Annotated in this window: 52 protein-coding genes (1 of these 52 running past the window's edge); 14 read left to right on the top strand and 38 right to left on the bottom strand. The window is 61.0% G+C overall.

Annotation, left to right across the window (positions count from 1 at the left end; all coding sequences use genetic code 11):
* A protein-coding gene (locus tag ACM6I7_RS14135) for a GTPase/DUF3482 domain-containing protein (protein WP_414888757.1) crosses the window boundary here: on the top strand, window positions 1–421 show its 3' portion. Its footprint begins 956 nt before the window's first position; 421 of the gene's 1377 nt are visible here — the last part of the coding sequence; its start codon lies off the left edge, out of view; the stop codon is at window positions 419–421.
* Window positions 422–534: 113 nt separating this feature from the next.
* Here ACM6I7_RS14135 and ACM6I7_RS14130 read toward each other — a convergent pair whose 3' ends face one another.
* From ACM6I7_RS14130 to ACM6I7_RS14100, 7 genes are all read right to left on the bottom strand, one after another.
* Window positions 535–1092: a phosphonate degradation HD-domain oxygenase gene (locus tag ACM6I7_RS14130; RefSeq protein WP_414888756.1), complete on the bottom strand. Its 558-nt coding sequence runs from the start codon at window positions 1090–1092 to the stop codon at window positions 535–537.
* Window positions 1092–2225: a TIGR03364 family FAD-dependent oxidoreductase gene (locus tag ACM6I7_RS14125; protein ID WP_414888755.1), complete on the bottom strand. Its 1134-nt coding sequence runs from the start codon at window positions 2223–2225 to the stop codon at window positions 1092–1094. The genes ACM6I7_RS14130 and ACM6I7_RS14125 overlap by 1 nt, the downstream gene beginning before the upstream one ends.
* A gap of 137 nt (window positions 2226–2362) precedes the next feature.
* Window positions 2363–3388 (bottom strand): putative 2-aminoethylphosphonate ABC transporter substrate-binding protein, encoded by a 1026-nt coding sequence (locus ACM6I7_RS14120; RefSeq protein WP_003229178.1) that lies wholly within the window; start codon window positions 3386–3388, stop codon window positions 2363–2365.
* A gap of 47 nt (window positions 3389–3435) precedes the next feature.
* Complete coding sequence (locus ACM6I7_RS14115; protein WP_285373042.1) at window positions 3436–5160, bottom strand: putative 2-aminoethylphosphonate ABC transporter permease subunit; 1725 nt, start codon at window positions 5158–5160, stop codon at window positions 3436–3438.
* Window positions 5160–6236 carry a putative 2-aminoethylphosphonate ABC transporter ATP-binding protein gene (locus ACM6I7_RS14110; protein ID WP_414888754.1) on the bottom strand — a complete coding sequence of 359 codons (1077 nt, stop codon included), beginning with the start codon at window positions 6234–6236 and terminating at the stop codon, window positions 5160–5162. Before ACM6I7_RS14110 ends, ACM6I7_RS14115 begins: the two co-directional genes overlap by 1 nt.
* Window positions 6237–6492: 256 nt before the next feature.
* Window positions 6493–7356, bottom strand: coding sequence for a LysR family transcriptional regulator (locus ACM6I7_RS14105; protein WP_041072184.1), 864 nt, complete (start codon window positions 7354–7356; stop codon window positions 6493–6495).
* Between the two features lie 16 nt (window positions 7357–7372).
* A complete protein-coding gene (locus ACM6I7_RS14100; RefSeq protein ID WP_414888753.1) occupies window positions 7373–9688 on the bottom strand; it encodes a heavy metal translocating P-type ATPase in 2316 nt (771 codons plus the stop codon).
* Between the two features lie 85 nt (window positions 9689–9773).
* Here ACM6I7_RS14100 and cadR point away from each other — a divergent pair, with 85 nt between their 5' ends.
* Window positions 9774–10223 carry a Cd(II)/Pb(II)-responsive transcriptional regulator gene (gene cadR / locus ACM6I7_RS14095; RefSeq protein WP_007964189.1) on the top strand — a complete coding sequence of 150 codons (450 nt, stop codon included), beginning with the start codon at window positions 9774–9776 and terminating at the stop codon, window positions 10221–10223.
* A 125-nt stretch (window positions 10224–10348) separates the two neighbouring features.
* On the opposite strand, the gene ACM6I7_RS14090 is transcribed toward cadR, so the two are convergent.
* The 3 genes from ACM6I7_RS14090 to ACM6I7_RS14080 all read right to left on the bottom strand — a co-directional run bounded on the left by ACM6I7_RS14090 (window position 10349) and on the right by ACM6I7_RS14080 (window position 13062).
* Window positions 10349–11320 carry a thymidylate synthase gene (locus ACM6I7_RS14090; RefSeq protein ID WP_027610539.1) on the bottom strand — a complete coding sequence of 324 codons (972 nt, stop codon included), beginning with the start codon at window positions 11318–11320 and terminating at the stop codon, window positions 10349–10351.
* Window positions 11321–11370: 50 nt separating this feature from the next.
* On the bottom strand, window positions 11371–12186 hold the full coding sequence (gene lgt / locus ACM6I7_RS14085) for a prolipoprotein diacylglyceryl transferase (RefSeq protein WP_096795789.1): 816 nt from the start codon (window positions 12184–12186) through the stop codon (window positions 11371–11373).
* Window positions 12187–12279: 93 nt separating this feature from the next.
* A complete protein-coding gene (locus ACM6I7_RS14080) occupies window positions 12280–13062 on the bottom strand; it encodes a sulfite exporter TauE/SafE family protein (RefSeq protein WP_027610537.1) in 783 nt (260 codons plus the stop codon).
* 130 nt (window positions 13063–13192) lie between these two features.
* Here ACM6I7_RS14080 and ACM6I7_RS14075 point away from each other — a divergent pair, with 130 nt between their 5' ends.
* Window positions 13193–13939 (top strand): NRDE family protein, encoded by a 747-nt coding sequence (locus ACM6I7_RS14075; protein WP_414888752.1) that lies wholly within the window; start codon window positions 13193–13195, stop codon window positions 13937–13939.
* A 108-nt stretch (window positions 13940–14047) separates the two neighbouring features.
* Here the strand turns inward: ACM6I7_RS14075 and ptsP are convergent, their stop codons facing one another.
* Window positions 14048–16327: a phosphoenolpyruvate--protein phosphotransferase gene (ptsP, locus tag ACM6I7_RS14070; protein ID WP_007965577.1), complete on the bottom strand. Its 2280-nt coding sequence runs from the start codon at window positions 16325–16327 to the stop codon at window positions 14048–14050.
* Window positions 16328–16349: 22 nt separating this feature from the next.
* Entirely contained in the window at window positions 16350–16829 is a 480-nt protein-coding gene (locus tag ACM6I7_RS14065) for an RNA pyrophosphohydrolase (protein ID WP_003229203.1), read from the bottom strand.
* Window positions 16830–16972: 143 nt separating this feature from the next.
* Between ACM6I7_RS14065 and ACM6I7_RS14060 the strand changes: the two genes are divergently transcribed.
* Window positions 16973–17629, top strand: coding sequence for an HAD family hydrolase (locus ACM6I7_RS14060; protein WP_027610535.1), 657 nt, complete (start codon window positions 16973–16975; stop codon window positions 17627–17629).
* 106 nt (window positions 17630–17735) lie between these two features.
* Here the strand turns inward: ACM6I7_RS14060 and ACM6I7_RS14055 are convergent, their stop codons facing one another.
* On the bottom strand, window positions 17736–18161 hold the full coding sequence (locus tag ACM6I7_RS14055) for a DUF2269 domain-containing protein (RefSeq protein WP_414888751.1): 426 nt from the start codon (window positions 18159–18161) through the stop codon (window positions 17736–17738).
* A 39-nt stretch (window positions 18162–18200) separates the two neighbouring features.
* A complete protein-coding gene (gene ilvA, locus ACM6I7_RS14050) occupies window positions 18201–19715 on the bottom strand; it encodes a threonine ammonia-lyase, biosynthetic (protein ID WP_027610533.1) in 1515 nt (504 codons plus the stop codon).
* A 146-nt stretch (window positions 19716–19861) separates the two neighbouring features.
* Here ilvA and rpiA point away from each other — a divergent pair, with 146 nt between their 5' ends.
* Complete coding sequence (rpiA, locus tag ACM6I7_RS14045) at window positions 19862–20536, top strand: ribose-5-phosphate isomerase RpiA (protein ID WP_007913886.1); 675 nt, start codon at window positions 19862–19864, stop codon at window positions 20534–20536.
* Between the two features lie 151 nt (window positions 20537–20687).
* Here rpiA and ACM6I7_RS14040 read toward each other — a convergent pair whose 3' ends face one another.
* From ACM6I7_RS14040 to ACM6I7_RS14025, 4 genes are all read right to left on the bottom strand, one after another.
* Complete coding sequence (locus ACM6I7_RS14040; protein ID WP_414888750.1) at window positions 20688–21605, bottom strand: SdiA-regulated domain-containing protein; 918 nt, start codon at window positions 21603–21605, stop codon at window positions 20688–20690.
* Window positions 21606–21735: 130 nt separating this feature from the next.
* Entirely contained in the window at window positions 21736–22659 is a 924-nt protein-coding gene (locus ACM6I7_RS14035) for an SdiA-regulated domain-containing protein (RefSeq protein WP_414888748.1), read from the bottom strand.
* A 301-nt stretch (window positions 22660–22960) separates the two neighbouring features.
* Complete coding sequence (locus ACM6I7_RS14030) at window positions 22961–23626, bottom strand: fumarylacetoacetate hydrolase family protein (RefSeq protein ID WP_027610530.1); 666 nt, start codon at window positions 23624–23626, stop codon at window positions 22961–22963.
* A 39-nt stretch (window positions 23627–23665) separates the two neighbouring features.
* Window positions 23666–25060 (bottom strand): FAD-binding oxidoreductase, encoded by a 1395-nt coding sequence (locus ACM6I7_RS14025; RefSeq protein ID WP_414888747.1) that lies wholly within the window; start codon window positions 25058–25060, stop codon window positions 23666–23668.
* 204 nt (window positions 25061–25264) lie between these two features.
* On the opposite strand from ACM6I7_RS14025, the gene serA reads away from it, so the two are divergent.
* Window positions 25265–26494 carry a phosphoglycerate dehydrogenase gene (serA, locus tag ACM6I7_RS14020; RefSeq protein WP_003229219.1) on the top strand — a complete coding sequence of 410 codons (1230 nt, stop codon included), beginning with the start codon at window positions 25265–25267 and terminating at the stop codon, window positions 26492–26494.
* A 62-nt stretch (window positions 26495–26556) separates the two neighbouring features.
* Here the strand turns inward: serA and ACM6I7_RS14015 are convergent, their stop codons facing one another.
* Window positions 26557–26982, bottom strand: a complete 426-nt coding sequence (locus tag ACM6I7_RS14015) for a DUF4399 domain-containing protein (RefSeq protein WP_027610528.1) — start codon at window positions 26980–26982, stop codon at window positions 26557–26559.
* 135 nt (window positions 26983–27117) lie between these two features.
* Between ACM6I7_RS14015 and ACM6I7_RS14010 the strand changes: the two genes are divergently transcribed.
* Window positions 27118–27687 carry a transporter substrate-binding domain-containing protein gene (locus tag ACM6I7_RS14010; protein WP_414888746.1) on the top strand — a complete coding sequence of 190 codons (570 nt, stop codon included), beginning with the start codon at window positions 27118–27120 and terminating at the stop codon, window positions 27685–27687.
* A gap of 119 nt (window positions 27688–27806) precedes the next feature.
* On the opposite strand, the gene ACM6I7_RS14005 is transcribed toward ACM6I7_RS14010, so the two are convergent.
* Together ACM6I7_RS14005 and ACM6I7_RS14000 are read right to left on the bottom strand one after the other, a co-directional pair.
* Window positions 27807–28292 (bottom strand): DUF523 domain-containing protein, encoded by a 486-nt coding sequence (locus ACM6I7_RS14005; protein WP_414888745.1) that lies wholly within the window; start codon window positions 28290–28292, stop codon window positions 27807–27809.
* A 1-nt stretch (window position 28293) separates the two neighbouring features.
* Window positions 28294–28926: a 2OG-Fe(II) oxygenase gene (locus tag ACM6I7_RS14000; RefSeq protein WP_027610525.1), complete on the bottom strand. Its 633-nt coding sequence runs from the start codon at window positions 28924–28926 to the stop codon at window positions 28294–28296.
* Between the two features lie 108 nt (window positions 28927–29034).
* On the opposite strand from ACM6I7_RS14000, the gene ACM6I7_RS13995 reads away from it, so the two are divergent.
* Entirely contained in the window at window positions 29035–29787 is a 753-nt protein-coding gene (locus ACM6I7_RS13995; protein ID WP_414888744.1) for a DUF2059 domain-containing protein, read from the top strand.
* A gap of 103 nt (window positions 29788–29890) precedes the next feature.
* On the opposite strand, the gene ACM6I7_RS13990 is transcribed toward ACM6I7_RS13995, so the two are convergent.
* A complete protein-coding gene (locus tag ACM6I7_RS13990; protein ID WP_414888743.1) occupies window positions 29891–30838 on the bottom strand; it encodes an alpha/beta hydrolase in 948 nt (315 codons plus the stop codon).
* A gap of 99 nt (window positions 30839–30937) precedes the next feature.
* Here ACM6I7_RS13990 and ACM6I7_RS13985 point away from each other — a divergent pair, with 99 nt between their 5' ends.
* Window positions 30938–31516 (top strand): DUF6436 domain-containing protein, encoded by a 579-nt coding sequence (locus tag ACM6I7_RS13985; protein WP_336838857.1) that lies wholly within the window; start codon window positions 30938–30940, stop codon window positions 31514–31516.
* Between the two features lie 102 nt (window positions 31517–31618).
* Entirely contained in the window at window positions 31619–34030 is a 2412-nt protein-coding gene (locus tag ACM6I7_RS13980) for a penicillin acylase family protein (RefSeq protein ID WP_414888742.1), read from the top strand.
* Between the two features lie 114 nt (window positions 34031–34144).
* Here the strand turns inward: ACM6I7_RS13980 and ACM6I7_RS13975 are convergent, their stop codons facing one another.
* A complete protein-coding gene (locus ACM6I7_RS13975; protein WP_414888741.1) occupies window positions 34145–35110 on the bottom strand; it encodes a GlxA family transcriptional regulator in 966 nt (321 codons plus the stop codon).
* A 315-nt stretch (window positions 35111–35425) separates the two neighbouring features.
* Between ACM6I7_RS13975 and ACM6I7_RS13970 the strand changes: the two genes are divergently transcribed.
* On the top strand, window positions 35426–36067 hold the full coding sequence (locus ACM6I7_RS13970) for an HD domain-containing protein (protein WP_150370126.1): 642 nt from the start codon (window positions 35426–35428) through the stop codon (window positions 36065–36067).
* 189 nt (window positions 36068–36256) lie between these two features.
* Here the strand turns inward: ACM6I7_RS13970 and ACM6I7_RS13965 are convergent, their stop codons facing one another.
* The 7 genes from ACM6I7_RS13965 to ACM6I7_RS13935 all read right to left on the bottom strand — a co-directional run bounded on the left by ACM6I7_RS13965 (window position 36257) and on the right by ACM6I7_RS13935 (window position 44616).
* Window positions 36257–37147, bottom strand: a complete 891-nt coding sequence (locus ACM6I7_RS13965; protein ID WP_027610518.1) for an ABC transporter permease subunit — start codon at window positions 37145–37147, stop codon at window positions 36257–36259.
* Entirely contained in the window at window positions 37144–38025 is an 882-nt protein-coding gene (locus ACM6I7_RS13960) for an ABC transporter permease subunit (protein WP_171061891.1), read from the bottom strand. Before ACM6I7_RS13960 ends, ACM6I7_RS13965 begins: the two co-directional genes overlap by 4 nt.
* Window positions 38026–38060: 35 nt before the next feature.
* Entirely contained in the window at window positions 38061–39203 is a 1143-nt protein-coding gene (locus ACM6I7_RS13955) for an ABC transporter ATP-binding protein (RefSeq protein WP_003229245.1), read from the bottom strand.
* Window positions 39204–39270: 67 nt separating this feature from the next.
* Window positions 39271–40368 (bottom strand): polyamine ABC transporter substrate-binding protein, encoded by a 1098-nt coding sequence (locus ACM6I7_RS13950; RefSeq protein WP_098966145.1) that lies wholly within the window; start codon window positions 40366–40368, stop codon window positions 39271–39273.
* A gap of 187 nt (window positions 40369–40555) precedes the next feature.
* A complete protein-coding gene (locus ACM6I7_RS13945) occupies window positions 40556–41665 on the bottom strand; it encodes a polyamine ABC transporter substrate-binding protein (RefSeq protein WP_097089597.1) in 1110 nt (369 codons plus the stop codon).
* Window positions 41666–41836: 171 nt separating this feature from the next.
* Window positions 41837–43201 (bottom strand): aspartate aminotransferase family protein, encoded by a 1365-nt coding sequence (locus ACM6I7_RS13940; RefSeq protein WP_096797600.1) that lies wholly within the window; start codon window positions 43199–43201, stop codon window positions 41837–41839.
* A gap of 56 nt (window positions 43202–43257) precedes the next feature.
* Window positions 43258–44616, bottom strand: coding sequence for a glutamine synthetase family protein (locus ACM6I7_RS13935; RefSeq protein WP_007967993.1), 1359 nt, complete (start codon window positions 44614–44616; stop codon window positions 43258–43260).
* A gap of 727 nt (window positions 44617–45343) precedes the next feature.
* Here ACM6I7_RS13935 and ACM6I7_RS13930 point away from each other — a divergent pair.
* Both ACM6I7_RS13930 and ACM6I7_RS13925 read left to right on the top strand, forming a co-directional pair.
* A complete protein-coding gene (locus ACM6I7_RS13930; RefSeq protein WP_003229254.1) occupies window positions 45344–46720 on the top strand; it encodes a glutamine synthetase family protein in 1377 nt (458 codons plus the stop codon).
* 282 nt (window positions 46721–47002) lie between these two features.
* Window positions 47003–47635: a TetR/AcrR family transcriptional regulator gene (locus ACM6I7_RS13925; protein ID WP_027610513.1), complete on the top strand. Its 633-nt coding sequence runs from the start codon at window positions 47003–47005 to the stop codon at window positions 47633–47635.
* A 161-nt stretch (window positions 47636–47796) separates the two neighbouring features.
* Here ACM6I7_RS13925 and ACM6I7_RS13920 read toward each other — a convergent pair whose 3' ends face one another.
* The 8 genes from ACM6I7_RS13920 to ACM6I7_RS13885 form a co-directional block, all read right to left on the bottom strand.
* On the bottom strand, window positions 47797–48012 hold the full coding sequence (locus ACM6I7_RS13920; protein ID WP_007967989.1) for a TOBE domain-containing protein: 216 nt from the start codon (window positions 48010–48012) through the stop codon (window positions 47797–47799).
* A 33-nt stretch (window positions 48013–48045) separates the two neighbouring features.
* A complete protein-coding gene (gene ssuB / locus ACM6I7_RS13915) occupies window positions 48046–48852 on the bottom strand; it encodes an aliphatic sulfonates ABC transporter ATP-binding protein (RefSeq protein WP_095137604.1) in 807 nt (268 codons plus the stop codon).
* Window positions 48849–49631, bottom strand: coding sequence for an aliphatic sulfonate ABC transporter permease SsuC (gene ssuC / locus ACM6I7_RS13910; RefSeq protein ID WP_097089595.1), 783 nt, complete (start codon window positions 49629–49631; stop codon window positions 48849–48851). The genes ssuB and ssuC overlap by 4 nt, the downstream gene beginning before the upstream one ends.
* Before the next feature lie 8 nt (window positions 49632–49639).
* A complete protein-coding gene (ssuD, locus tag ACM6I7_RS13905) occupies window positions 49640–50788 on the bottom strand; it encodes an FMNH2-dependent alkanesulfonate monooxygenase (RefSeq protein WP_003229262.1) in 1149 nt (382 codons plus the stop codon).
* Between the two features lie 25 nt (window positions 50789–50813).
* Window positions 50814–51794, bottom strand: a complete 981-nt coding sequence (locus tag ACM6I7_RS13900; protein ID WP_097089594.1) for a sulfonate ABC transporter substrate-binding protein — start codon at window positions 51792–51794, stop codon at window positions 50814–50816.
* 89 nt (window positions 51795–51883) lie between these two features.
* Window positions 51884–52477: an NADPH-dependent FMN reductase gene (gene ssuE / locus ACM6I7_RS13895; protein WP_096797603.1), complete on the bottom strand. Its 594-nt coding sequence runs from the start codon at window positions 52475–52477 to the stop codon at window positions 51884–51886.
* Between the two features lie 331 nt (window positions 52478–52808).
* On the bottom strand, window positions 52809–53447 hold the full coding sequence (locus ACM6I7_RS13890; protein ID WP_097089592.1) for a peroxiredoxin: 639 nt from the start codon (window positions 53445–53447) through the stop codon (window positions 52809–52811).
* A gap of 296 nt (window positions 53448–53743) precedes the next feature.
* Window positions 53744–55093 carry an OprD family porin gene (locus ACM6I7_RS13885; protein WP_097089590.1) on the bottom strand — a complete coding sequence of 450 codons (1350 nt, stop codon included), beginning with the start codon at window positions 55091–55093 and terminating at the stop codon, window positions 53744–53746.
* 364 nt (window positions 55094–55457) lie between these two features.
* Between ACM6I7_RS13885 and tauA the strand changes: the two genes are divergently transcribed.
* A complete protein-coding gene (gene tauA, locus ACM6I7_RS13880) occupies window positions 55458–56453 on the top strand; it encodes a taurine ABC transporter substrate-binding protein (protein ID WP_097089588.1) in 996 nt (331 codons plus the stop codon).
* Window positions 56454–56540 lie beyond the last annotated feature (87 nt).

Here is a 56540-nt window from a genome sequence, read left to right as displayed (position 1 = left end):
GATTGCTGCCGGTGCCGCTGCCGGGGCTGGCGTGGATCTGCTGGTCGGCGGCATTACCCTCGGTGCGGCGGCATTGGCCGGTGCGATTGCCGGTGGTGCACTGCAAACCGCGCGCAGTTATGGCAGCCGCCTGCTCGGCAAGATCAGGGGCCAGCGGGAGTTGACCCTGGATGACGGGGTGTTGCGGCTGCTGGCGTTGCGGCAGCGCCAACTGTTGCTGGCGCTCGATCAGCGCGGGCATGCGGCGATGGAGGCGGTTCAGGTCGCCACCCCGCAGGACAAGACCTGGCGCGAAGGCAGGTTGCCGGATGCGCTGAGCAAGGCGCGGGCGCATCCGCAGTGGTCTTCGCTCAATCCGCATGCGAAGTTGAATCAGGCGGAGCGGCAGGAGCAGATTGAGTTTCTGGCTGCAGATTTGTAGCGCCTGATCTGGCCTCTTCGCGAGCAGGCTCGCTCCCACATTGGGTCGTGGTCAGAACACAAAACCCTGTGGGAGCGAGCCTGCTCGCGAATGGCGCGACTCGGTGACATGGATTACACAGCCAGCAGCCGCGCCGCTTTCTCCTTCAACACCTGAAGGTCAATCACCGGCACCGCCCTCTCCTTGGCCAGCTCGTCCCAATGGCGCATGCGCAAGCTGACGGCACACAACGGATCCCGCTCAAACACATCCGCCTCAGCCTCGCTCATCACCCCGCCCTGATACTCCAGGGTCCGGCGACTCGCTTCACTCAGGCGCTCGAAATACCCAGGCTCGCGCAAGGTCAGATAACGTTTGGCCTGCACGTGATATTCCACCAGCCGCGCCAGGCGCTCACTGAAACCGGCCTCACGCAAATAATTCGCCCCCAGCCGCTCATGGCTGACCACGCCATAACCGCCAATGTTCTCGGCACCTTCGGCGCACAGGTGGCCGATGTCATGAAAGAACGCCGCCAGCACCACTTCATCATCAAAGCCTTCAGCCATCGCCAACTGCGCTGCCTGAGACATGTGTTCGATCTGCGACACCGGCTCACCGATGTAATCACTAGCACCAAAGCGTTCATACAGCGCAAACACCCGGTCAACGACTTGCGCATGCCCCGCCATCACATTTCCTCCAGCAATTGAGCCACGTTGCGCTCGGCCAGTGCCGGGCCGACGCTCATGCCGACGCCGGTGTGCATCAACGCCACACTCAGCCCCGGTGCCGGGCGCAGCAACGAAAACGGCCCCGGCCCACGGGCACCGTAGACGCCCTGCCAGCGCTCGACCACTTGCACCTTGCAGCCCAGCGTGTGCTCGGCCAGTTCGAGCATCCAGTTGTCCACTTGCTCGGCGTTGAACGGCGACGGATCGCTGCCGTAATGGTGCGAGTCGCCGATGATCAGCTCGCCATACGACGTCGGACTGATCAGCAGGTGAATGCCGTTGTCGTGCAGGTGCGGTTGTTCGCGCAGGATCTGCGCCTGCACCGCCGCCGCTTCTGGCAAATCGGCGAAGGCGCCGTAGTGCACGCAGCTCAAACCGGTGAGCAAGGCGTGTTGCAGATTCAGCTCGATCTGCGGTTTGGCGCGGAGCATTTGCAGGCGGCAGATCTGCGGATCGAGCGCGGCAATCGGTTCGGCCAGCAGGGTCTGATAATCGTGGCCGGAGCAGACGATGATCTGCTTCGCCGTGAAGCTGCCGGCGGTGCTGTGCAGGTACCCCGGCTCGACATCGCGTACCAGCGTCGAGAAGTGAAACTCGACGCCGAGGTCGCGGCGCAGATAGTCGATCAACGCCGGAATCGCTTCACGCGAGTACAGCTGTTGATCGTCCATGCCGTGCAGCGCCGCGCGGTGGTGGCTGAACTGACCGTGATACAGATCACGCAGGGCAGCGCCACGCAGCAAGTCGACGTTATAGCTATGTTCCACGGCGCGACCGGCGCAGAACGCTTCGAGCAGTTGCTCTTCGGCTTCGCTGCGGGCGAACAGGTACGAGCCGTTGCGCTTGATCTTGAGACCGGCGAGTTGCGCCCAGTCACCCCAGATCTCGCGGCTGGCCTTGGCCAGCTCGAGCATCGGCCCCGGTGGCTGACCGGTGACCAGCGCCTGACCAAAGTTGCGCACCGAAGCGCCGAGGGGCGTGGCGGTGCGTTCGAAAACGCTGACCTTGAGGCCGCGTTTGGCGGCGGCGTAAGCGTGGGACAGGCCGAGGATGCCGGCGCCGACGATCAGCAGGTCTTTGTGTTGAGTCATGGAGATTTTCCCTGAATGGGAGACCGCCTTCGCGAGCAAGCCCGCTCCCACAGTTTGATCGCATTCCTTCCGGTGGAACTCGGTCGAATGTGGGAGCGGGCTTGCTCGCGAAGAGGCCCTGTCAGTCGATAAAGATCTTACTTGGCGACAACTTTCTCGGACTTGCCGTCATACCGCTTGCGCCATTCGGTGAGGATCTCGTCGCGGTTCTTCGAGGCCCAGGCAAAGTCGTTCTTGATCAGGCGCTGCTCGTAGTCGGCCGGCAGTTCGGTCTGCGGCTTGGCGATGCCCGGCTGCGCAAGAACCGCAAAGTTCTCCTTGTACAGATCCATCGCCTCGGCGCTGGCGGAGAAGTCTGCGAGTTTTTTCGCCGCGTCTTCATGCGGCGTGCCTTTGATTACCGCAGTGGCTTCGATCTCCCAGCCCAGGCCTTCCTTCGGCAGGATGATGTCCAGCGGCGCGCCCTGGCGTTTCAGCTGTACGGCCGGGTATTCGAAGGAAATGCCGATCGGGAATTCGCCCGCAGCAGCCAGTTTGCAAGGCTTGGAACCGGAGTGAACATACTGGCCGATGTTCTGGTGCAGACCGTCCATGTAGGCCCAGCCCTGCTTCTCGCCGAAGGTTTGCAGCCAGGCGCTGACGTCGAGGAAACCGGTGCCGGACGACGCCGGGTTAGGCATGACGATCTTGCCCTTGTACTCAGGCTTGGTCAGATCCTGCCAGCTCACTGGTTTGCTCAGGCCCTGCTTCTCGGCTTCGACGGTGTTGAAGCAAATGGTCGCGGCCCACACGTCCATGCCGACCCAGGCTGGCGGGTTGGCAGCATCGCGGTAGTTCGCGCCGATCTTGCCCAGATCCTTCGGTGCGTAGCTTTGCAGCATGCCCTGCTGATCGAGGATCGCCAGGCTCGAAGCGGCCAGGCCCCACACCGCGTCAGCCTGCGGACGGGCCTTTTCGGCCAGCAACTTGGCGGTGATGATCCCGGTGGAATCACGCACCCACTTGATCTCGACGTCCGGGTTGGCCTTCTCGAACGCGGCTTTGTAAGCGGTCAGTTGCTCGGCTTCGAGGGCGGTGTACACCGTCAACTCGGTTTTTGCCGCGAAGGCGTTCAGGCTGAAAGTAGCGAGCACAGCAGCGGCCAGGGCCATAGGCTTGAACATGATCGTTTTCCTGTCGGTGAGTTGAGGCTGTAGGGATAAGTCGTCAATCAGTGACCGGGCGCGGTTTGCCGCCAGGCCTGGGAACGGCGCAGCAAGCCGCGCGAAGCCCACGCCAGCAGCAAGGACACGCCTGCCGAGGTGAACAGAATCAGGGTCGACATCGCCGCCGCGCCGCCGACGTTGCCGGCGTCATCCATGTTCAGCACCGCGACCGCCGCGAGGATGGTGTCGGGGCTGTAGAGGAAGATCGCCGCCGACACCGTGGTCATCGCCGAGACAAACAGGTAGCGCACGATGTCCAGCAGCGCCGGCAGGCAGATCGGCACGGTGACGCGCAGGTAGTGGCGGTACAGCGGGGCCTTGAGCGACAGCGCGGCGGCCTCGAACTCGGCGTCGAGCTGGCGCAGCGCGGTGGTTGCGGTCATTTGTGCGGTGGTCAGATAGTGAGCAATGGTGCAGACGATCAGCAGGGTCATCGTGCTGTACAGCACGTGCAGCGGGTTGCCGCTGAGGTTGAAGAAGAAGACGTAACCCAGACCGAGCACCAGCCCCGGCACTGCCATCGGGATGAAACTGAGCATGCGCAACGTCAGGTTGAGGCCGCGTTGGCTGCGGGTTTTCTCCATCAGGTAAGCGCCAGTGAAGATCAGCACGCTGCCGATCAGCGCCGTGCCCAGCGCCATCTTCAAGCTGTTGCCGTAGGCCAGCCAGCCACCGCCGGCGGTCTCGTTGAACTGATAGTGATTGAGCGACAGCGACAGGTTGTACGGCCAGAACTTCACCAGCGACGAAAACACTGCCATGCCGAACACCAGCAGCAGCGCCGCGCTGATCAACAAAACAATCGCCAGATAGCAGCCATCACGCAATTTCGACGGCGCCGGTTTGAACACCTGGGCGCGGCCGCTCATGGAATCACCGTGACGCCGACGCAACCAGGCATCGACGCCAAAGCTGAACAGCGCCGGCAGCAACAGCACCATGCCGATCAGCGCACCGCGACCGAATTGTTGCTGACCAACCACGGCTTTGTAAGCCTCCAGCGCCAGCACTTGATAGTCGCCACCGACCACCACTGGCACGCCGAAATCGGTGATGGTCAGGGTGAACACCAGACAGAACGCGGCAAACACGGCCTGCCGGGTCGCCGGCCAGGTGATGCTGCGAAAGGCTTTCGCCGGACTGGCGCCCATGCTCGACGCCGCATCGAACAGCCGCGCATCGGCCAGCGACAGCGCCGACAGCAGAATCATCAGCGCATGGGGAAAGGTGTAGATCACCTCACCCAGCACGATCCCCCAGAACCCGTAGATATTGTCCGAGAGCAGCCCGCGCAACATGCCTTGGTTGCCGAACAGATAGACCAATGCGATACCCGGCAGCATCGACGGCGCCATCAATGGCAGCAGGGAGATCCCGCGCCAGAGGCCCTTGGCCGGAATCATCGTGCGTTGCAGGGCGTAGGCAAACAGGTAGGCCAGCGGTACGACGATGGCCGCGACGCTGAGGGAAACTTTCAGGCTGTTGCCGAGCAGCCAGTGGAAATTCTCGCTGCTGACCAACTCCTTAGCGGCGAGCCAGCCACCGCCCTGCCCGGCCTCACTGCTGAAGCCACGCCAGAAGATCGCCAGCAACGGCAGCAGCACGGCGATACCGAGCAGCAACAGCAGCAGGAGTTTGCCGCCGAGGACGAAGATCCGGTCACCGACCTCGGCCCCGGACACTCGCCGCGCTTGCTTGTGCGGTAGCGGCAGTGCGATGTTCGCGCTCATCAGGCAAACACCTGCAGGCTGCGCGGTGGCAAGGCGACCATGATCTGCTGGGCGCCAAGGCGTGGCATGGCTTCCGGCGCCAGTTCAGCAAGCAGCGCGTGGCCCGGCAATTGGTCGAGTTCGAAGCTCATGCGGCAGCGATTGCCGAGGAAGGTGATCTCGCGCACCTTGGCCGGGAACAGGTTTTCTTCGTGCACCAGCGGATTGACGTTGATTGCTTCCGGGCGACAGAACAGTCGGCCCGAAGCACCGCTCACACTGCCATCCGCCAGACGCACATCCATCCCGCCAACCCGGGCGTGACTGGCGCTGCTGCGCTGGAACGGCAGCCAGTTGCCCTGCCCGACAAACTCGGCGACAAATGGCGTGGCCGGGCGGTTGTAGATTTCCTGCGGGGTGGCGTACTGCTCGACCCGGCCGTTGTTCATCACGGCGATGCGGTCGGCCATCAGCATGGCTTCGTCCTGATTGTGCGTGACCATCAGGGTGGTGATGCCGAGGTTGCGCTGCAGTTGGCGCAGTTCGGTGCACAGATGCTCACGTACCCGGGCGTCCAGCGCCGACATCGGTTCATCAAGCAACAGCAGCGACGGCGCCGGGGCCAGGGCACGAGCCAGGGCAACCCGCTGTTGCTGGCCGCCGGACAACTGGCCCGGGTACTTTTTCTCACTGCCGGTGAGGCCGACCAGTTCCAGCATCTGCCCGACGCGACGGCGTACTTCGTCGCGACCACTGCCGGCGAGGCCGTAGGCAATGTTCGCTTCGACGGTCAGATTGGGGAACAGCGCGTAGGACTGGAACAGAATGCCGTAATCCCGGGCCTGCGGCGCAAGGTGCGAGACATCGCGATCGCCGAGGTACAACTCGCCGCTGTCCTGCTTCTCCAGCCCGGCGATGCAGCGCAGCAGCGTGGTCTTGCCGCAACCCGAGGGGCCGAGCAGGCACACCAGCTCACCGGCCGCAACATCGAGGGAGACGTTATCCAGTGCGGTGAACGCGCCGAAGCGCTTCTGCACGCCGCGCACTTTCATCGGCGCACCGGGGTTGGTCAGGGCAGTTGCGATTACAGGATTCATGGACAGACCTCATCAAGCAGATGGGGCCAATCCTAGAGTTGTAATGCGTCCGTCATGTGGCAGTAGGGCAAAAACGGCTGATAGTGGTATTCGGGGATTTTGGTTCAGGTTTCAAGTCATGGGTTGCCGGGTCTGGCCCCATCGCTGGCAAGCCAGCTCCCACAAGGATCTTCAGTGAATGCAGATTTTGTGAACACCTGAAATACCTGTGGGAGCTGGCTTGCCAGCGATGGGGCCAGTGTGAACAGTGAAGAAATCAGGCCGGGGACATTTCCTGGGCCAACCCCAGAAACGCCGCCGGCAACCGCGCACCCTTGCGCTCCTTGAGGCAATACAGATACTCGGGAATCTGCGGCGCATTCTCGATAGTCAGCACCCGCAATTGCGGATCGTGCGGGACTTCCTGGCGGGCAATGATGCTGATGCCGATGTTGCGCAGCACCGCCTCGCGGATCGACTCGCGGCTGCCAATTTCCAGCAGCGGCCCGAAACTGACCCCGGCGCTTTCCAGCAACTCCTCGGTCAAACGGCGGGTGGTCGAACCCGACTCGCGCATCAACAACGTATGCCCGGCCAGTGCACTCAACGCCACATGCTCCTGCGCCGCCAGCGGATGGTTGCGATGCACCGCCAGTACCAGTGGATCGCTGCCCAATACCCGGCGAATCAACCGCGCATCCTCAAGCAACTGCGACGACGCGGCGACGTCCACCCGATAATCCTCCAGCGCTTCGAGCACTTGCTGCGAGTTGCCGATTTCCACCGACACTTCCACCTGCGGCAGGCGCTCGCGGAAGGTCTTGACCAGATCGAGGATGTAATACGGCGCGGTGGCGGCGATGCGTAGCGTGCCCTGCACCTGACCGCTGTTGCGCAGGAAGAACTCGATGTCGGCCTCCTGCTGCAACAGCGCCTTGACCATCGGCAGCAACCGCGCGCCCTCGTCGCTGACGCTCAGGCGCCGACCGCCACGGTAGAACAGCTCCACCGAATACTGGCTTTCCAGGTTACGGATCTGCGTGGTCACGGTGGGTTGGCTGAGGCCGAGTTTCTTCGCTGCCAGCGTGATGCTGCCCAGGCGGGCGACCATATAAAACGCTTTCAGCTCGGCACTCAGCACACCCGTCCCTCATCGTTTATTTACGCAGCAGGCGCAAACCGTTGAACACCACCAGCAGGCTCACGCCCATGTCGGCGAACACCGCCATCCACATGGTGGCGAGTCCGGCGAAGGTTACCCCAAGAAAGATAGCCTTGATCACCAGTGCCAAGGCGATGTTCTGTTTCAGGATGCTCGCGGTGTCACGCGACAGGCTGATGAACGCGGGAATTTTGCGCAGATCGTCGTCCATCAGGGCGACATCGGCGGTTTCAATCGCGGTGTCGGTGCCGGCGGCCGCCATGGCGAAACCAATCTCGGCGCGGGCCAGTGCAGGAGCGTCGTTGATGCCGTCGCCAACCATGCCCACCCGATGACCCTGTGCATAAAGCGCTTCGATGGCTTGCAGCTTGTCGGTTGGCAGCAAGTCGCCCTTGGCCTGATCGATGCCGACCTGCGCGGCAATCGCCTGCGCGGTGTGCACGTTGTCACCGGTGAGCATCATGGTTTTCACGCCCAGCGCGTGCAACTGGCGGATCGCTTCGCGGCTGGACTCCTTGACCGTGTCGGCCACGGCGAACAGCGCCAGCGGACCAGAACTGTCGAGCAGCAGCACCACGGACTTGCCCTGTTTCTCCAGCGCAAACAGCTTCTCTTCGAGTTGCGGCGAGCACAGGCCCAGCTCCTCGACCAGACGATGGTTGCCCAAGTGATAGGTCTGGCCGTTGACCTGTCCCTTCACGCCACGACCGGCCAGCGCTTCGAAGTTATCCACAGTCAGCACGGCGAGTTTTTTATCCACAGCCGCATTGGCGATGGCCAGCGACACCGGGTGATCGGAGCGCCTGGCCAGTGCGGCGGCGATTGCCGGAGCAGTGTCGTCAGCGGTCGGGTCCAGCGACAGGTAATCGGTCTGCACCGGTTTGCCGTGGGTGATCGTGCCGGTCTTATCCAGCGCCAGATAGTCGAGCTTGAAGCCGCCCTCCAGGTACACGCCACCCTTGACCAGAATGCCTTTGCGCGCCGCTGCCGCGAGGCCGCTGACGATGGTCACCGGGGTGGAAATCACCAGTGCACAGGGACACGCCACCACCAGCAGCACCAGCGCACGGTAGATCCAGTCGAACCACAACGCGCCCATAAACAGCGGCGGAATGATCGCCACCGCCAGCGCCAGGACGAACACCACCGGGGTGTAGAATTTCGAGAACTGATCGACGAAGCGCTGCGTCGGCGCCCGCGCACCCTGAGCCTGCTCGACGGCGTGGATGATCCGCGCCAGGGTCGAGTTGTTCGCCGCCGCAGTCACCGAGTATTCCAGCGAACCGGCCTGGTTGATGGTGCCGGCGAAGACTTTGTCGCCCACGGTTTTCTCCACCGGCAGGCTTTCACCGGTGATCGGCGCCTGATCGATGGTCGAACTGCCGCTGACGACCTCGCCGTCCAGCGCAATGCGCTCGCCGGGTTTTACCCGCACGCGGGCGCCGAGTTCGACGCTTTTAACCTCTTGTTCGATCCAGTTGCCGTCGGCTTGCTGCACCGTGGCCTGTTCCGGGGTCATCTGCATCAGGCCGCTGATGGCATTGCGCGCACGATCCAGCGAGCGCGCCTCGATCAGCTCGGCCACAGTGAACAGGAACATCACCATCGCCGCTTCCGGCCACTGACCGATGAGGATTGCGCCGGTCACCGCGATGCTCATCAGCGCGTTGATGTTGAGGTTGCGGTTTTTCAGGGCGATCCAGCCCTTTTTATAGGTGGTCAGGCCGCCGCTGAGGATCGACACCAGCGCAATGATCGCCACCACCCAGGTCGGCGCGGCGTTGGTGAAGTGGATCACTTCAGCCGCCAGCGCACCAACGCCAGACAGCGCCAGTGGCCACCAGTGTTTTTTCACCGGCGCCGGGGCCGGGGTTTCGACTCCCGCCTCCAGTGGCTCGGCGTGCATGCCCAAGGACGTGATCGCCTCGGTGATCGGCGCGGTGTCCGGCAGATTGTGGGTCACGCCGAGCACGCGGTTGATCAGGTTGAATTCCAGCTGCTGCACACCGGCCAGTTTGCCGAGTTTGTTCTGGATCAGCGTCTGCTCGGTCGGGCAGTCCATCGCTTCGATGCGGAAACTGCTCAGTCGGGCGTCAGCGCTGGTTTTCTCGCTCAGTTGCACCAACGCAGGCGCGGCAGCTGTCGACGAGCAGCAAGAATCTTCGTGCGAATGAACCGGTGCCGATGCTGCGGCTTTCGACCCGCAGCAGGAATCGCCGCCATGTTCGTGCTTATGCACAGGCTGCAATTTATGGCTGTGGCTATGATCGTGCCCGTCGCCGGGCTTGTGGGTGTGCTGGGAATCGCTCATCGGGTCGCGTCCATGAAGGTGCCTGTTGCCAAGTAAAGACCCTGTAGCCACTATAGGGTCAAGCACCCTTTTGGAGATTGCCGTCATGAAGATCGGAGAACTGGCCAAACTCACCGACTGCGCCGTGGAAACCATCCGCTATTACGAGCGCGAAAACCTGCTGCCGGAGCCGGCGCGCAGCGACGGTAACTACCGCGTTTACACCCAGGCCCACGCCGAACGCCTGACCTTCATCCGCAACTGCCGCACCCTCGACATGACCCTCGAAGAAATCCGCAGCCTGCTGGCCATGCGCGACAGCCCGCAGGATCAGTGTGCAAGCGTCAATACGCTGATCGACGAGCACATCCAGCATGTGAAAGCGCGGATTGACGGGTTGCTGGCGTTGCAGACACAACTGCTCGACCTGCGCCAACGCTGTGGCGAAGGGCCGGGGGCGGATCAGTGCGGGATCTTGCAGCGGCTGGAGGTGAGTGGCGGGGTTGTGGCGACGGAGGTTGAGCATTCGCATGTCGGCCGCAGTCACGGCCACTGAGGCTTACACAGAACCCAATGTGGGAGCGAGCCTGCTCGCGAAAGCGGTGTATCAGTCGACATCTCTATGACTGACACGCCCTCTTCGCGAGCAGGCTCGCTCCCACAGGGGTTTTGTGCAACGGCTTAGACCGCCATCGGCGCGGTCATTGGCGCGTGGTGCTCATAGCCTTCCAGCGAGAAATCGCTCGGTTCTACCAACTCCAGCCACTCCGGCTGATACACACCGGTCTTGGCAAACTCCGGTACGCGGTCGGAGATTTTCAGTTTCGGCATGGCGAATGGCTCGCGCTTGAGCTGTTCGTTGAGCATGTCCAGGTGGTTCTCGTAGACGTGCGCATCACCGATGAAATAGGTGAACCAGCGCGGCGTGTAGCCGGTCAGGCGCCCGATCAGGCTGAGCAGCGCAGCGCCTTCGGTGAGGTTGAACGGCGTACCCAGACCCAAGTCGTTGGAGCGGATGTACAGGGTCAGGGAGATCTCTTTGGTCTCGACGTTCGGGTGGAACTGGTACAGCAGATGGCATGGCGGCAGGGCCATTTCATCGAGCTGGGCGACGTTCCAGCCGTGGAACAGGATGCGGCGGCTGCCCGGGTCGTTGATGATCGTGTCGACGCACTGGCGCACCTGATCGATGGCTTTGTACAGCACCACGTAAGCCTGGCCGTCTTCTTCGCCCTGGGCGATCTGCTTGTAGCCGTTGCTCAGTGTCTGTTCGATGGCGGCGGTGTTGCTCAGCGGGATCTGCTTGTACGCCGGCCACTTGCGCCATTGCACGCCGTAGATTTCGCCGAGGTCGTCCTCGCCCTGACGGAACGGGTTGGCCAGCCATTGCGCATTTTCGTTGGCGTTCTGATCCCAGACCTTGCAGCCCAGCGCACGGAATTCCGCGGCGTTGTTCACGCCACGCAGAAAACCGCACATCTCGCCGATGGCCGATTTGAAGGCCATCTTGCGGGTGGTGATCGCCGGAAAGCCTTCCTGCAGATCGAAACGCAGCATCGCACCCGGGAAGCTGATGGTGTTGATGCCGGTGCGGTTGGCCTGTTTGGTGCCGTTCTGGATGACGTGCGAGACCAGTTCGAGATATTGCTTCATGAGTTACCTGTGTCCTTTGAGCCCCGGCGTCGCGCGCCGGGGTTCGTAGTTTAAGCGGTCGGCGCGAGCGGCGCTGCCGGCGCACGACGATAGGCCAGCCAGATCAGGAACAGACCGCCGACGATCATCGGTACGCACAGCACCTGACCCATGGTCAGCCAGTTCCAGGCCAGGTAGCCCAGTTGCGCGTCCGGAACGCGGACGAACTCGACAATAAAACGGAAAATGCCGTAAAAAAGCGCGAACATGCCGGATACGGCCATGGTCGGACGCGGTTTACGCGAGAACAGCCACAGGATCAGGAACAGCGCCACGCCTTCGAGCGCGAACTGATACAGCTGCGACGGGTGACGCGGCAGTTGCGCCGGATCGCTGAACGGCGGGAACACCATGGCCCACGGCACGTCGGTGGCCTTGCCCCACAGCTCGGCGTTGATGAAGTTGCCGATTCGCCCGGCACCCAGACCGATCGGCACCATCGGTGCGACGAAGTCCATCAGTTGGAAGAACGACTTGCCATTACGCTTGCCGAACCACAGCGCGGCGAGCATCACCCCGATGAATCCGCCATGGAACGACATGCCGCCCTTCCACACTTCGAAAATCAGCGTCGGGTTGGCGATGTAGGCGCTCAGATCATAGAACAGCACGTAACCCAGACGTCCACCGACAATCACCCCCATCGACAGCCAGAACACCAGATCGGAGAGCTTCTCCTTGGTCCAGGTCGGGTCGAAACGGTTGAGCCGGCTCGACGCCAGCAGCCATGCGCCGCCGATGCCGACGAGGTACATCAGGCCGTACCAGTGGATTTTCAGCGGACCGATGGCCAGGGCCACCGGGTCGATCTGCGGGTAAGGCAGCATTGCGACTCCTCGTTAGAGTTGAAACCAAAATTCCCGGGCGACGCTGCCACCTCAGGATTAAGCCAGGATTGCGGCCCGTTCTGACCCAGCGGATCAGAGCAGGAAATTCAGGCCCACGCAGAACAGCAAAGCGGCGAACAGCCGTTTCAGCAAGCGCGGCGACAATCTGTGTGCCAGGCGCGCGCCGAGACGGGCGAACACCATGCTGGTCAGGGCAATGCCCAGCAGCGCCGGCAAATAGACAAAACCGAGACTATGCGGCGGCAACAGCGGATCATGCCAGCCCAGAATCATGAAACTTAACGCACTCGCCACAGCAATCGGCAAGCCACAGGCCGACGACGTTGCCACCGCCTGCTGCATCGGCACGCTGCGCCAGGTCAGGAACGGCACGGTCAGCGAACCGCCGCCGATTCCGAAAATCGCCGAGGCCCAGCCGATCACACTGCCGGCCACGGTCAGACCGAGTTTGCCCGGCACCGTTCGACTGGCCTTGGGTTTGACCTCCAGCGCCAGTTGCACGGCAATCACCAAGGCGAACACGCCGATGATCTTCTGCAGGTTCGGCCCGGAAATCGCCTCGGCCGTCAGCGCCCCAAAACCGGCGCCGAGCAGAATACCCACGGTCATCCACATGAAGATCGGCCAGCGCACCGCACCACGTCGATGGTGTTCACGCACGGCGTTGACCGAAGTGAAGATGATGGTCGCCAGCGATGTCCCTACCGCCAGATGCGTGAGGATCGACTGATCGAATCCCTGCAAGGTAAAACTGAACACCAGCACCGGGACAATAATGATCCCGCCGCCCACCCCGAACAGCCCGGCCAGCACGCCCGCACAGGCGCCCAACGCCAGATAGAGCAGAAATTCCATGACCGTCTCCCAGACGCATCCCCAAAACCGGAGCGGCATGGTAACGGATGCATGCCCTTTGGCTCCACTGACGATGGATGCACGGACGCCGACTGCGTAGAGTGAGCAGAAAACGCACAAGGACCACCTTATGTGCCTGATCGTTTTCGCCTGGCGCCCGGGCCATGCCCAGCCGCTGATCGTCGCGGCCAACCGTGACGAGTTCTACGCCCGCCCGAGCCTGCCGCTGGCGCCATGGGCCGACGCACCGCACGTGCATGCCGGGCGCGATCTTGAGGCGGGCGGCACGTGGCTGGGGATTGGTGCCAACGGACGCTTCGCCGCACTGACCAATATCCGCGATCCACACCAGCCTCCGGCGCGTAAATCAAGGGGCGAGCTGGTGGCGCGGTTTCTCACGGGCGATGCGTCGATTGATGATTATTTAAGCGATGTGGTCGCGCGCTCGCCGGAGTACGCCGGGTTCAATCTGCTGCTGGGTAATACCCATGAGCTGTGGCACTTCAATGCGCTGACGTCTGAGCCGGTGATGCTCGAACCCGGGGTTTACGGGCTATCCAATGCCGGGCTGGATACACCGTGGCCGAAGTTGCTCAAGGCCAAGGCTGCACTGAGTGCGGTGCTGGATGATCCGCAGCCTGCGCGACTGCTGGGGTTACTGAGCGATGCGCAGACCGCGCCGTTTAATGAATTGCCGGACACCGGGGTCGGACTGGCGACTGAATCGTTACTGTCGAGTGTGTTTATTGCCAGTCAAAGTTACGGGACACGGGCGAGTACGGCGTTGATCGTGCAGGCGGACGGCACGCGGCGGATGGTCGAGCGCAGTTTCGGGCCGTATGGCGGGCATTTGGGTGAGGTGGAGGTTCAGGTTTAGCGGTAGCGGGACTGACGCCTTCGCGAGCAAGCCCGCTCCCACATTGGTTCTGTGATCGACACAAATCCCTGTGGGAGCGGGCTTGCTCGCGAAGGGGCCATCAGCCTTTCAGAGGGCCTTGTTGACCGCCGGCGGATTCATCTTCGACAACCCGAGATTCTTCAGCGCCAGTTGCAGCGAGCTGTGGATCACTTGCGGGTTATCGATCTTCATCAGCTCCGCCAGCAGATCCTTGGCCTTGCTCAGGTTGATCTGGCGCAGCATCCACTTCACTTTCGGCAAGTTGGTGGCGTTCATCGACAAGCTGTCGAAGCCCATCGCCATCAACAGCACCGCCGCTGCCGGATCACCGGCCATTTCGCCGCAGATACTCACCGGTTTGCCTTCGGCATGCGCGTCGCGGACCACGGTTTGCAGGGCTTGCAGCACCGCCGGGTGCAGGTAGTCGTAGAGGTCGGCCACTCGCGGGTTGTTGCGGTCGACGGCTAGCAGGTACTGGGTCAGGTCGTTGGAGCCGACCGACAGGAAGTCCACCTGCCGCGCCAGTTCCTTGGTCTGGTACACCGCAGCCGGAATTTCAATCATCACCCCGATTGGCGGCATCGGCACGTCGGTGCCTTCGTCACGCACTTCGCCCCAGGCCCGGTGGATCAGGTGCAGGGCTTCTTCGAGTTCGTGGGTGCCGGAGATCATCGGCAGCAGGATCCGCAGGTTGTTCAGGCCTTCGCTGGCCTTGAGCATCGCGCGGGTCTGCACCAGGAAGATTTCCGGGTGGTCGAGGGTCACGCGAATCCCGCGCCAGCCGAGGAACGGGTTGTCTTCCTTGATCGGGAAGTACGACAGCGACTTGTCGCCGCCGATGTCCAGGCTGCGCATGGTTACCGGTTGCGGGTGGAACGCGGCGAGTTGCTCGCGGTAGATCGCCAGTTGTTCCTTTTCGCTCGGGAAACGCTGGTTGATCATGAACGGCACTTCGGTGCGGTACAGACCGACTCCCTCGGCGCCGCGCTTCTGCGCCCGCGCCACATCGGCCAGCAGACCGGTGTTGACCCACAACGGCATGCGATGGCCATCGAGGGTCACGCACGGCAGATCACGCAGGGTGTCGAGGCCCAGCGCCAGCTGTTTCTCTTCTTCGACCACCTCGGCGAACTGCTTGCGCAGCACATCGCTGGGGTTGGTGTAGACCTCGCCGCGGGTGCCATCGACGATCACCTCGATGCCGTCAACCTTGGCGTACGGCAAGTCAACCAGGCCCATCACCGTCGGAATGCCCATGGCCCGGGCCAGGATCGCGACGTGCGAGTTACCCGAACCGAGGACCGACACCAGACCGACCAATGTGCCTTCCGGCACCTCGCCGAGCATCGCCGGCGTCAGTTCTTCGCTGACCAGAATGGTTTTTTCCGGGTAGACCAGATTCTGCTGACGCTCTTCCTGCAGGTAGGCCAGCAGGCGCCGACCGAGGTCTTTGACGTCCGACGCACGCTCGCGCAGGTAGGCGTCGTCCATCAGTTCGAAACGGTTGACGTGCTCAGTGACCACCTGACGCAGCGCGCCCTGGGCCCACTGGCCGGTCTTGATCACGGTGGTGATTTCGCTGCCCAGCGAGGCATCGTCAAGCATCATCAGGTAGACGTCGAACAGCGCACGCTCTTCCGGGCGCAGCTGGGTCGCAAGCTTGGCGGACAACGCGCGCATGTCGGCGCGCACGCCTTCGATGGCGGTCTTGAACAGCGCCAGCTCGGCGTCGATGTCAGTGATGTGCTTGTCCGGCACCACGTCCAGATCCGCCGGCGGCAGCATCACCACCGCAGTACCGACGGCGGCACCCGGCGAACCCGGTACGCCGACGAACTTGGCTTCCTGAATGCCCTTGCCCTGACGGCCCAGGCCACGGATCGACCCGGTGGCCTCGGCGTGGGCGATAACGCCGGCGAGCTGCGCGCTCATGGTCACGAGGAAGGCTTCTTCACCTTCATCGAACTGGCGGCGTTCTTTCTGCTGGATGACCAACACGCCGACGACGCGGCGGTGGTGAATGATCGGCGCCCCGAGGAAGGAGGCGTAGCGCTCCTCGCCGGTCTCGGCGAAGTAGCGGTAGCGCGGGTGATCCGCGGCGTTTTCGAGGTTCAGGGGTTCTTCACGCGTGCCGACCAGACCCACCAGACCTTCGTTGGGTGCCATGCTGACCTTGCCGATCGAGCGCTTGTTCAAGCCCTCGGTGGCCATCAGGACGAAGCGGTTGGTCTCGGGATCAAGCAGGTAGACCGAGCAGACCTGGCTGCCCATGGCCTCTTTGACGCGCAACACAATAATCCCCAACGCCGCCTTGAGATCCTTGGCGGAGTTAACTTCCTGGACGATCTTGCGCAGCGTATTGAGCATGGCTCGGGGTCGAACTCCGTCGTCAGTCGCGCGCTAAAAGGCGCGGGGCAAGCTCTTTGAGGGCGCGTCGATACACCTCGCGCTTGAATGTCACCACCTGGCCCAACGGATACCAATAACTGACCCAGCGCCAGCCATCGAACTCCGGTTTACCGGTCAAATCCATCCGCACCCGCTGCTCGTTGGAGATCAGGCGCAGGAGAAACCATTTCTGCTTCTGGCCGATGCACAGCGGTTGGCTGTGGGTACGCACCAGACGTTGCGGCAAACGATAGCGCAACCAGCCCCGGGTACAGGCCAGTATTTCAACATCTTCACGTTCCAGGCCAACTTCTTCGTTCAGCTCGCGGTACAAGGCGTCTTCCGGCGTCTCCTCGGGGTTGATTCCCCCTTGTGGAAACTGCCAGGCATCTTGATTGATACGGCGAGCCCATAGCACCTGGCCGGCGTCATTCGTCAGAATGATCCCGACATTGGGGCGGAAACCATCGGGGTCGATCACGGCAACAACCTCGCAAACGCATGTCGCCGCATTGTTCCACAAAGCTTGATAAGGCGGCAACGAAGGTTCCTACCTTATGTGCACTCTTGTGAAAAGACCGTATTCTTGTCGCCTTTTTACTGACTTTTCAGCGGGTAACTGCAATGCGCCTGGCTCTATTCGATTTGGACAACACCCTTCTGGGCGGCGACAGCGATCACGCCTGGGGCGACTATCTGTGCGAACGCGGCTTCCTCGACCCGGTTGCATACAAGCAGCGCAACGACGAGTTCTACCAGGATTACCTGGCCGGCCAACTGGATAACGCCGCGTACCTGAACTTCTGCCTGGAAATCCTCGGCCGCACCGAAATGGCCGTGCTTGAACAGTGGCACAACGACTACATGCGCGACTGCATCGAGCCGATCGTGCTGCCCAAGGCGCTGGAACTGCTCAAACAGCACCGCGACGCCGGCGACAAACTGGTGATCATCACCGCCACCAACCGCTTCGTCACCGCGCCGATTGCGGTGCGCCTGGGCGTCGAAACCCTGATCGCCACCGAGTGCGAGATGGTCGATGGCCGCTACACCGGGCGCAGCACCGACATTCCGTGCTTCCGCGAAGGCAAGGTGACGCGCCTGAATCGCTGGCTGGAGGAAACCGGGCATTCGCTGGATGACAGCTATTTCTACAGCGACTCGATGAATGACCTGCCGCTGCTGGAGCAGGTGGCGAACCCGGTGGCGGTGGATCCAGATCCGAATCTGCGCGCCGAGGCCGAGAAGCGGGGCTGGCCGGTGATTTCGTTGCGCGGCTGATTACGCCTTCGCGAGCAGGCTCGCTCCCACAGGGGATGGTGTTCACAACACAAATCCAATGTGGGAGGGGGCTTGCTCCCGAATGGGCTCGACGCGGTCTCAAGCCTTAAACAGGCTTGGCGCCCATCAACCCGGCAATGGCGATAAAGCAGACAACACTGAACAACGCCAAGGCAAAGCTGAACCTGCCGACGCCACCCGGCGCCTTGCGCAAGCGATTCAACCGCACCAGCAACCAGAACCACGCCAGCGCGGCCACGGTGTACAGCACGCTGGAGGCCAGCAGCCAGGTCTGCCCCAGCGGCCAGCCGACCAGATGCACCATGCCCCAGCCGGTAAACGGCATGCTCAGCAACGCCAGGCCCATCAACAGCCAGATGAACACCCGTGGCCGTTGCAAGGTGCGGCTGCCAGCCGTTGCATCACCTTTGCGGCGCGCCAGAAAAACCCAGACTCCCAACCCGAGCGCACCAGCCAGCAATACTACAGTGGCGACCATGTGCGCGGCTTTCAGGGCAGTTAACGTTTCCATTGTTCGATTTCCTCAGGGCCTGCCCATCAGCGTAGCCGCTCAGCCAAGAAACAGCTGATAGGCCGGGTTCTCGCTTTCATCCCAGTACGGGTAGCCGATTTCTTCAAGTGCCGCCGGCACCAGATGACGCTCGTCATGCGGTACTTGCAGGCCTGCGACGACACGACCATCCGCCGCGCCATGATTGCGATAGTGGAACATCGAGATGTTCCAGCGCCCGCCGAGCTTGTTGAGAAAGTTGAACAGCGCGCCCGGACGTTCCGGGAATTCGAAGCGAAACACCACTTCGTCGATCACGTGCGCCGCGTGGCCGCCGACCATGTGGCGGATGTGCAACTTGGCCAATTCGTTATCGGTCAGGTCGAGTACCGGGAAGCCCTGCTCGGTCAGGCTCGCCAGCAGTGCGCTGCGCGGGTCGTTTTCCGGGTGAGTCTGCACGCCGACGAAGATGTGCGCTTCGCTGCCGGTGTTGTAGCGGTAGTTGAATTCGGTGATCTGGCGCTTGCCGATCGCTTCGCAAAACGCCTTGAAGCTGCCGGCCTGCTCCGGGATGGTCACGGCGATGATCGCTTCGCGACCCTCGCCCAGCTCGGCGCGCTCGGCGACGTGGCGCAGGCGATCGAAGTTGACGTTGGCCCCGGAGTCGATGGCGACGAAGGTCTGGCCACTGACGCCGCGCAACTCGACGTACTTCTTGATCCCGGCCACGCCCAAGGCGCCGGCAGGTTCGGTGATCGAGCGGGTATCGTCGTAAATATCCTTGATGGCCGCGCAGATCTCGTCGGTGCTGACGGTGATCACTTCGTCGACGTAATCCTTGCAGATGTCGAAGGTGTGCTGGCCGATCTGCGCCACGGCCACGCCGTCGGCGAAGATGCCTACGGTCGGCAGCACCACGCGCTCGCCGGCGGCCATGGCCGCTTGCAGGCAGTTGGAGTCGTCCGGCTCGACGCCGATGACCTTGATGTCCGGACGCAGGTATTTCACGTACGCCGCAATACCGGCGATCAGACCGCCGCCGCCGACCGGCACGAAGATCGCGTCCAGCGGTTGCGGGTGCTGGCGCAGAATTTCCATCGCCACGGTGCCCTGCCCGGCAATGGTGTGCGGATCGTCGTACGGGTGGATGTAGACGTAGCCCTTTTCATCGACCAGCTTCAGCGAGTAGGCCAGTGCTTCCGGGAACGAATCACCGTGCAGCACGACTTTGCCGCCACGCGAACGCACGCCTTCGACCTTGATCTCCGGAGTAGTCTTGGGCATCACGATGGTCGCTTTCACACCCAGCACTTTCGCCGCCAGCGCCAGACCCTGCGCATGGTTGCCCGCCGACGCAGTGACCACGCCACGGGCGCGCTCTTCGTCAGTCAACTGGGTCAACTTGTTGTAGGCGCCGCGAATCTTGAACGAGAACACCGGCTGCAAGTCTTCACGCTTGAGCCAAATGTCATTGCCCAGCCGCTCGGAGAGCTGGCGAGCGTTCTGCAGCGGGGTTTCTACGGCAACGTCATAAACGCGCGAGGTGAGGATCTTTTTGACGTACTGTTCGAGCATCGGAAAGCATCACTGGCGATTGGGCGGGACCGACGAGTCTAACCCGGCTTTTGCCCGTGCGACCACACGAATCAGGAGGTTTTAGCCCGGCTTGCGGCTATAATGCCGGCCTTTCCGCACTCACCTTGCCCGCTTCCGGAGCCCGCATGACCCAGGATCAACTCAAACAGGCAGTGGCTCAGGCCGCCGTCGACTTCATCCTTCCGAAACTCGACGACAAGAGCATCGTCGGGGTCGGCACCGGCTCCACCGCCAACTGCTTCATCGATGCACTGGCCCAGCACAAGGGCGCATTCGATGGCGCGGTTGCCAGCTCCGAAGCCACTGCGGCGCGCCTCAAGGGCCACGGGATTCCGGTGTATGAGCTGAACACCGTCAGCGACCTGGAGTTCTACGTCGACGGCGCCGACGAGAGCGACGCGCACCTGAACCTGATCAAGGGTGGCGGCGCCGCCCTGACTCGCGAGAAGATCGTCGCGGCCGTGGCCAAGACCTTCATCTGCATCGCCGACGCCAGCAAACTGGTGCCGGTGCTGGGCGAGTTCCCGCTGCCGGTGGAAGTGATCCCGATGGCTCGCAGCCACGTCGCCCGCCAACTGGTGAAACTGGGCGGCGACCCGGTGTACCGCGAAGGCGTGCTGACCGACAACGGCAACATCATCCTCGACGTGTTCAACCTGCAGATCACCAACCCGGTGGAGCTGGAAGCGCAGATCAATGCGATCGTCGGCGTGGTCACCAATGGCCTGTTCGCGGCGCGTCCGGCGGATCTGCTGTTGTTGGGGACCAGCGAAGGTGTGAAAACCCTGAAGGCTGAGTAAGCCCAGACTGCCCACACTCTTGCAGACAAATGCATTACCCCCTGTGGGAGCGGGCTTGCTCGCGAATGCGGTGTGTCAGATACATTAATTTTTCTGATACACCGCATTCGCGAGCAAGCCCGCTCCCACATTTGGTTTTTTGGGGTGTCAGTCAGTTTTGCGCAGGTTTTTTGAAGACGTAAAACAAGTTCGGTTCACTCACCAGATACAACGTCCCGTCGTCATCCATCGCAATGCCTTCGGCCTGCGGTACGCTCTTCTGCAAACCCTGCCGCCCCTTGTTCAGCGACAAGGTACTCAGCGGCCGCCCGTCCACGTCCAGTTCCAGAATCAGCCCCGACTCGTCGGACAGCGCCAGCAAATGGCCGCTGCGCTCGTCGTATTGCAGGCTCGACAGATCGCGCACGAACATCCCGGCATCGCGCTTGGGGTCGTTGATCACGTGCACCGCGTAGGATTTTTCCGGGTTGAAGTGCGGAAAACCGTGCACCTCATAAATCAGCATCGGGTCACGCTCCTTGGCGACGAACAGGCGCTTGCCCACTGAGTCGTACGCGAGGCCTTCGAAGCCCTTGTTGCCACTCATGTGCACGCCGAGGGTCATCTGTTCGGCGTCCGCCGCATCAAGGAACGCGGTGTCCCGCTCCAAATGGACTTTGATCAGGCGTTGCTGGCGCTCGTCGGTGATCACATAGGTGTCGGCGCTGATAAACTCCACCGCTTCAGGATCGCCGAAGCCGATCAGCGCGATACGCCGCAGGATTTTGCCGTCCAGCGACAACTCGACCAACTCGGCATTCTTGTTGGTCACGGTGAACAGGCTTTTGCGCACCGGATCGTAGGTCAGCGCCGAGACATCGTCGTTCAGGCCGTCGATGATCCTGGCCTCGACCTCGACCCGGTATTGATCCAGACCAATGGCCTCGCTGCTCAACGGCTGCCACAAGGTATGCAGATTGAACCAGGCGCGCTCGAACAGGCGCAGGTATTGGCCGATCGCGATCAACACGATCAGGACAACAACCGACAGGATGATAAACAGGGGCTTGGGGCGGGCAAGTCGACGCATTCAGGCAGGCTCGGGATCAAAACAGGCGGATGAAATATCACGCCTGTCTGAACTGAAGCTTAATGGCCACTTGCCTCAGGCCACAAGACAACCCTGCGGCAGCTCCTACATGAGGATTAGTGAAAGGTGGTTATTTCTGCTTTTCGAAGCGATAGAACAGGTTCGGCTCGCTGACCATGTACAGCGTACCGGCGTCGTCCATGGTCACGCCTTCGGCGCGGGGGATGGTGTCCTTCAAACCATTGAAGCCGCCAAGCAGGGTCATGAAGCTGACCTGCTCACCCTTCTCGTCCAGCTCCAACAACAGATGCGAATCGGCAGACAGCACCAGGGTGTGGCCGGTACGCGGGTCGATCGCCAGCGCCGACAGGTTGCGGATATCCAGTTCATCGCTGGCCAGCTTCTGCTTGTCGCCCTTGAGGATCTGGCTGCCGTCGCTCTTCCAGGTAAACAGCGCCGGCGGACGCTCTTCGCCCAGCAGTAGCTGTTGATTGTGCGGATCCCAGGTGATTGCTTCGAATGCCTTGTTCTGGTTTTTCGACGGACCGAGATCGTATTTCGGGAAGTCGGCGATATTCAGCTCGCGGGTGTTGGCATCGACCTTGACGATGCTCAGCAGGTGTTCGCGCTCATCGACGATCGCCATCAGGCCGTTTTCCATCACGGTCACGCCCTCCGGATTGCTCCAGCCCACCAGCGGCATCTTGCGCAGCACATCACCCTTCAGGGTCAGTTCGACCAGAAACGGATTCTTGCCCATCACCGAAAACAGGGTTTTGGTCTGCGGGTTGTAGGACAGGTCCGAGGCCTCGTCCTTTTCCATGCCCGGCAGCAGTTTGCCATCGATCACCGCCCGATAGTCCGGCAACCAGATACTCGCCTTTTGCTCGGTCTGGCTCTCGAAGCGCTCGCGCAGCCACAGCAGGCCACGGTCGTCCCAGTGCATGGCAAACGCCAGGCCATACGCGGCGGCAAGCACCAGCAACAGCCAGACATACCAGCGCAGGGCGAAACGTGAGCGACGAGGAGGATTGAGCTGAGTGTGAGCTGACATCAGGGACGCGTTCCGAAAATTCAGGCTAAGGGTAATAGCACAAAGAGGCCGGCTCAGACGCCAGAATGCGAGGAATTATCCGGACAGGATGTGAAAAAAACGGCAAATGGCGGGATTGGCGTGTGCCGCCAACCTTCTTCAGGACACCACAAAGCGATGTGGGAGCGAGCACTGTGGTGAGGGGATTTATCCCCGATGGGCTGCGAAGCGGCCCCAAAAACTGGGACTGCTGCGCAGGCCATCGGGGATAAATCCCCTCACCACAACAGGCTCGCTGCCACAGGGTGTTACGGTTTCGCGGTTAGCGAACGCTGCTGCTGAAGCTGCTCGCGCCAACCAGTTCCAGCACGATGTCGTCGCCGACATTCAGCGGGCCGACGCCCACTGGCGTGCCGGTGAGGATCACGTCGCCGGCCTGCAGCGAGAAGCAGCCGGCCATGTGCTGGATCATCGGCACGATCGGGTTGAGCATCGCGCTGCTGTTGCCGTCCTGACGCACTTCACCGTTGATGGTCAGGCGAATGCCGATGTCGGTCAGGTCAGGGAAAGTGCTGCCGACCACGAACGGGGCAATCACCGCCGCGCCGTCGAACGACTTGGCGATTTCCCATGGCAGGCCCTTGGACTTGAGCTCGGCCTGCTTGTCGCGCAGGGTCAGGTCCAGCGCCGGAGCGAAACCGGAGATCGCATCCAGCACTTCTTCGCGGCTCGGCTTGGTCGACAGCGGCTTGCCGATCAACACGGCGATTTCCGCTTCGTAGTGCACCGAACCGCGCTCGGTCGGAATGCTGAACCCGCCTTCCAGCGGCACCACGCAACTGCCCGGCTTGATGAACAGCAACGGCTCGGTAGGCACCGGGTTGTCCAGTTCCTTGGCGTGTTCGGCGTAATTACGGCCAATGCACACCACTTTCCCGATCGGGAAGTGAATGCGCGTGCCGTCGACGTACTGGTGCTGATAGCTCATTTACCGACTCCTGCCTTCATTGATTCAGGGGATTGCCAATCAAACCGCGAAGATCTTGCCCGGGTTCATGATGCCGTTCGGGTCGAACACCGCTTTGACCGCTTTCATGTACTCGATTTCGACCGGAGAACGGCTGTAGGTCAAGTAGTCGCGCTTGGTCATGCCCACGCCGTGCTCGGCGGAGATCGAACCGTTGTACTTCTCGACGGTTTCGAACACCCACTTGTTGACGGTCGCGCACTTGGCGAAGAACTCGTCCTTGCTCAGATTATCCGGCTTGAGAATGTTCAGGTGCAGGTTGCCGTCGCCGATATGGCCGAACCAGACGATTTCGAAGTCCGGGTAGTATTCGCCGACGATCGCGTCGATTTCCTGCAGGAATGCTGGGACTTTCGACACGGTGACCGAGATGTCGTTCTTGTACGGCGTCCAGTGCGAGATGGTCTCGGAGATGTACTCGCGTAGCTTCCACAGGTTCTGCAGCTGGGTTTCGCTCTGGCTCATCACACCGTCCAGCACCCAGCCTTGCTCGACGCAGTGTTCGAAGGTTTCCAGCGCCGTGTTGGCCACTGCTTCGCTGGTCGCTTCGAATTCCAGCAGCGCGTAGAACGGGCAGTCGGTTTCGAACGGCGCCGGTACGTCGCCACGCCCCAGCACTTTGGCCAATGCCTTGCCGGAGAAAAATTCGAACGCGGTCAGGTCGAGTTTGCCCTGGAAGGCGTGCAGCACCGGCATGATCGAGTCGAAGTCGGCGGTGCCGAGGACCATCGCGGTGAGGTTTTTCGGCGCGCGATCCAGACGCATGGTCGCTTCGACCACAAAGCCGAGGGTGCCTTCGGCGCCGATGAACAACTGGCGCAAGTCGTAACCGGTAGCGTTCTTGATCAGGTCCTTGTTCAGCTCCAGCACATCGCCCTTGCCGGTAACCACTTTCAGGCCGGCGACCCAGTTACGGGTCATGCCGTAGCGAATCACCTTGATCCCGCCGGCATTGGTGCCGATATTGCCGCCAATCTGACTGGAACCGGCCGACGCGAAGTCCACCGGGTAGTACAGGCCGTTTTCTTCGGCGACGTTCTGCAAGTGCTCGGTGACCACGCCCGGCTGACACACGGCGGTGCGGTCAGTGAGGTTCACGTCGAGAATCTGGTTCATGTAGTCGAACGACACCACCACTTCGCCATTCGCGGCCACCGCGGCGGCGGACAGCCCGGTGCGCCCGCCCGACGGCACCAGCGCCACTTTATGGGTGTTGGCCCAACGGACAATGGCCTGCACCTGTTCGATGGTCTTGGGAAACACGATGGCGCTTGGCGCGGGCGCAAAGTGCTTGGTCCAATCCTTGCCGTACGCATTCAGGGAGTCGGCGTCGGTCAGGACCTTGCCAGGCTCGACCAGGGTCTTCAGTTCATCAATCAGGGCAGGATTGGTCATCGACAGAACTCTCGAACAATTCATGGTCATCCTGAAGACGCTTCACGTCGCAGGAATGAGTGTTTAGCAGGGTGGCTATGCTAGCATACCGACCCCGCAGGCCAGTGCCCAAGGCCAGTTCTGCGGTGACGGCTTTCTTGTCGTCCAGGTCAATGTCTGTTGACCATTTCCTGCCATTTTTCTCCGGGATACAGGTTTACGCAGATGAGCAAGACTTCTCTCGATAAGAGCAAGATCAAGTTCCTTCTTCTCGAAGGCGTCCACCAATCGGCTGTCGACGTCCTCAAGGCGGCGGGCTACACCAGCATCGAATACCTGACAGGCTCCTTGCCAGAAGCCGAGCTCAAGGAAAAGATCGCTGATGCTCACTTCATCGGCATTCGTTCGCGCACCCAACTGACCGAAGAGATCTTCGATCACGCGAAGAAGCTGGTCGCGGTCGGCTGTTTCTGCATCGGCACCAACCAGGTTGACCTGAGTGCTGCCCGCGAGCGCGGTATCGCCGTGTTCAACGCGCCGTACTCCAACACCCGCTCCGTCGCGGAACTGGTGCTGGCCGAAGCGATCCTGCTGCTGCGCGGCATTCCGGAGAAAAACGCGTCCTGCCACCGTGGCGGCTGGATCAAATCCGCAGCCAACTCCTTCGAGATCCGTGGCAAGAAACTCGGCATCGTCGGCTACGGCTCGATCGGTACTCAGCTGTCGGTTCTGGCGGAAGGTTTAGGGATGCAGGTGTTCTTCTACGACACCGTGACCAAGCTGCCGCTGGGCAACGCCACTCAGGTCGGCAACCTGCACGAGCTGCTGGGCATGTCCGACATCGTCACCCTGCACGTTCCGGAAACCGCTGCGACCCAGTGGATGATCGGCGAGAAGGAAATCCGCGCCATCAAGAAGGGCGGCATCCTGATCAACGCCGCGCGCGGCACCGTGGTCGAGCTGGACGCCCTGGCGGACGCGATCAAGGACAAGCACCTGATCGGCGCGGCCATCGACGTGTTCCCGGTGGAGCCTCGCTCCAACGACGAAGAGTTCGAAAGCCCGCTGCGTGGCCTGGACAACGTGATCCTGACCCCGCACATCGGTGGCTCGACTGCCGAAGCGCAGGCCAACATCGGTCTGGAAGTGGCGGAAAAACTGGTCAAGTACAGCGACAACGGCACATCCGTTTCGTCGGTGAACTTCCCGGAAGTGGCCCTGCCGGCTCACCCTGGCAAGCACCGCCTGCTGCACATCCACGAGAACATCCCGGGTGTGATGAGCGAGATCAACAAGGTCTTCGCCGAAAACGGTATCAACATCTCCGGTCAGTTCCTGCAGACCAACGAGAAAGTCGGTTACGTGGTGATCGACGTCGACGCCGAGTACTCGGAGCTGGCGCAAGAGAAACTGCAACACGTCAACGGCACCATCCGTAGCCGCGTGTTGTTCTGATCCGACGCTGAGCGACAAAAAAAGGGAGCCTTCGGGCTCCCTTTTTCATGCGTGCGAAAACGTCATTCGACGTTGACGGTGATCTTTTTCGACACGATCGGCGGATCGAACGCCATGTGGCCGCTGTCGCCCAGCTCCAGTTGCAAGGTGTGCTTGCCCGGGGCCAGTTTGATTGTGGCCTCGGTTTGCGCCTTGCCGAAGTGCATATGGTTGGCGTCGGTCGGCACGACGGAACCGGCCGGAACGATTTCCTTGGCATCAATCAGCAGGTGATGGTGCCCGGTGTTCTTGGTGACGTCACCGGCGGGTGCCAGCGCAACGTCCTTGACCCCGAACTTGACCTTGAACTCCTGAGAAACCGTGGCCCCGTCTTCGGGAGAAACGATGAACACTTCGGCGCCCTTGGGTGCCGGGGTCGCTGCACTGGCCAGCACTGAAACACCCATCAACAGGCCAGCCAAGGCTGCTCGTGACATAAACGTTTTCATTCTCTTCTCCAGTTTTTCCGTAAAATCCGCGCGGTCATGACAACTTCATGACCATTCGTTGTCGAAGGCACTCGACAACCATAGCAAAGCGAGCCTGACTCAGAGCATCGCAATAATGATTTCAAAGGAGTGACCATGCGCTTTCTGCCTGGCCTGATCTGCCTGCTACCCCTTCTGAGCCCTCTGGCTCACGCCGAACTGATTGATGACGTCAACGACCGTGGCGAGTTGCGCATTGCCCTTGAGGCTAATACACCGCCCTTCAATTTCAAGGATGGCGACACACTCACGGGGTTCGAGGTCGAGCTTGGGCAACTGCTGGCCAACGAGCTGGATGTGCGCGCCGACTTCATCGTCACCGACGAAGCCGACCTGCTCCAGGGCGTTGAAAGCGGCAAGTACGACGTTGCGCTCAACCACATAGCACTGACACCTGAACTCAAGGATCGTTTCGACGTCAGCGAGCCTTACGGCAAGGTCGATTCGCAGCTGCTGGCGAAGAAGGATGAGCAGCCTCGACCGATGGTGCTGGTACAGGCGCTGACCGAGGAGAAGCCGAAGGCGGCGGTGCCGGTGGAGTTGGCGATTCCGTTTCAGAAGGGTAATCCGGCGTTTCAGGCCAGCCTGGAAGGTGCGTTGCAGCGAATCAAGGCGGATGGGCGGTTGGCGGCGTTGTCCGAGAAGTGGTTCACCGAACCTAAATGAACATACAAACCCTGTAGGAGTGAGCCTGCTCGCGATAGCGGTCTGTCAGTCATTCACTCATGTGCTGATAGACAGCTATCGCGAGCAGGCTCACTCCTACAGGGGTCTACGGTTGGCTTTCAGTCGAGGTGGGTCAGGGCCATTGCGGCCTGCGACAGCTCGAGCTCACTGAAGACTTGAACCCCATGGCGTTTGAGCAGCGCCGCCGTCACGCCTTCTCCCGAGACCTTCACCCCACTGAACGTCCCGTCATAGGTCAGCAAATTCCCGCAAGAAGGACTGTTGGCCTTGAGCACTGCCACGCGGATGCCGTGCTTTTGCACCAGCGCCAGCGCCTGCCGCGCACCATCGAGAAACTGCGCGCTGACGTCCTCGCCCTCGGTGGTGATCACCGCCGCCTTGCCATCGAGCACTTCGGCACCCTGCCCGCCGGGGATTTCCGCCGCTGCACGCGGGGTTGGCAAACCGCCAGCCACTTCCGGACACAGCGGCACTACACGGCCCTCGGCGATCCACTGTTCGAGCAGATCGAACGGCCCGCTGGCTCCGCCGTCGTAACGCACGCGGTGGCCCAACAGGCAGCGGCTGACCAGAATTTTCTGCATATCAGAACGGCTCGTTGCCACGGCGGCGGAACCAGCCGGTCAGCGACAGGCGTTCGCGGTGCGCCGGCAGCACTTCATGCGGCACCTCACCGGAGAGGAACACCACCAGACAGCCGCCGGTGGGTTGCACGTCGTGGACCCGGTCTTCGTCCAGATACATGCGCAACTGACCGCCGTCTTCCGGCAGCCACGCGTCATTGAGATAGACCACCGCCGAAACCATGCGCCGGTCATCGTCGCGAAAACGGTCGACGTGCTTGCGGTAAAACGCGCCCGGCGGATACAGGGCGAAGTGGCACTCGAAATCCTCGAGCCCGAGGAACAGCCCGCGATTGAGCGCCTCGCGCAGGCTGTCCATCAGGTTCAGATAACGGTCGCTGGCCTCGGCCTGGCCCGGGTCGATCCACTGGATGTGGTCGCCACGAATACCCTCGCGAATCTCTGAAAACGGCCCACGGCCTACCGCTGCCGGCGCCAGTTCACCCTCGGCCTCACGTTTGCGGCACTCGGCCGCCAGCTCGCGGGTCAAACCTGCGGGCAGGAAAATGTTCTGCTGCGACCAGCCGTGTTCGGCCAGGTCGTCGACGATGCGTAACAGCAGCGGGTGTTCAGAGGATATTTGCATGGCGCGCATAGTATGCCGGCGGCAGGAAATCCGACAGAGCCACGCAGCGGCTTGCTACGAATTCTCGACAAGTCCCGGCACCGCACGGAGAATAGTCCGCTGCTGACAGGAGTCCCTATGCGCCGTTTGCTTTTTTCACTGTTGATGTTCTGCGTTTTGCCCGCCTGGGCGGACGGCCACGATCAGCTGTACAAGATCGCCGGCTGGCCAGATCAACGTGCGCATTTCAATGATGCCCTGAGTGCCGCGCAGCAGCGCTACCAGAACAACCTGCCGCCGGCGGTGTTTCAAGCCCTGGTCAACAACAGCAACCAGCGCTTCGCCCCCCAGGCCATGGATCAGCGTGCCGAAGCGCAACTGCGCCAGCACTTGGCCGATCCACAACCGGCGCTGACGTTCTTTCAATCGCCGCTGGGCAAAAAAATTGTCGCCGCTGAATTGCTCGCCACCCGTCGCGATCAACTGGCGAAGAACGCCAAGGGCCTGCCGAAGATGCAGGCCAGCGACAGCCGCCTGCTGATCATCGGCCATCTGGCGCAAGCGCTGCCGGCGCGCGAGGCCGGTGCCGAGGTCAGCCTGGCGATTGCCGGGGTGGCGGCGGACAGTTTGAGCTCGATGATCCCCGGCCTGCTCGGTGGCGGTCAGGCGCAAGGCATGTTGAACGGTCAGCGCCAGCGCCTGATGGAGCAGATCGGCGCCGACCTGAACAACACGCTGCTCTACGTTTATCGCGATCTGTCGGATGACGAACTGGAGCAGTTCGCGACCTTCGCCGAGTCCACCGAAGGCAAGGCGTATTACCAGGCGGCGCTGGCGGCGATCCGGGCGGGGTTGGCGGTGGGGCAAAGCTCCTCGAACCACAGCCAGTAATCTTTATCGCCTTTCAGACCGCCATCGCGAGCAGGCTCACTCCTACAGGAGACCGCGATCAATTGTAGGAGTGAGCCTGCTCGCGATAAGGCCCTCGAAGACGCTAGAGACTCCGCCCCCTGATCCGCTTGTTCAGAAACTCGAAATACTCCTCGCGCATTTCCAGCGTCTCGTTCGCCAGATGATGCCGCGCCTGCGGCAGCAGCAGAATCTGCGGCCGGTCGAACTTCCACTTCAGCACCTGCAAGTTGTGCTGCCAATCCACGGTCATGTCCGCCTGCCCCTGAATGATCAGTGGCCGTCGCGGACTTTTTTTCGCGTGTTCGACGCGGATGATCCAGCGCGACAGTGCACCGACCCACGCCGTCGGCAAACGTTTTGGCTGTAACGGATCGGTCTGCAGGAACGGCAGGAAATCCGGGTCGTTGGAGTTCTCGCTGAAGCGCCGGGCGATGCCCCGCACGAAAGGCCTCAGCAGGTAATAACTGAGCTGCGACCAGCCCCAGGCACGCGGACGCACCAGCGGCGCCAGCAGAATCAACTGACCCTGCGCCGGACTGTTCTCGCCATGGTTGAGTACATGGTCGACGACAATCGCGCCGCCAGTGCTTTGCCCGCACAGGTGCCAGGGCTGCGGCAGGGCGATCGAACTGGCTTCGGCGAACAACGCCTGCAAGGCGTCCTGGTATTCGGAGAAGTCGCGAATGCTCGCCCGCGGCCCACTCGACAAACCATGACCCGGCAAGTCGCAGGCGATGACGGCAAAATCCTGATCCAGCGCCCACTCGATCACATGCCGATACAGCCCGGTGTGATCGTAAAAACCGTGCAGCAGAAACAGCGTGCCCTTGACCTTTTCCGGCCACCAGCAATGGCTGACCAGTTCATAGCCATCGACTTCGAAGCGGCCCATGCCGCGCCAGACATCGCGCTCGGGAAAGTCGGTTTTATAAAACCGCTGATACGCCTTCGCTTCGTCCGACAACGGCTGCCACTGGGCCAAAGGCTTGAGGCTGGCGCGTAAATGATCGGCATCGAAAGTGTCAAGCATGCGGGTATTCCAAAGCGGTAAACAGACTTTATCGGCCTGCGATATTCATCTGTTGCGGCAAGCATGGCAAGCTAGCCCCCCTTCGAGGATCGAAAAACCATGCGCTCGCCCTACCGCACCGCACTGTTTGCCAGCCTGCTCGCGCTTGTGTGTGCCGGGGTGCTGTGGGCGGCGTACGACTGGTTTCAGGGGCGCTATCTGCGCGCGTTCAGTCAGCACACCGCGGTGTTTTCCGGTGATCCGTTGCGCCTGCCGGATGAACTGGCCGGCCCCGGCAAAATCCGTCTCGTGCACTTTTGGGACCCGGCCTGCCCGTGCAACGTCGGCAATCAACAGCACCTGACGGAAATGGTCGAGCAGTACGGCACGCGCGGTGTGGAATTCTTCGCCGTGCAGCGCGCCGGCTCCCACGGCCAGTTACCCGCCACCCTGAGCAATCTGAAAACCATCGCGGTATTGCCCGGTTCCGAGCAGATCCCGGCCAGCCCCGCGGTGGCGATCTGGGATCGCAGCGGCAAACTGGCGTACTTCGGGCCGTACAGTGAAGGGCTGACCTGCAACTCCAGCAACAGCTTCATCGAACCGATCCTCAATGCACTGACCGAAGATCGCCCGGTCAACGCCACGCACACCCTGGCAGTCGGGTGTTATTGCCCGTGGCCGGTGCTGGCGCAGTAAGGCATTCCGGACTTTTCAAGGACAGCGATGCACGGCACGGAAGGTCTGTGCTAATTGTTTGCAGCCCGACGGGCGGCAATCCCGCATGCACAAGGAGTCACCATGAAACGCGTCTTCACCGTTCTTGCCTTGCTCATCGTTATCCTGCTCATCGCCATCGGCGGTTACGTCTACAGCAAGCAACCGACGCGTCAGGGTCAGGTGGAGCTGCGCAATCTGCAAGGCTCGGTGACCGTGCGCTATGACGATCGCGGGGTGCCGCACATTCGTGCCGAGAACGAAACCGACCTGTATCGCGCCCTCGGCTACGTGCATGCCCAGGACCGACTGTTCCAGATGGAAGCCATGCGGCGCCTCGCTCGTGGCGAACTGGCCGAAGTGCTGGGGCCGAAGCTGCTCGACACCGACAAACTGTTCCGCAGCCTGCGCATCCGCGAACGCGCCGCCCGTTATGTCGCCAGTCTCGATAAGCAGTCACCCGCGTGGAAGGCCCTGCAAGCCTATCTGGACGGCATCAACCAATATCAGGACAGCCACGCCGCGCCGATCGAGTTCGACGTGCTGGGCATCCCCAAGCGGCCGTTCACCGCCGAAGACAGCATCAGCGTCGCCGGTTACATGGCCTACAGCTTTGCCGCGGCGTTTCGCACCGAGCCACTGCTGACCTACGTGCGCGATCAACTCGGCGCTGATTACCTCAATGTTTTCGACCTCGACTGGCAGCCCAAAGGCGTGCTCGTCAAAGGTCAGGCCAAGAAGTCGCCGACCCTCGCCGCCGGTGACTGGCAAGACCTCAACGCCCTCGCCCGCCTCAGCGAGCAGGCGCTGATTGAAAACGGCCTGCCGCAATTCGAAGGCAGCAATGCCTGGGTGATCGCCGGCAGCCGCAGCCAAAGCGGTAAACCGCTGCTGGCCGGTGACCCGCACATTCGCTTCTCGGTGCCGTCGGTGTGGTACGAGGCGCAACTGTCGGCACCGGGCTTTGAGCTCTACGGCCATCATCAGGCGCTGGTGCCGTTCGCATTCCTGGGGCACAACCTGGATTTCGGCTGGAGCCTGACCATGTTCCAGAACGACGATCTGGATCTGATCGCCGAGAAGGTCAACCCGGACAACCCGAATCAGGTCTGGTACCACGGCCAGTGGACCGATCTGCTCAGCACCCAGCAGCAGATCGCGGTGAAGGGCCAGGCGCCGGTGACGCTGACCTTGCGCCAGTCGCCCCATGGCCCGATCGTCAACGACGCCCTCGGCACTGCCGCCGGTAAAACGCCGATCGCCATGTGGTGGGCGTTTCTCGAAACGCCGAACCCGATCCTCGAAGGTTTCTACCAGCTCAACCGCGCCGACACCCTGGCCAAGGCCCGCGCCGCCGCGACCAAGGTGCAGGCACCGGGGCTGAACATCGTCTACGCCAACGCCAAGGGTGACATTGCCTGGTGGGCCTCGGCGCTGTTGCCGAAACGCCCGGCCGGGGTGAAGCCGGAGTTCATTCTCGACGGCAGCAGCAATCAGGCAGACAAGGACGGCTACTACCCGTTCAGCGCCAACCCGCAGGAAGAAAACCCGGCGCGCGGCTACATCGTCTCGGCCAACTTCCAGCCGCTGTCGCCGACCGGGATGGAAATCCCCGGTTACTACAACCTCGCCGATCGCGGCCAGCAGCTCAACCGCCAGCTCAGCGACAAGAGCGTGAAATGGAGCAACGAGGCCAACCAGAAACTGCAACTGGGCACCACCACCGGTTACGGCCCGCGCACCCTGGCGCCATTGCTGCCGGTGTTGCGGGAAGTGGTGAGCGATCCGGCGCAGCTGAAACTGGTCGAGCAACTGGCGCAGTGGCAAGGCGACTATCCGCTGGATTCGGTCAACGCCACAGTGTTCAACCAGTTCCTCTACGATCTCGCCGATGCGGCGATGCGTGATGAGCTGGGCAACGATTTCTTCGAGACCCTGCTGTCGACCCGGGTGATCGATGCCGCCCTGCCGCGCCTGGCGGCGAATGCGGACTCGCCGTGGTGGGACAACCGCAACACACCGGACAAGGAGACTCGCGCCGACATCGTCAAAGCGGCGTGGCAGGCGAGCATGACGCACCTGAAACAGACCCTCGGCGACAATACGTCCGACTGGCAATGGGGCACGGCACACACCCTGACCCATGGTCATCCGCTGGGGCAACAGAAGCCGCTGGACCGCATCGTCAATGTCGGGCCGTTCGCAGCGCCGGGCAGTCACGAGGTGCCGAACAATCTCTCGGCCAAGCTCGGCCCGGCGCCATGGCCGGTGACTTACGGGCCTTCGACGCGGCGGCTGGTGGACTTCGCCGACCCGGCGCACAGCCTGACGATCAACCCGGTCGGTCAGAGCGGCGTGCCCTTCGACAGCCACTATGGCGATCAGGCCGAGGAATACGTCGAGGGGATGTATGTGCAGGCGCATTTCAGCGAGGAAGAGGTGACGGCCAATACGCGCAGTACCTTGAAGCTGTTGCCGGCGCGGGCTGCCCAATAGTTCTCGGTTAGCCGGACGGGCCCTATCGCGAGCAGGCTCACTCCTACAGGGGAACGCATTCCAATTGTAGGAGTGAGCCTGCTCGCGATGGGGCCCGCCAACTCAACACATCTCTCAGAGCATCAACGCAAAATTCAGCCGAAACTGCTGCGGTGTCACCCCCAACCGGCGATTGAACACACTGCGCATGTGCTGCGCATCGCGAAACCCGCACTGATAGGCCACGGTCTTCAGCGGTGCCGTGGTGCTTTCGAGCAGCACCCGTGCCGCATCGACTCGCGCACTTTCGACGAACTCTGCCGGAGTGACCCGGGCCTCGCGGGCAAACACCCGGGAAAAATTGCGCGCGCTCATGTTCGCCGCATTCGCCAGATCGGCAATCGTCAGGTCGCCGGTGAGATTGGCCAGCACATACAACTGCACCATCGCCACCGCCGACGTCGGCTCCGCATGCGGCGTGAGGAACGGACTGAACTGCGATTGCCCGCCCGAGCGCTGGGTGAACACCACCAGTCGCTTGGCCACACTCAGCGCCACTTCAGCGCCGTGATCGCGGGCCAACAGGTACAACGACAGATCGATCCCCGCCGTGACCCCGGCCGAGGTATAGAGTGCGCCGTCCTCGACGTACAGGCGATCGGCCTCGACTTGGGTCGATGGACACAACTGTGCCAAGGCTTCGGCATCGTTCCAGTGGGTGGTCACGGTGCGCCCTTCGAGCAACCCCGCCCGCGCCAGCATGAACGCGCCGTTGCAGATCGAGCCGAAGCGCCGCGCACGGGCGCAGGCCTCACGCAGCCAGGTGTCGAAAGGCTTGCCGAAATCCATGAACGGCAACTGCGGGCCGCCGGCGACGAGCAACAAGTCATAAGCATCCTGCGCTTCGCTGAAGTACCGATGGGCGCTGAGATTCAAACCGTTGGAAAAAGCCATCGGCCCGCGTTCGAGGCCGATCACCTCCAGTTGATAGTGATCATCAGGCGGCAAAAAACGATTGGCCTCGGCGAACACATCCATCGGCCCGCTGACATCCAGCGCCTGCACGCCGGGGAATACCACGATGGCGATGGTTTTGTTCATAAGCCTCCAATGTCCTCAATGCCCTGGCAAACACAAATCCCTGTGGGAGCGGGCTTGCTCGCGAAAGGGCCCTTACATTCAACTTATCTGTTGAATGACACACCGCTTTCGCGAGCAAGCCCGCTCCCACATGGGCCGTGCCTGCCTTGTTGATTGAGCCAACCCTAGCCAATCCAGGTTCAACAAGCGAGGTTGGCACGATTTGCAGGTTGATTGGCAAGGATCGCAGCCATGCGTTGATTGTCCGTTTAGTGCCTTGGGGAACAGACTTCGTCCATCAGCGCCACGACGGCGTTTTCGACGAGGAAACACCTTATGAGCACGACCATTGCCGGCATCAAGATCCCCGACAGCTCCCTCGCCCGGGCCACCACCGAATACATTCGCGACATCGAAACCGACCTGCTCTACCACCACTCGCGCCGGGTGTTTCTGTTCGGCGCATTGAGCGGCGAGCGCCAGCAACTGGCCTACAACCCGGAGCTGCTGTATGTCGGCGCGATGTTCCACGACCTCGGTCTGGTCGAGGGCTATCGCAGTGCCGACGAGCGTTTCGAAGTGGATGGCGCCAACGCGGCAGCGGCGTTTCTCAAACCGTACGGGCTGAGTGATGACGACATCGAGCAGGTCTGGCTGTCGATTGCCCTGCACACCACGCCAGGCGTGCCAAAGCACTTGCGGCCGACCGTCGCGCTGGTCACCGCCGGGGTCGAGATGGACGTGTTGGGGATGGATTACGCGACGTTCAGCAGCACCCAGCGCGAGGCGGTGGTGCATGCGCATCCACGCGGGGAAGGTTTCAAGGAATGCATCATCTGCGCGTTTGCCGACGGCTTGCGCCATCGTCCGCAGACCACGTTCGGCAACGTGAAGACCGATGTGCTGGTGGATCAGGAGCCCGGGTTCAAACCGATGAACTTTGTTGAGGTCATTCGCCAATCTCCTTGGACTGCATAAAACCGACTGTGGGGGTGTGCCCTGTGGTGAGGGGATTTATCCCCGATGGACTGCGTAGCAATCCCTACTTTCAGGATCAAAAGAGGGGCCGCTTCGCAACCCATCGGGGATAAATCCCCTCACCACAATAGCCCGCTCCCACAGTTGGATTTGGGTTGGCCTTGATAAAGGGGCCAACCCGAGTTTGCTTTAAGCCGCTTCCGGCGCAGGCGCGCGGCGCACGTCCGGTTGCTTCCACGAATCGGCGGCGCCTTCTTCGATGGCTTGCTGGATGGCTTTCTTGCGCGCTTCTTCGGCGCGGCGGCTGAAGAACCACACCATGAACGTCACGATCGACACCGCCAGCAGAATCAGGCTGGCCACGGCGTTGATCTCAGGCTTCACGCCCAGACGCACCGCGGAAAACACTTCCATCGGCAGCGTGGTCGAACCCGGGCCGGAAACGAAGCTCGCCAGTACCAGATCGTCCAGCGACAGAGCGAACGACATCATGCCGCCCGCTGCCAGCGACGGCGCGATCATCGGGATGGTGATCAGGAAGAACACCTTCCACGGCCGTGCACCGAGGTCCATCGCCGCCTCTTCGATCGACAGGTCCAGCTCACGCAGACGCGCCGACACCACCACCGCCACATACGCCGCACAGAACGTGGTGTGGGCGATCCAGATGGTGACGATGCCGCGTTCCTGCGGCCAGCCGATCATCTGCGCCATGGCCACGAACAGCAGCAACAGCGACAGACCGGTGATCACCTCAGGCATTACCAACGGCGCCGTCACCAGGCCACCGAACAGCGTGCGGCCCTTGAAGTGGGTGATGCGGGTCAGCACGAAGGCGGCCAGCGTACCCAGCGCCACCGCGGCAACGGCGGTATAGCAGGCGATTTCCAGCGAGCGCACCACCGAGCCCATCAGTTGGGTGTTGTCGAGCAGGCCGACGTACCACTTGATCGACCAGCCGCCCCACACCGTCACCAGTTTCGAGGCGTTGAACGAGTAGATCACCAGGATCAGCATCGGCAGGTAGATGAACAACAGACCCAGTACCAGCATCAGGCTGGAGAAACGGATGCGTTTCATTCTTTGCCCTCCATTTCCTTGGCCTGACTGCGGTTGAACAGGATGATCGGCACAATCAGGATCGCCAGCATCACCACCGCCAGGGCGGACGCCACCGGCCAGTCACGGTTGTTGAAGAACTCTTGCCAGAGCACTTTACCGATCATCAGGGTTTCCGGGCCGCCAAGCAGTTCCGGGATCACGAACTCGCCGACCACCGGGATGAACACCAGCATGCAGCCGGCGATGATCCCGTTCTTGGACAGCGGAATGGTGATTTTCCAAAAGCTGTTGAAGGTGCTCGAACCGAGGTCGGAAGCGGCTTCCAGCAGGCTCTGATCGTGCTTCACCAGGTTGGCGTACAGCGGCAGGATCATGAATGGCAGGTACGAATAAACCACGCCGATGTAAACCGCGAGGTTGGTGTTGAGGATCTGCAGCGGCTCGTCGATAAAGCCCATGCTCATCAGGAAACCGTTGAGCAGGCCGTTGTTGCTGAGGATGCCCATCCACGCGTAAACGCGGATCAGGATCGCGGTCCAGGTCGGCATCATGATCAGCAACACCAGCACTGTCTGCAGCTCTTTACGGGCGCTGGCGATGGCGTAGGCCATCGGGTAGCCGATCAGCAGGCACAGCAGCGTGCTGAAGAACGCCATCTTCAGCGAGCCCAGGTAGGCGGCGATGTACAACTCGTCGTCGCCCAGCATCGCGTAGTTGCCGAGGTTCAGCAGCAGTTGCAGCTTCTGCTCGGCGAAGGTGTAGATCTCGGTGTACGGCGGGATGGCCACGTCGGCTTCAGCGAAGCTGATCTTCAGGACGATGAAGAACGGCAGCATGAAGAACAGGAACAGCCAGATGAACGGAACCCCGATGACCAGTTGCCGGCCATTGGGAATTATTCGGTTGAGCCGTCGTTTGAACTTGCGCATGTTCATGAGCGAAGTACCACGCCGCTGTCGTCTTCCCACCACACGTAAACCTGATCGCCCCAGGTCGGACGCTGGCCGCGACGTTCGGCGTTGGCGACGAACGACTGCACCAGTTTGCCGCTCGGCAATTCGACGTAGAACACCGAGTGGCCACCGAGGTAGGCGATGTCATGCACCTTGCCGCTCGACCAGTTGTATTCGCAGGTCGGCATTTCGGCGGTGACCAGCAGCTTCTCCGGACGAATCGCGTAGGTCACCGATTTGTCCTGCACCGAAGTGCTGATGCCGTGGCCGACGTAGATCTGCCGGTCGAGGTCCTTGCAGGTGATCGTCGCGTGGCCTTCGGCGTCGTCGATCACTTCGCCTTCGAAGATGTTCACGTTGCCGATGAATTCGCAGACCAGACGGCTGGTCGGGGTTTCGTAGATGTCGATCGGGCTGCCGATCTGGGCGATCCAGCCCAGGTGCATGATCGCGATGCGCTCGGCCATGGTCATGGCCTCTTCCTGGTCGTGGGTCACCATCACGCAGGTCACGCCGACGCGCTCGATGATCTCCACCAGCTCCAGTTGCATCTGCGAACGCAGTTTCTTGTCCAGTGCGCCCATCGGCTCGTCGAGCAGCAGCAGCTTCGGCCGCTTGGCCAGCGAGCGCGCCAGTGCCACACGCTGACGCTGACCGCCGGACAGTTGATGCGGCTTGCGCTTGGCGTACTGGCTCATCTGCACCAGCTTGAGCATCTCGGCCACGCGCGCATCAATCTCGGCGTTGGGAATCTTGTCCTGCTTGAGGCCGAAGGCGATGTTCTGCGCCACGGTCATGTGCGGGAACAAGGCATACGACTGGAACATCATGTTGATCGGTCGCTCGTACGGCGGCATGTCGGTGATGTCGACGCCGTCGAGGAAAATGCGCCCCTCCGTGGGCCGTTCGAACCCTGCCAGCATCCGCAGCAGCGTGGATTTGCCCGATCCCGAGCCGCCGAGCAGGGCGAAGATCTCGCCTTTCTTGATTTCCAGGGACACATCGTCCACGGCAATCGTCTCGTCGAACTTCTTCGTGACCCGGTCGATTTTGACCAACACCTGCTTAGGTGTCTGGTCGCCCTCGAGGGCTTTCTTATAGGCGCCGGAGGCAACTGCCATTTACGAAACTCCCAGAAAAAAACAGTGCAGTTCGCCCCATGCGGACGAACCCAGGATAGTTTGTGCCTTACTTGCCCGACTTGACCTTGGTCCAGCTACGGGTCATCAAACGCTGAATATTGGGTGGCAACTCGACCGACACGTAGGTCTTGTCGAGGACTGCTTGCGGTGGATAAACCGCTTCATCGGTGCGAATGGACTGCTCCATCAGCTTGTCCGACCCCGGGTTGGGGTTGGCGTAACCGACGTAATCACTGACCTGGGCGATCACCTCAGGTTTCAGCAAATAGTTGATGAAGGCGTGGGCCTCTTTGACGTTGGACGAATCCTTCGGAATCGCCAGCATGTCGAACCACAATGCGCCGCCCTCTTTCGGAATCGAGTAGGCGATGTTCACGCCCTTCTTGGCTTCTTCGGCACGGTGCTTGGCCTGGAAGATATCGCCGGAGAAACCGATGGCCACGCAGATGTCGCCGTTGGCCAGATCACCGATGTATTTCGACGAGTGGAAGTAGGTCACGTAAGGACGCACGGCCAGCAGTTTGTCGGTGGCCTTGGCGTAGTCCTTCGGATTGGTGCTGTTGGCGTTCAGGCCCATGTAGTTGAGCACGGTCGGCATCATTTCATCGGCCGAATCGAGGAACGCGACGCCACAACTGTGCAGCTTCTTGATGTTCTCCGGTTCGAACAACACGCTCCAGGAGTCGATCTTGTCGATGCCGAGCACCGCTTTGACTTTCTCGACGTTGTAGCCGATGCCGTTGGTGCCCCACAGGTACGGCACGGCGTACTGGTTGCCCGGGTCGTTCTGTTCCAGGCGCTTGAGCAGCACCGGATCGAGATTCGAATAATTCGGCAACTGCGACTTGTCGAGCTTCTGGAACGCGCCCGCCTTGATCTGCTTGCCGAGGAAATGGTTCGACGGCACGACCACGTCGTAACCGGTACGCCCGGCCAGCAGCTTGCCTTCCAGGGTCTCGTTGGAATCGAACACGTCGTACACCGGTTTGATCCCGGTGGCTTTCTCGAAGTCGGCCAGGGTGGTCTCGCCGATGTAATCCGACCAGTTATAAATATGCACCGTACCGGCGGCCTGGGCTCCGACAGCGATCGTCAGGCCGGCAGTGGCCAGCAGGGCTTTGCGCAAAGAAGAAAAAATAGGCAAGTGGAGGTCCTCTAAATTAGTTGGGCCCAAGTTGCCCCGCGTTACATGACAGCCATGGCTGCCCGGCAACCAAACCGGCGCGCAACTTACCCTCGAAAAACCGTTCCTGCAAAACTTCCTGTCATTTAATTGATCCGCTGGCCGCCGTCGCGGCGACGACGGCCAGTGGTTGTTGCTTCAAACCGGCTTATTTACCGGATTTGATCTTGGTCCAGCTGCGGGTCAGTTCACGCTGGGTAGCGGCCGGCAAGTCGGCGATCGCATACAGCTTGGCCTGCACGTCGGCTGGCGGGTAGATGCCTGGATCGCTGGTGATGTCTTTTGCCACCAGAGCGGTTGCAGCCGCGTTACCGTTCGGGAAGCGTACGGCGTTGGTGATGCCGGCCATGACGTCAGGCTTCTGCAGGAAGGTCATGAATTTGTAGGCGCCTTCAACGTTTTCGGCATCCTTAGGGATGGCGACCATGTCGAAGAAGCTGCCAGCACCTTCCTTCGGAATGGCGTAGCTGACTTTCACCTTGTCACCGGCCTCGGCGGCACGGGATTTGGCCTGCTGCACGTCACCCGAGTAGCCGACCGCTACGCAGATGTTGCCGTTGGCCAGGTCCGAGATGTACTTGGAGGAGTGGAAGTAGGTGATCGAAGGACGAATCTTGAGGAACAGCTCCTCGGCTTTCTTGATGTCTTCTTTTTTCTGGGTGTCGGTAGGCAGGCCCAGGTAGTGCAGCGCGACCGGGAGCATTTCGGTCGGCGAGTCGAGGAAGCTCACGCCGCAGCCCTTGAGCTTGGCGATGTTCTCAGGCTTGAGCAGCACGTCCCACGAGTCGATAGTGTCGACGCCCAGCGCAGCCTTGACCTTCTCCGGGTTGTAACCGATGCCGATCGAGCCCCACATGTACGGGAAGGCGTGCTTGTTGCCCGGGTCGCTGACCGACACGGCCTTGAGCAGGTCCTGGTTCAGATTCTTCCAGTTAGGCAGCTTGGACTGGTCCAGCTCCTGGTAAACGCCCGCCTTGATCTGCTTGGCCAGGAAGTTGTTCGACGGCACAACGACGTCGTAACCGGATTTGCCCGCCAGCAGTTTGGCTTCCAGGGTTTCGTTGCTGTCGAATACGTCGTAGACGACTTTGATCCCGGACTCTTTCTCGAAGTTGGCAATGGTATCCGGAGCGATGTAGTCGGACCAGTTGTAAACGTGCAGTACCTTGTCGTCCGCGTGAACCGCACCCGCCATCATGCCCGCGACGGACAGCGCGAGAAGAGTCTTGCCAGCAAGCTTTTTACCTAATGCCTTCATGCGTCATGCTCCAAATTTTTCTTTTTTGAACCACTTTGTTCAGCGGCCGAACCCGGACAACTGGAACCGCGGCTAGTCTGGCAAGATCGGAGGCGGTCTTTCAAGAAAAGGCCAACCTTTCTGATACCTTCGAGCGAGAGCACCGCAGCTCCCCCGCTCGAAGCCTAGCACTTAGGCCTGCAACGCACTGAGGGTCAGGTCCAGGCATTTACGTGCCTTGGTCACCAGCTCATCGATTTCTGCCTTGCTGATCACCAACGGCGGCGCAATGATCATGGTGTCGCCCACGGCGCGCATGATCAGGCCGTTATCGAAGCAGAACTGCCGGCAGATCATGCCCACGCCCCGCCCTTCGTAACGCTTGCGAGTGGCCTTGTCCTGCACCAGTTCGATCGCCCCCAGCAGACCAACGCCGCGCACTTCGCCCACCAACGGGTGGTCGTTGAGTTCGCGCAGACGTTTCTGCAAATACGGTGCCGTTTCGTTATGCGCGTTCTCGATAATTTTCTCGTCGCGCAGAATCCGGATGTTTTCCAGACCCACCGCCGCCGCCACCGGGTGCCCGGAGTAGGTGAAGCCGTGGTTGAAATCGCCGCCCTCGTTGAGCACCTTCACCACTTCATCACGCACGATCAGACCACCCATCGGGATGTAGCCGGAGGTCAGGCCTTTGGCGATGGTCATCATGTCCGGCTTCAGATCGTAGAAATCCGAACCGAACCATTGGCCGGTACGACCGAAGCCACAGATCACTTCGTCGGCCACGAACAGAATGTCGTACTTGGCGAGGATTTCCTTGATGCGCGGCCAGTAGGTGTCTGGCGGAATGATCACGCCGCCGGCGCCCTGAATCGGCTCGGCAATGAACGCACCGACGTTGTCCACGCCGACTTCGAGAATCTTCTCTTCCAGCTGATTGGCCGCCCAGATGCCGAACTCTTCCGGCGACATGTCGCCGCCCTCGGCGAACCAGTACGGCTGCGCGATATGGACGATGCCCGGGATCGGCAAGTCGCCCTGCTCGTGCATATAGGTCATGCCACCCAGGCTCGCGCCGGCCACGGTGGAACCGTGATAACCGTTCTTGCGGCTGATGATGACTTTCTTGTTCGGCTGGCCCTTGATCGCCCAGTAGTGGCGAACCATGCGCAGCATGGTGTCGTTGCCTTCGGAGCCGGAACCGGTGAAGAACACGTGGTTCATGCCTTGCGGCGCCACGTCGGCGATGGCCTTGGCCAGTTCCAGTGCCGGCGGGTGCGCAGTCTGGAAGAACAGGTTGTAGTAAGGCAGTTCGCGCATCTGCTTGGCAGCTGCGTCGGCCAGCTCATCGCGGCCATAACCGATCGCCACGCACCACAGACCCGCCATGCCATCGAGGATCTTGTTGCCCTCGCTGTCCCACAGGTACACGCCCTTGGCGTTGGTGATGATCCGTGGACCCTTCTCTTTCAGCTGCTTGAAGTCGCTGAACGGGGCCAGGTGGTGATCGCTGCTCAGGGCTTGCCACTCACGGGTTTGCGGGTTGTTGCTGGTCATGCCAATTCTCCTTGTTATCGGTGAAGGCGCGGCGGCTGGCCACCGCGCCCGGCGTATCAGACGGCGAAGAGCAGGTACTCACGCTCCCAGGAACTGATCACGCGCTTGAAGTTTTCATGCTCGGCCCGCTTGACCGCGACGTAGCCGGTGATGAAGGTCTTGCCCAGGTATTTCTCGATGGTCGCGCTGTTTTCCATACGCTCCAGCGCGTCCTCGATGGTCAGCGGCAGGCGCAGGTTGCGGCGTTCATAGCCACGACCGACCACTGGCGCGCTCGGGTTGAGGCCCTCGACCATGCCGATGTAACCGCAAAGCAGGCTCGCGGCAATCGCCAGGTACGGGTTGGCGTCGGCGCCCGGCAGGCGGTTTTCCACCCGACGGTTCTGCGGCCCGGCATCCGGTACGCGCAGGCCCACGGTGCGGTTTTCTTCGCCCCACTCCACGTTCACCGGCGCCGAAGTGTCCGGCAGGAAGCGGCGGAACGAGTTGACGTTGGGGGCGAACAGCGGGAGCAATTCCGGGATCAGTTTCTGCAGGCCACCGATGTGGTGCAGGAACAGCTGGCTCATGGTCCCGTCTTCATTAGAGAACACGTTCTTGCCGGTCTCGATGTCGATGATGCTCTGGTGCAAGTGCATCGCACTGCCCGGCTCGCCGGTCATCGGCTTGGCCATGAAGGTTGCGGCCACGTCATGCTTGAGCGCGGCTTCGCGCATGGTGCGCTTGAACACCAAGATCTGATCGGCCAGCGACAGTGCATCGCCGTGACGGAAGTTGATTTCCATCTGTGCCGTGCCGTCTTCGTGGATCAGCGTGTCGAGGTCCAGCTCCTGCAGTTCGCACCAGTCGTAGACGTCTTCGAACAGCGGGTCGAATTCGTTCGCCGCTTCGATCGAGAACGACTGACGACCGATTTCCGGACGTCCCGAGCGGCCGATTGGCGGCTGCAGCGGATAGTCGGGGTCGTCACTGCGCTTGGTCAGGTAGAACTCCATCTCCGGCGCCACGATCGGCTGCCAGCCCTTGTCGGCATAGAGCTTGAGGACTTTCTTGAGGACGTTGCGCGGCGACAGCTCGATCGGGTTGCCTTGCTTGTCGTAGGTGTCGTGGATCACCTGGGCAGTCGGCTCGATGGCCCATGGCACCAGGTACACGGCGTTCTGGTCGGGGCGGCAGATCATGTCGATGTCGGCCGGGTCGAGCAGTTCGTAATAGATGTCGTCTTCGACGTAGTCGCCGGTCACGGTCTGCAACAGCACGCTTTCCGGCAGGCGCATGCCCTTCTCGGCGATGAACTTGTTGGTCGGCGAGATCTTGCCCCGGGTGATACCGGTCAAGTCGCCGATCATGCATTCGACTTCTGTGATCTTGTGGTCTTTCAACCAATCGGTGAGCTGGTCGAGGTTGTTACTCATAAATGCCTCTGGGCTGAGTCTCCTGACATCGTGTCAGGCAAAGTTGACGCCGTGGCGTCGCGTTAAAGGGGGCTTGCGCGCGCAGTACCGGCTTACGCCTGGCACCGCGCATAGACAATGAAAGAGGAGCTTACCTGCCCTTTACGCTGGCGTTGCATTTCCTGTGCACATTCAAGGCGTGCAGAATCATGAGCACGGCTTTGGAAGCGGCACAGGCTTTGGGACTCAAAGGGATCTATATTGGAAGGAGACGCCATAAACAGGATGCTGTCCCGTGCGTCCAGAATATCGGACGTTGCCGTTGGGCCTGATGCGCACGAGAACCTCGTCGACCCGCCACGAGCCATGCTGGCCGCGTCACGGACGGATTTGTCGCCACTGATGTGATGAGCATGCAGACCGGACTGTTGCGAGCAGTCGGTGATGCCGATTAACGGCAGGCGAGACATGAAGCACCCCGGTATTATTGCTGTTATGGGTTTGGTCGGAGCTTAGCCTTGTTCATTTTTTTACACAACACCCCCGTAAAAAATACAACACGGCCTGCTCAAGCCCGCGGGTGCCAAGCGTCCCCAAGACAAAAAACTGCCCCAAAGTGCCCCATAAATGCCCTCGCAGCGCTTTTTTAGGGCAAAAAAGGCCTCGCTTGACTTCGGCAGGCCGTTCGGGTTGACTGAAACCAGAAAAGATCAATGATTGATATTTTTAACAACAAAGGTGTTGCATCATGTCGGTACCCCCGCGTGCCGTTCAGCTTAACGAAGCGAACGCGTTCCTTAAGGAACATCCTGAGGTTCTGTACGTTGACCTTCTGATTGCGGATATGAATGGTGTGGTGCGCGGCAAGCGCATCGAACGCACCAGCCTCCACAAGGTTTACGAGAAAGGCATCAACCTGCCGGCCTCCCTATTTGCTCTGGATATCAATGGCTCTACGGTGGAAAGCACCGGCCTGGGTCTGGACATTGGCGACGCCGACCGGATCTGCTATCCAATCCCCGATACCCTATGCAACGAGCCATGGCAGAAGCGCCCTACCGCGCAACTGTTGATGACCATGCACGAACTCGAAGGCGACCCGTTCTTCGCCGATCCGCGCGAAGTGCTCCGTCAAGTTGTTGCAAAGTTTGACGAGCTGGGCTTGACCATCTGCGCAGCCTTCGAGCTGGAGTTCTACCTGATCGACCAGGAAAACGTGAACGGCCGTCCACAGCCGCCACGCTCGCCGATCTCCGGCAAACGCCCACACTCGACTCAGGTCTACCTGATCGACGACCTCGACGAATACGTCGACTGCCTCCAGGACATTCTGGAAGGCGCCAAAGAGCAAGGCATCCCGGCCGACGCCATCGTCAAGGAAAGTGCCCCGGCGCAGTTCGAAGTGAACCTGCACCACGTCGCCGACCCGATCAAGGCCTGCGACTACGCGGTACTGCTCAAGCGTCTGATCAAGAACATCGCCTACGACCATGAAATGGACACCACCTTCATGGCCAAGCCTTACCCGGGCCAGGCAGGTAACGGTCTGCATGTCCACATCTCGGTGCTCGACAAAGATGGCAAGAACATCTTTGCAAGCGAGGATCCCGAGCAGAACGCCGCGCTGCGTCACGCGATCGGCGGTGTGCTCGAGACCCTGCCGGCGCAGATGGCTTTCCTCTGCCCGAACGTCAACTCGTACCGCCGTTTCGGCGCGCAGTTCTATGTACCGAACTCGCCGTGCTGGGGCCTGGACAACCGCACCGTGGCGATCCGCGTACCGACCGGTTCTGCCGATGCCGTGCGTATCGAACACCGCGTGGCCGGCGCCGACGCCAACCCGTACCTGCTGATGGCTTCGGTCCTGGCCGGTGTGCATCACGGTCTGGTGAACAAGATCGAACCGGGCGCTCCGGTCGAAGGCAACAGCTACGAGCAGAACGAACAAAGCCTGCCGAACAACTTGCGCGATGCCCTGCGCGAGCTGGACGACAGCGAAGTGATGGCCAAGTACATCGATCCGAAATACATCGATATCTTCGTCGCCTGCAAGGAAAGCGAGCTGGAGGAGTTCGAACACTCCATCTCCGACCTTGAGTACAACTGGTATCTGCATACCGTTTAAGCGGATTGCAGGAATAAAAAGCGCTGCCGGCCATTTCAGCCCGCAGCGTTTTTTTATGCCTGAACATTTTCCACTGTGGTGAGGGGATTTAGCGAAGCGTCGCACCGCCCCGACCGGCTGCGCAGCAGTCGTAATCCCTGAGAACCGGATACTCCTGACACACCGAGGGGAATGGGTTTGGGGTCGCTTCGCAACCCATCGGGGATAAATCCCCTCGCCACAGGTCGGCAGACAACACACGGCGCGGCTCGTACAATGCCCGCTGCCCCGCAGGAGACTTCCATGACGCGTCCCGCCCCCGTCCGCAAACCCCGTGCCCGCAGCCAGGCGCGGATCGACTCGATACTCGAAGCCGCGCGTACGCTGCTGGCCGCCGAGGGTGTGGCCAGTCTGTCGATCTACAGCGTCGCCGAACGCGCGCAGATTCCGCCGTCATCCGTGTATCACTTCTTCGCCAGCGTCCCGGCACTGCTCGAAGCGCTGACCGCCGACGTGCATGCGGCGTTTCGCGCCTGCCTGCAAGCGCCGATCGACCACGACGCCCTGCGCGACTGGCGTGACCTGTCGCGGCTGGTCGAAGAGCGGATGCTGGAGATCTACGACGAAGACGCGGCGGCCCGCCAGTTGATCCTCGCCCAGCACGGCCTGACCGAAGTGACCCAGGCGGACCGCCAGCACGACATCGAACTCGGCGACCTGATGCACAAGCTGTTCGACCATCACTTCGAATTGCCGCGCCTGCCCAGCGATGTCGATGTGTTCGCGCTGGCGATGGAACTGGGTGACCGCGTGTATGCGCGCTCGGTGCAGCAGCACGGGCAGATCACACCGCGCATGGCCGAGGAAGGGATGCGGGTGTTTGATGCCTATATCGGGCTGTATCTGCCGCCTTATCTGCCCAAAAGAATTCTCTAGCGTCTTTACTGGCCTCTTCGCGAGCAGGCTCGCTCCCACATTTGGAAAGCGGTTCCCTGTGGGAGCGAGCCTGCTCGCGAAGGCCGCACCGCGAACTTCAAGACAGACACAAAAAACCCCGAAGGGCTCACGCCTTTCGGGGTTGTTTTTTACTCACCGGCTTACAACTTGGCGATCGACACCTCGGTGGATTTCACGAAGGCGATCACCTCGCTGCCCACCGCCAGTTCCAGCTCCTTGACCGAGCGGGTGGTGATCACTGAAGTGACGATGCCGGAAGCGGTTTGCACGTCGATTTCCGACAGCACGTCGCCGAGAACGATCTCCTTGATCGAGCCTTTGAACTGGTTGCGCACGTTGATGGCTTTGATAGTCATGGCTTTGATTCCTGTCGTTGGATGTAACTTGAGTTATTGCGCCCAGCGCAATTGCGTAGGCAGTGGTGAAACAGGTTCCGGCTCCGGCGGCTCGCCGGGCAGGGACAGAACACGGTTGAGCACTTCGGTTTCCAGCGCCGCCAGTCGATGCGATCCGCGCACTCGCGGGCGTGGCAGCTCCACTTGCAAGTCGAGGCCGACTTCGCCGTCCTCGATCAGAATCACGCGGTCGGCAATCGCCACCGCTTCGCTGACGTCATGGGTCACCAGCAGCACGGTGAAGCCATGCTTCTGCCAGAGGCGTTCGATCAGTTGCTGCATCTCGATCCGGGTCAGCGCATCCAGCGCACCCAGCGGCTCGTCGAGCAACAGCAGGCGCGGCTGGTGAATCAGCGCCCGGGCCAGCGCCACACGCTGCTTCTGCCCGCCGGACAAGGCGGCCGGCCACTCGTTGGCGCGATCGGCCAGACCCACCGCTTCCAGCGCCTCCAGTGCTTGCGGGCGCCAGTTGCCCTTAAGGCCAAGGCCGACGTTGTCGATGATCTTTTTCCACGGCAGCAACCGGGCTTCCTGGAACATCAGCCGGGTGTCTTCCCGCGCATCGCTCAGCGGCGCGGCGCCGGCCAGCAGGTCGCCGCCAGTCGGTTGGTCGAGGCCGGCGAGCAAGCGCAGGAAGGTGCTCTTGCCGCACCCGCTGCGCCCGACCACGGCGACGAATTGCCCCGCCGGAATGTGCAGGTCGATGTCGCGCAACACCTGCCGCGCGCCAAAGGTTTTCTGCAGGTTGCGCACCACCAGCGGAATCCCGCGCAGCAGGCGTGGAGGTTGTTGAGCGGTCATGCCGCACCTCCTTTGGCAACCTGATAGGCCGGATGCCAGCGCAGCCACACCCGCTCAAGAGCACGGGCGGCGAGATCAGCAAGCTTGCCGAGTACCGCGTAAAGCAGGATCGCCAGCACCACCACGTCGGTCTGCAAAAACTCCCGGGCATTCATCGCCAGATAGCCTACGCCGGAGCTGGCGGAGATGGTTTCGGCAACGATCAGCGTCAGCCACATGAAGCCCAGCGCAAAGCGCACACCGACCAGAATCGAAGGCAGTGCCCCCGGCAGAATCACCTGCCAGAACAAACTGAAACCGGACAGGCCATAACTGCGCGCCATCTCCACCAACGCCGGATCGACGTTGCGGATGCCGTGATAGGTGTTGAGGTAGATCGGGAACAACGTGCCCAATGCGACCAGGAAAATCTTCGCCGACTCGTCGATGCCGAACCACAGAATTACCAACGGAATCAGCGCCAGGTGCGGCACGTTGCGGATCATCTGCACCGAGCTGTCGAGCAGGCGTTCGCCCCACTTCGACAGGCCAGTGATGAAGCCCAGCACCAGACCGATGCTGCCGCCGATGGTGAAACCGAGTGCCGCGCGCCAGCCGCTGATTGCCAGGTGCGTCCAGATCTCGCCGCTGCGCACCAGGCTGACACCGGCCTCGATCACCGCCACCGGTGCCGGCAGAATCCGCGTCGACAACCAACCGGCTGACACCGACAACTGCCACACCGCCAGCAGGAGCACCGGCAACGCCCAGGGCGCGAGGCTGTGGATAAATTTGTTCATGGCGCGCCTCAGCTCTGCGACGCGGCTTTGGGAAGAATATCGTTGGCCACCATCTCGCCGAACGGGCTGACATAACCGGCGCTTTTCGGCAGTTCCGGACGCTCGATGTCGAGGTGCGGGAACAGCAGTTCAGCGACGCGGTACGATTCTTCGAGGTGTGGATAACCGGAGAAGATGAAGGTGTCGATACCCAGATCCGCGTACTCCTTCACGCGGGCGGCCACGGTTGGACCATCGCCGACCAGCGCAGTACCGGCACCGCCACGCACCAGGCCGACGCCGGCCCACAGGTTGGGGCTGACTTCGAGGTTGTCACGACTGCCGCCGTGCAGCGCGGCCATGCGTTGTTGACCGACCGAGTCGAAGCGCGCCAGCGATGCTTGCGCACGTTTGATGGTGTCATCGTCCAGATGCGAGATCAGCCGGTCGGCTGCTTGCCAGGCTTCGGCGTTGGTTTCGCGCACGATCACATGCAGACGAATGCCGAAGCGCACGGTACGCCCGAGTTTGGCGGCTTTGGCGCGCACTTGTTCGATCTTCTCGGCCACCGCGGCTGGCGGCTCGCCCCAGGTCAGCACCATCTCGACCTGTTCGGCGGCCAGATCCTGCGCCGCTTCCGAGGAGCCGCCGAAGTACAGCGGCGGACGCGGTTGCTGAATGGGTGGATAAAGCAGCTTGGCGCCCTTCACGCTGATGTGTTCGCCGTCGTAATCGACGGTTTCACCTTCCAGTACTCGACGCCAGATGCGGGTGAATTCCACCGAGGCTTGATAGCGTTCTTCGTGGTTGAGGAACAGACCATCACCGGCCAACTCTTCCGGGTCACCGCCGGTCACCAGGTTGAACAGCGCACGACCGCCGGACAGACGATCCAGGGTCGCTGCCTGTCGCGCCGCCACCGTCGGGGAAATGATCCCGGGGCGCAGGGCGACAAGGAATTTCAGACGCTGGGTCACCGGGATCAGCGACGCGGCGACCAGCCACGAGTCTTCGCAGGAACGGCCGGTGGGAATCAGCACGCCGCCAAAGCCCAGACGATCCGCCGCTTGCGCGACCTGTTGCAGATAACCGTGGTCGACGGCGCGAGCGCCTTCGGCGGTGCCAAGGTAATGGCCGTCGCCGTGGGTAGGCAGGAACCAGAAGATGTTGAGGCTCATGGAGTGGTCTCCTTGGGGATTCGATTTACTGGGTTTGGCTAACCGAGCTTTGGGCCACAGCGGCCGGTGGTGTCCAGATCACATCCTTGATGCTCAACGGCTTGGGAATCAGCTTGAGCTGGTAGAAGGTGTCGGCGATTTTCTGTTGCGCGGCGACTACTTCCGGGGTCAGGAACAGCGCACCGTAGCCCTGGCGCTTCACCGAGGTCAGGGTGATGTCCGCCGGCAGGCCGAGCAGTGGCGCAACCTGTTGGGTCACGTCTTCAGGGTTGGCTTTGGACCACTCGCCGACAGCGCGCACTTCTTCGACGAGGGTCTTGATCACCTCGGGATTTTTCTGCGCGTAAGGTTTGGTCGCGAGGTAGAACTGATGGTTGTCGACGATGCCTTTGCCGTCACGCAGGGTGTGCGCTTGCAGCTGTTGCTCGGCAGCGGCCTGGTACGGGTCCCAGATCACCCAGGCATCGACACTGCCACGCTCGAACGCGGCGCGGGCATCGGCCGGCGGCAGGAACACGGTCTGGATATCGGAGTATTTGAGGCCGGCATCTTCCAATGCGCGAACCAGCAGGTAGTGCACGTTGGAGCCTTTGTTCAGGGCGACTTTCTTGCCCTTGAGATCCGCTACCGATTTGATTGGCGAGTCTTTCGGTACGAGGATCGCTTCGCTGTTCGGCGCTGGCGGTTCGTAGGCGACGTAAAGCAGATCAGCGCCGGCAGCCTGAGCGAATACCGGAGGGGTTTCGCCGGTAACACCGAAGTCGATCGAGCCAACGTTCAGGCCTTCCAGCAGTTGCGGGCCGCCGGGGAATTCAGTCCATTGCACGTCCACGCCTTGGGCGGCCAGACGCTTTTCCAGCGTGCCTTTGGCTTTGAGCAGCACCAGCGTGCCGTACTTCTGGTAACCGATCCGCAATGTCTCGGCTTGAGCTTGAGTGATGGCGCCGAAGGTGACAGCCGCAGCAAACAGAGCGACCAGACCACGACGCAAAAATACAGTGCGCATAGCGCTCTCCTTTTTGCTGTTGGGTTTTGGCTGCACCTGCTTGGCCGTTAGCGGCTGAGTAAGGTGAGTGGAGCAAATTCGGGTGAAGCTCAAATGCTCCAGCGAGCACTCAATAAACGTTCATTCAACAGGCCCGGCTCCAGCGGTTTCGGCCGGCGGGCCATGGCACTGACAAATTGATCCAGTGCTTCATGCAGACGCTGTTCCAGCGCTGGCGCCAGTTGCGCCTGGGCGCTGCCTTCGCCGTAAGCGATCTGGCTGTCCTCGGCGAAAATCCCTTGCAGCATTTCCTGGGCCTTCAATGCCGACAGCACAGGCTTGAGCGCGTAATCGACCACCAGCATGTGGGCGATGCTGCCGCCGGTGGCCATCGGCAGAACAATCTTGTGGTTCAAGGCGCGTTCGGGCAGCAGATCGAGTACGGTCTTCAGCGCCCCGGAAAACGACGCCTTGTACACCGGCGTGGCGATCAGCAGACCGTCAGCGTTTTCAATCTGCGCCAGCAGGTCGAGCACCTTCGGGCTGTCGAAGCGGGCGTGGAGCAAATCTTCGGCCGGGAAGTCCCGCACCTGATAACTCACCACTTCCACCCCTTGCGCCTGCAACCAGCGTTGCGAGCGCTCAAGCAACACTCCTGAGCGGGAGCGCTGGCTAGGACTGCCACCGAGTGAGACGACCAGCATTCAGACGATTCCTTGCGTGTTACAGGCGATTCGCGGGTTGCGATCTCGCTTCGATGGGAGTGACCTTACCAGCTGATTTATATATCCATAAATCATATTTATTCATTTGGTTATGCGTTTAAGAGATATGCGATTTGCTTTGTTCCGGGCAAAAAAACAGGCCGTGAAAACGGCCTGAAATCCCCTGCTTTGTGGTTCTGGATTCTCAATTCTGTGTTGCCTGGACTGGCGTCTTCGCGAGCAAGCCCGCTCCCACAGGGGAACGCATTTCAAATATAGGAGTGAGCTTGCTCGCAATGACGGTGGTGGCTACACCGCCAATCTCACTGATTCACTTATTCGGCTGCGGCGTCAGGCGCAGGTATGGCTTCACAGCACGATAGCCTTTGGGGAAGCGCCGCTTGATCTCTTCCTCATCCTTGAGCGACGGCACGATCACCACCTCTTCACCGTCCTGCCAGTTGGCCGGGGTGGCCACTTTGTAGTTATCGGTGAGTTGCAGCGAATCGATCACCCGCAGAATCTCGTGGAAGTTGCGCCCGGTGCTCGCCGGGTAGGTGATGGTCAGGCGGATCTTCTTGTTCGGGTCGATGACGAACAGCGAACGCACGGTCAGGGTGTCGTTGGCGTTCGGATGGATCAGGTCATAGAGGTCGGAAACCTTGCGATCGGCATCGGCCAGGATCGGGAAGTTGACGATCGTGTTCTGGGTTTCGTTGATGTCCTCGATCCACTTGTGGTGCGAGTCCACCGGGTCGACCGACAGCGCGATGGCTTTGACGTCGCGCTTGCTGAACTCATCCTTGAGCTTGGCAGTGAAGCCCAGCTCGGTGGTGCACACCGGGGTGAAGTCGGCCGGGTGGGAGAACAGCACGCCCCAGCTATCGCCCAGCCACTCGTGGAAACGAATCTTGCCGGCGCTGGAATCCTGTTCGAAGTCGGGGGCGATGTCGCCAAGTCTGAGGCTCATGGTGCTGCTCCTGATGAGTTGTTGGAGAACTCAACTGTAGCTTGGGATTCGACATCATGAAAAAGAATAAATAAATAGACATCTAGAATCTAAAGGAATATTAAACATCGTTCACTGGACGCTCGCCCGCATCGCGACCACCATCGCCCTCAAGGTTCGAGAAGGCCTTGAGTAGCTGCAAAAGAGGGAAATTTCGGGACAGGCTTACGGGGGTGAGTCTGACCCGGAAATGCAAAAGCCCCGTCCGGCGCGATGCCGGACGGGGCTTTTTTTACATCAACAGCTTGAACGCGCTATTACAGCAGCGGGATCGAGTAGCTGACGATCAGGCGGTTTTCGTCCTGGTCGCGCTGACCTGGGATATCGTTGCGCCAGGTAGCGTTTTTCCACATGAAGCCCAGGTTCTTGGCCGGGCCTTCAGGAATAACGTAACCGATGGTCAGATCGCGTTCCCACTCGGAAGCACCGGTACCGTTCTCACGACGGTTGGAGCCAACGGTGTCGATATCATCGCCACGCAGGTAGACCAAACCGGCGGTCAAGCCAGGCAGGCCGACTTTGGCGAAGTCATACGAGTAGCGAGCTTGCCAGGTTTTCTCGCCGGCACGACCGAACTTCTGGATCTGCATGTCGGTGATGGTGTAGTTCGACGAACCGTCGCCCTGGTTCAGCCAAGGGAAGTCGGAGCTGCCGTTGGAAACCTGGTAGCCGCCACCGAAGGTGTGGCCTTCAACGGTGTACAGGAACAGGCCGCTGTACAGATTGTTGTCGATCGGGCCTTTGCCGCTGACGTTGCCGACGTAGTTACCGTTACCGAAGTAGGCTGCGGTGTTGCCATTGGCGCCGTCGTCGCTGCTGTGGAAGTAGCGGAAGTCAGACTTCAGCACGCCCGGGCCGATTGCCCAGTTGTGAACCAGACCCAGGAAGTGTTGCTTGTAGAAGTCTTCCAGGTTGCCGTAGTAGTACTGGGCAGTCAGGTCCTTGGTGATTTTGTAGTCACCACCGGCGTAGTAGAACTTGTTGCTGTTGGCAACGCGAGCGTTCGCACCACCAACGGACAGGTTCTCGTTGTTGCTGGAGTTACGACCTTTCACTGCTTCGATCTGACCAGCGACCAGGGTCAGGTCCTTGATCTCGCCGGAAGTGATCTGGCCACCCTGCCAGGTTTGTGGCAGCAGACGACCGTCGTTTGTCACGATGACCGGGTTTTTCGGCTGCAGAGTACCCAGCTTCAGTTCGGTCTGGGAGATCTTGGCTTTGGCGGTCAGGCCCAGGCTCGAGAAGTTATCAACAGCTTCGCCGTTGGACTTGCTCGGGAACACAGTGCCGCCGTAGGAAGTCGAGGTTGCACCGTTGGTGCCGCCACCCGAATCCAGACGTACGCCCAGCAGGCCGATGGCGTCGATACCGAAGCCAACGGTGCCCTGGGTGTAACCGGAGATGAAACGCAGATCGAAGCCTTGGCCCCATTCTTCGTTCTTGTTCTGCGCGCCAGCCGCTTTGGTGCCGGAGTCACGGTTATCGTTGTTGATGTAGAAGTTGCGCAGGCCCAGAGTGGCTTTGCTGTCTTCGATGAAACCGGCGGCGCCTGCCTGCTGCGCCATAACCCCTACGGCCACAGCCAGGGCCAAGGTGGACTTGTTCATGTAAAGCTCCTCTCGTTTCTAATTCTTGTGTTCCTGGCCCGGGGTCTGATGCCCTGGATCCTAAGATGCGCGATTAGCGCCAGACCGTGACTGACAAGTCAATCGTAACCTTGTGTGTCTACGACCAAGGTCTAATCGCAGTGATTTGGTCCGTGCAGAGTAAAGATTTCCTGATAAACCCAAAAAGAATTTATTCATTCTTTTTCATATCATTCGGGAATATGGCCACTATCTCGCCATCCTCGCCCGGATACAACGTATCGGCGACTAAGCTCATTCCTAAATGGTATTTGTTAGCCTTTTTTTATATCGATTAGCTTTGGCGCAACCCCAATTCGTCAAACCCTATCGAAAAGGCGACGCCATGATGGCTAAACGCGCACTATCTAGTCAATTTGTTACAGTTTGTGTGTCGACGCTGATTTGTTTTTCCGCGCAGGCTGCCAACCTCACCATCGGTTATCAAACCGGGATCGACCCCAGCAAAGTCCCCCAGGCCGACGGTACTTACGAAACAACCATCGGCCAGAAGATCGACTGGCGACGCTTCAATAGTGGCCCGGAAGTTGTGACAGCCATTGCCTCCGGCGATGTGCAGATCGGCAACCTCGGTTCCAGCCCGTTGGCCGCCGCGGCTTCGCGAAACCTGCCGATTGTTGCCTTTATTGTTTCGGCGCAGATCAATGCCGCCGAAGCCTTGGTGGTGCGCAATGGCAGCGGGATCAACACCCCGCAGGACCTGGTCGGCAAGACCATCGCCACGCCCTTTGTTTCCACCTCCCACTACAGCTTGCTCGGCGCACTCAAGCACTGGGGTCTGGACACCATCAAAGTCAAAGTGGTGAACCTGCAGCCGGCGGAAATCGCAGCAGCCTGGAAGCGTGGGGATATCGATGGCGCGTTCGTCTGGTCGCCGGCGCTGGGGGAAATCCGCAAGACCGGCAAGACCCTGACCGATGCCGCTCAAGTCGGCCAATGGGGCGCACCGACCTTCGAAGTCTGGGTCGCGCGCAAGGATTACGCCGAGAAGCATCCTGACGTCGTCGCGAAGTTTGCCAAAGTCACGCTGGATTCATTTGCCGATTACGCAGCGCATAAAGACAGCTGGACGGCTGACTCGGCGCCGGTTCAGAAAATCGCCAAACTGACCGGTGCCAATGCCGCCGATGTACCGGAACTGCTGGCCGGTTCAGCCTTCCCGGATGCCAAGGCACAGCAATCCACCGCACTGCTGGACGGCGGCACGGCCAAGGCGATTGGTGAGACGGCGAAGTTTTTGAAGGAACAAGGCAAGGTCGAGACGGTGCTGCCGGACTACTCGCCGTACGTCAGTGCGAAGTTTGTAACCGAAAACAATTGAATAGGTGGCGAGGGGATTCATCCCCGATGGACTGCGCAGCAGTCCCCTGCTTTTGCTGAAGCGGGGGCCGCTGCGCGGCCCATCGGG

The organism is Pseudomonas sp. IT-93MI4, from assembly GCF_949767635.1.
GTDB lineage: Bacteria > Pseudomonadota > Gammaproteobacteria > Pseudomonadales > Pseudomonadaceae > Aquipseudomonas > Aquipseudomonas putida_A.
The sequence above is the reverse complement of the archived record's forward strand: the minus strand, read 5'-3'. Positions and strand labels throughout refer to the sequence as shown.

Bases quoted from the DNA above. Each gene is read 5' to 3' on its own strand.
- ACM6I7_RS13985 (WP_336838857.1), top strand. From the start codon at position 30,938: ATGCGCTCGCCCTACCGCACCGCACTGTTTGCCAGCCTGCTCGCGCTT.
- serA (WP_003229219.1), top strand. From the start codon at position 25,265: ATGAGCAAGACTTCTCTCGATAAGAGCAAGATCAAGTTCCTTCTTCTC.
- ACM6I7_RS14040 (WP_414888750.1), bottom strand. From the start codon at position 21,605: ATGCGTCGACTTGCCCGCCCCAAGCCCCTGTTTATCATCCTGTCGGTT.
- ACM6I7_RS14030 (WP_027610530.1), bottom strand. From the start codon at position 23,626: ATGAGCTATCAGCACCAGTACGTCGACGGCACGCGCATTCACTTCCCG.
- ACM6I7_RS14120 (WP_003229178.1), bottom strand. From the start codon at position 3,388: ATGTTCAAGCCTATGGCCCTGGCCGCTGCTGTGCTCGCTACTTTCAGC.
- ACM6I7_RS14055 (WP_414888751.1), bottom strand. From the start codon at position 18,161: ATGGAAACGTTAACTGCCCTGAAAGCCGCGCACATGGTCGCCACTGTA.
- ACM6I7_RS13995 (WP_414888744.1), top strand. From the start codon at position 29,035: ATGCGCCGTTTGCTTTTTTCACTGTTGATGTTCTGCGTTTTGCCCGCC.
- ACM6I7_RS13945 (WP_097089597.1), bottom strand. From the start codon at position 41,665: ATGAAGGCATTAGGTAAAAAGCTTGCTGGCAAGACTCTTCTCGCGCTG.
- ACM6I7_RS13885 (WP_097089590.1), bottom strand. From the start codon at position 55,093: ATGAACAAGTCCACCTTGGCCCTGGCTGTGGCCGTAGGGGTTATGGCG.
- ACM6I7_RS14005 (WP_414888745.1), bottom strand. From the start codon at position 28,292: ATGCAGAAAATTCTGGTCAGCCGCTGCCTGTTGGGCCACCGCGTGCGT.
- cadR (WP_007964189.1), top strand. From the start codon at position 9,774: ATGAAGATCGGAGAACTGGCCAAACTCACCGACTGCGCCGTGGAAACC.
- ACM6I7_RS13975 (WP_414888741.1), bottom strand. From the start codon at position 35,110: ATGAACAAAACCATCGCCATCGTGGTATTCCCCGGCGTGCAGGCGCTG.
- ACM6I7_RS13955 (WP_003229245.1), bottom strand. From the start codon at position 39,203: ATGGCAGTTGCCTCCGGCGCCTATAAGAAAGCCCTCGAGGGCGACCAG.
- ACM6I7_RS13930 (WP_003229254.1), top strand. From the start codon at position 45,344: ATGTCGGTACCCCCGCGTGCCGTTCAGCTTAACGAAGCGAACGCGTTC.
- ptsP (WP_007965577.1), bottom strand. From the start codon at position 16,327: ATGCTCAATACGCTGCGCAAGATCGTCCAGGAAGTTAACTCCGCCAAG.
- ACM6I7_RS13965 (WP_027610518.1), bottom strand. From the start codon at position 37,147: ATGAAACGCATCCGTTTCTCCAGCCTGATGCTGGTACTGGGTCTGTTG.
- ACM6I7_RS14035 (WP_414888748.1), bottom strand. From the start codon at position 22,659: ATGTCAGCTCACACTCAGCTCAATCCTCCTCGTCGCTCACGTTTCGCC.
- ACM6I7_RS14075 (WP_414888752.1), top strand. From the start codon at position 13,193: ATGTGCCTGATCGTTTTCGCCTGGCGCCCGGGCCATGCCCAGCCGCTG.
- ACM6I7_RS14015 (WP_027610528.1), bottom strand. From the start codon at position 26,982: ATGAAAACGTTTATGTCACGAGCAGCCTTGGCTGGCCTGTTGATGGGT.
- ACM6I7_RS14130 (WP_414888756.1), bottom strand. From the start codon at position 1,092: ATGGCGGGGCATGCGCAAGTCGTTGACCGGGTGTTTGCGCTGTATGAA.
- ACM6I7_RS14025 (WP_414888747.1), bottom strand. From the start codon at position 25,060: ATGACCAATCCTGCCCTGATTGATGAACTGAAGACCCTGGTCGAGCCT.
- ACM6I7_RS13970 (WP_150370126.1), top strand. From the start codon at position 35,426: ATGAGCACGACCATTGCCGGCATCAAGATCCCCGACAGCTCCCTCGCC.
- ACM6I7_RS14110 (WP_414888754.1), bottom strand. From the start codon at position 6,236: ATGAATCCTGTAATCGCAACTGCCCTGACCAACCCCGGTGCGCCGATG.
- ssuC (WP_097089595.1), bottom strand. From the start codon at position 49,631: ATGAACAAATTTATCCACAGCCTCGCGCCCTGGGCGTTGCCGGTGCTC.
- tauA (WP_097089588.1), top strand. From the start codon at position 55,458: ATGATGGCTAAACGCGCACTATCTAGTCAATTTGTTACAGTTTGTGTG.
- ACM6I7_RS14115 (WP_285373042.1), bottom strand. From the start codon at position 5,160: ATGAGCGCGAACATCGCACTGCCGCTACCGCACAAGCAAGCGCGGCGA.
- ilvA (WP_027610533.1), bottom strand. From the start codon at position 19,715: ATGCTCGAACAGTACGTCAAAAAGATCCTCACCTCGCGCGTTTATGAC.
- ACM6I7_RS13920 (WP_007967989.1), bottom strand. From the start codon at position 48,012: ATGACTATCAAAGCCATCAACGTGCGCAACCAGTTCAAAGGCTCGATC.
- ACM6I7_RS14125 (WP_414888755.1), bottom strand. From the start codon at position 2,225: ATGACTCAACACAAAGACCTGCTGATCGTCGGCGCCGGCATCCTCGGC.
- ACM6I7_RS13890 (WP_097089592.1), bottom strand. From the start codon at position 53,447: ATGAGCCTCAGACTTGGCGACATCGCCCCCGACTTCGAACAGGATTCC.
- ssuB (WP_095137604.1), bottom strand. From the start codon at position 48,852: ATGACCGCTCAACAACCTCCACGCCTGCTGCGCGGGATTCCGCTGGTG.
- ACM6I7_RS13990 (WP_414888743.1), bottom strand. From the start codon at position 30,838: ATGCTTGACACTTTCGATGCCGATCATTTACGCGCCAGCCTCAAGCCT.
- ACM6I7_RS14000 (WP_027610525.1), bottom strand. From the start codon at position 28,926: ATGCGCGCCATGCAAATATCCTCTGAACACCCGCTGCTGTTACGCATC.
- ACM6I7_RS13925 (WP_027610513.1), top strand. From the start codon at position 47,003: ATGACGCGTCCCGCCCCCGTCCGCAAACCCCGTGCCCGCAGCCAGGCG.
- lgt (WP_096795789.1), bottom strand. From the start codon at position 12,186: ATGCTGCCTTACCCGCAGATCGACCCGGTGGCCCTGGCCATCGGTCCG.
- ACM6I7_RS14080 (WP_027610537.1), bottom strand. From the start codon at position 13,062: ATGGAATTTCTGCTCTATCTGGCGTTGGGCGCCTGTGCGGGCGTGCTG.
- ACM6I7_RS13900 (WP_097089594.1), bottom strand. From the start codon at position 51,794: ATGCGCACTGTATTTTTGCGTCGTGGTCTGGTCGCTCTGTTTGCTGCG.
- rpiA (WP_007913886.1), top strand. From the start codon at position 19,862: ATGACCCAGGATCAACTCAAACAGGCAGTGGCTCAGGCCGCCGTCGAC.
- ssuD (WP_003229262.1), bottom strand. From the start codon at position 50,788: ATGAGCCTCAACATCTTCTGGTTCCTGCCTACCCACGGCGACGGCCAT.
- ACM6I7_RS14010 (WP_414888746.1), top strand. From the start codon at position 27,118: ATGCGCTTTCTGCCTGGCCTGATCTGCCTGCTACCCCTTCTGAGCCCT.
- ACM6I7_RS14090 (WP_027610539.1), bottom strand. From the start codon at position 11,320: ATGAAGCAATATCTCGAACTGGTCTCGCACGTCATCCAGAACGGCACC.
- ACM6I7_RS13935 (WP_007967993.1), bottom strand. From the start codon at position 44,616: ATGAGTAACAACCTCGACCAGCTCACCGATTGGTTGAAAGACCACAAG.
- ACM6I7_RS13980 (WP_414888742.1), top strand. From the start codon at position 31,619: ATGAAACGCGTCTTCACCGTTCTTGCCTTGCTCATCGTTATCCTGCTC.
- ACM6I7_RS13940 (WP_096797600.1), bottom strand. From the start codon at position 43,201: ATGACCAGCAACAACCCGCAAACCCGTGAGTGGCAAGCCCTGAGCAGC.
- ssuE (WP_096797603.1), bottom strand. From the start codon at position 52,477: ATGCTGGTCGTCTCACTCGGTGGCAGTCCTAGCCAGCGCTCCCGCTCA.
- ACM6I7_RS14060 (WP_027610535.1), top strand. From the start codon at position 16,973: ATGCGCCTGGCTCTATTCGATTTGGACAACACCCTTCTGGGCGGCGAC.
- ACM6I7_RS14100 (WP_414888753.1), bottom strand. From the start codon at position 9,688: ATGAGCGATTCCCAGCACACCCACAAGCCCGGCGACGGGCACGATCAT.